General features: G+C 57.9%; 54 protein-coding genes, 4 tRNA genes and 1 pseudogene (2 of these 59 running past the window's edge). 35 read left to right on the forward strand and 24 right to left on the reverse strand.

All coding sequences use genetic code 11. The annotated features are described in order from the left end of the window. A pseudogene (locus ACT3UA_RS02085) lies at window positions 1-68 on the forward strand (ATP-binding protein) (it extends 636 nt beyond the left edge of the window). 2,303 nt (window positions 69-2,371) lie between these two features. On the opposite strand, the gene ACT3UA_RS02090 reads toward ACT3UA_RS02085, so the two are convergent. From ACT3UA_RS02090 to rpmH, 8 genes are all read right to left on the reverse strand, one after another. Beyond that, a complete protein-coding gene (locus tag ACT3UA_RS02090) occupies window positions 2,372-3,532 on the reverse strand; it encodes a ParB/RepB/Spo0J family partition protein (RefSeq protein ID WP_096282900.1) in 1,161 nt (386 codons plus the stop codon). A gap of 184 nt (window positions 3,533-3,716) precedes the next feature. Continuing rightward, a complete protein-coding gene (locus ACT3UA_RS02095) occupies window positions 3,717-4,688 on the reverse strand; it encodes a ParA family protein (RefSeq protein WP_255248295.1) in 972 nt (323 codons plus the stop codon). Window positions 4,689-4,822: 134 nt separating this feature from the next. Then, complete coding sequence (gene rsmG / locus ACT3UA_RS02100; protein WP_096282904.1) at window positions 4,823-5,464, reverse strand: 16S rRNA (guanine(527)-N(7))-methyltransferase RsmG; 642 nt, start codon at window positions 5,462-5,464, stop codon at window positions 4,823-4,825. Window positions 5,465-5,508: 44 nt separating this feature from the next. Then, complete coding sequence (locus ACT3UA_RS02105; protein ID WP_096282905.1) at window positions 5,509-6,036, reverse strand: Jag family protein; 528 nt, start codon at window positions 6,034-6,036, stop codon at window positions 5,509-5,511. 2 nt (window positions 6,037-6,038) lie between these two features. Beyond that, entirely contained in the window at window positions 6,039-6,998 is a 960-nt protein-coding gene (gene yidC, locus ACT3UA_RS02110; protein WP_096282906.1) for a membrane protein insertase YidC, read from the reverse strand. After that, complete coding sequence (gene yidD / locus ACT3UA_RS02115; RefSeq protein WP_096282907.1) at window positions 6,998-7,375, reverse strand: membrane protein insertion efficiency factor YidD; 378 nt, start codon at window positions 7,373-7,375, stop codon at window positions 6,998-7,000. The genes yidC and yidD overlap by 1 nt, the downstream gene beginning before the upstream one ends. After that, window positions 7,375-7,725, reverse strand: a complete 351-nt coding sequence (gene rnpA, locus ACT3UA_RS02120; protein ID WP_096282908.1) for a ribonuclease P protein component — start codon at window positions 7,723-7,725, stop codon at window positions 7,375-7,377. Before rnpA ends, yidD begins: the two co-directional genes overlap by 1 nt. Window positions 7,726-7,789: 64 nt before the next feature. Then, entirely contained in the window at window positions 7,790-7,927 is a 138-nt protein-coding gene (gene rpmH, locus ACT3UA_RS02125) for a 50S ribosomal protein L34 (RefSeq protein ID WP_096257183.1), read from the reverse strand. Between the two features lie 513 nt (window positions 7,928-8,440). Between rpmH and dnaA the strand changes: the two genes are divergently transcribed. The 11 genes from dnaA (at window position 8,441) to ACT3UA_RS02180 (ending at window position 19,451) form a co-directional block, all read left to right on the forward strand. Further along, window positions 8,441-9,877 (forward strand): chromosomal replication initiator protein DnaA, encoded by a 1,437-nt coding sequence (gene dnaA / locus ACT3UA_RS02130; RefSeq protein ID WP_096282910.1) that lies wholly within the window; start codon window positions 8,441-8,443, stop codon window positions 9,875-9,877. 467 nt (window positions 9,878-10,344) lie between these two features. Beyond that, window positions 10,345-11,472 carry a DNA polymerase III subunit beta gene (dnaN, locus tag ACT3UA_RS02135; RefSeq protein ID WP_096282911.1) on the forward strand — a complete coding sequence of 376 codons (1,128 nt, stop codon included), beginning with the start codon at window positions 10,345-10,347 and terminating at the stop codon, window positions 11,470-11,472. A 59-nt stretch (window positions 11,473-11,531) separates the two neighbouring features. Further along, entirely contained in the window at window positions 11,532-12,695 is a 1,164-nt protein-coding gene (gene recF, locus ACT3UA_RS02140) for a DNA replication/repair protein RecF (protein WP_096282999.1), read from the forward strand. Next, window positions 12,688-13,215 carry a DUF721 domain-containing protein gene (locus ACT3UA_RS02145; RefSeq protein WP_444615397.1) on the forward strand — a complete coding sequence of 176 codons (528 nt, stop codon included), beginning with the start codon at window positions 12,688-12,690 and terminating at the stop codon, window positions 13,213-13,215. The genes recF and ACT3UA_RS02145 overlap by 8 nt, the downstream gene beginning before the upstream one ends. 342 nt (window positions 13,216-13,557) lie before the next feature. Continuing rightward, window positions 13,558-15,555, forward strand: a complete 1,998-nt coding sequence (gene gyrB, locus ACT3UA_RS02150; RefSeq protein ID WP_217990321.1) for a DNA topoisomerase (ATP-hydrolyzing) subunit B — start codon at window positions 13,558-13,560, stop codon at window positions 15,553-15,555. A 60-nt stretch (window positions 15,556-15,615) separates the two neighbouring features. Then, window positions 15,616-18,243 carry a DNA gyrase subunit A gene (gene gyrA / locus ACT3UA_RS02155; RefSeq protein ID WP_096282913.1) on the forward strand — a complete coding sequence of 876 codons (2,628 nt, stop codon included), beginning with the start codon at window positions 15,616-15,618 and terminating at the stop codon, window positions 18,241-18,243. Continuing rightward, complete coding sequence (locus ACT3UA_RS02160; protein WP_096282914.1) at window positions 18,240-18,854, forward strand: DUF3566 domain-containing protein; 615 nt, start codon at window positions 18,240-18,242, stop codon at window positions 18,852-18,854. The genes gyrA and ACT3UA_RS02160 overlap by 4 nt, the downstream gene beginning before the upstream one ends. A 118-nt stretch (window positions 18,855-18,972) precedes the next feature. Further along, window positions 18,973-19,046: transfer RNA gene (locus ACT3UA_RS02165), tRNA-Ile, on the forward strand. A gap of 31 nt (window positions 19,047-19,077) precedes the next feature. Beyond that, window positions 19,078-19,197 carry a DLW-39 family protein gene (locus ACT3UA_RS02170; RefSeq protein ID WP_217990318.1) on the forward strand — a complete coding sequence of 40 codons (120 nt, stop codon included), beginning with the start codon at window positions 19,078-19,080 and terminating at the stop codon, window positions 19,195-19,197. Window positions 19,198-19,205: 8 nt separating this feature from the next. After that, window positions 19,206-19,278 (forward strand) — tRNA-Ala (locus tag ACT3UA_RS02175). A 100-nt stretch (window positions 19,279-19,378) separates the two neighbouring features. Continuing rightward, window positions 19,379-19,451: transfer RNA gene (locus ACT3UA_RS02180), tRNA-Ala, on the forward strand. A 76-nt stretch (window positions 19,452-19,527) separates the two neighbouring features. Here the strand turns inward: ACT3UA_RS02180 and ACT3UA_RS02185 are convergent. Further along, window positions 19,528-20,670, reverse strand: coding sequence for a glycosyltransferase family 4 protein (locus ACT3UA_RS02185; RefSeq protein WP_444615398.1), 1,143 nt, complete (start codon window positions 20,668-20,670; stop codon window positions 19,528-19,530). An 882-nt stretch (window positions 20,671-21,552) separates the two neighbouring features. Between ACT3UA_RS02185 and ACT3UA_RS02190 the strand changes: the two genes are divergently transcribed. Further along, window positions 21,553-22,422, forward strand: coding sequence for a DMT family transporter (locus tag ACT3UA_RS02190; RefSeq protein WP_105554057.1), 870 nt, complete (start codon window positions 21,553-21,555; stop codon window positions 22,420-22,422). Here ACT3UA_RS02190 and ACT3UA_RS02195 read toward each other — a convergent pair. After that, window positions 22,419-22,622: a hypothetical protein gene (locus ACT3UA_RS02195; RefSeq protein ID WP_105554058.1), complete on the reverse strand. Its 204-nt coding sequence runs from the start codon at window positions 22,620-22,622 to the stop codon at window positions 22,419-22,421. The genes ACT3UA_RS02190 and ACT3UA_RS02195 overlap by 4 nt on opposite strands. A 168-nt stretch (window positions 22,623-22,790) precedes the next feature. On the opposite strand from ACT3UA_RS02195, the gene ACT3UA_RS02200 reads away from it, so the two are divergent. Further along, window positions 22,791-23,336, forward strand: a complete 546-nt coding sequence (locus ACT3UA_RS02200) for a peptidylprolyl isomerase (RefSeq protein WP_444615399.1) — start codon at window positions 22,791-22,793, stop codon at window positions 23,334-23,336. 248 nt (window positions 23,337-23,584) lie between these two features. Further along, the gene (locus ACT3UA_RS02205) at window positions 23,585-24,292 is read left to right on the forward strand and encodes a rhomboid family intramembrane serine protease (RefSeq protein WP_444615400.1); all 708 of its coding nucleotides are present in this window, start codon (window positions 23,585-23,587) and stop codon (window positions 24,290-24,292) included. A gap of 494 nt (window positions 24,293-24,786) precedes the next feature. On the opposite strand, the gene ACT3UA_RS02210 is transcribed toward ACT3UA_RS02205, so the two are convergent. Then, complete coding sequence (locus ACT3UA_RS02210; protein ID WP_444615401.1) at window positions 24,787-25,401, reverse strand: LysE/ArgO family amino acid transporter; 615 nt, start codon at window positions 25,399-25,401, stop codon at window positions 24,787-24,789. Between the two features lie 71 nt (window positions 25,402-25,472). Here ACT3UA_RS02210 and ACT3UA_RS02215 point away from each other — a divergent pair, with 71 nt between their 5' ends. Together ACT3UA_RS02215 and ACT3UA_RS02220 are read left to right on the forward strand one after the other, a co-directional pair. Then, window positions 25,473-26,357, forward strand: a complete 885-nt coding sequence (locus ACT3UA_RS02215; RefSeq protein WP_444615402.1) for an ArgP/LysG family DNA-binding transcriptional regulator — start codon at window positions 25,473-25,475, stop codon at window positions 26,355-26,357. An 82-nt stretch (window positions 26,358-26,439) separates the two neighbouring features. After that, window positions 26,440-26,757 (forward strand): DMT family transporter, encoded by a 318-nt coding sequence (locus tag ACT3UA_RS02220; RefSeq protein WP_096282922.1) that lies wholly within the window; start codon window positions 26,440-26,442, stop codon window positions 26,755-26,757. 3 nt (window positions 26,758-26,760) lie between these two features. Here the strand turns inward: ACT3UA_RS02220 and ACT3UA_RS02225 are convergent, their stop codons facing one another. Next, on the reverse strand, window positions 26,761-27,018 hold the full coding sequence (locus ACT3UA_RS02225; protein WP_096282923.1) for a cell division protein CrgA: 258 nt from the start codon (window positions 27,016-27,018) through the stop codon (window positions 26,761-26,763). Window positions 27,019-27,231: 213 nt separating this feature from the next. Between ACT3UA_RS02225 and ACT3UA_RS02230 the strand changes: the two genes are divergently transcribed. From ACT3UA_RS02230 to ACT3UA_RS02240, 3 genes are read left to right on the forward strand one after another with little or no spacing between them, the layout of a single operon-like run. Beyond that, window positions 27,232-28,008: a class E sortase gene (locus ACT3UA_RS02230; RefSeq protein WP_096282924.1), complete on the forward strand. Its 777-nt coding sequence runs from the start codon at window positions 27,232-27,234 to the stop codon at window positions 28,006-28,008. Window positions 28,009-28,017: 9 nt separating this feature from the next. Then, window positions 28,018-28,185 (forward strand): hypothetical protein, encoded by a 168-nt coding sequence (locus ACT3UA_RS02235; RefSeq protein WP_176484044.1) that lies wholly within the window; start codon window positions 28,018-28,020, stop codon window positions 28,183-28,185. Beyond that, window positions 28,182-28,826 (forward strand): anthranilate synthase component II, encoded by a 645-nt coding sequence (locus ACT3UA_RS02240; protein WP_444615403.1) that lies wholly within the window; start codon window positions 28,182-28,184, stop codon window positions 28,824-28,826. The genes ACT3UA_RS02235 and ACT3UA_RS02240 overlap by 4 nt, the downstream gene beginning before the upstream one ends. Here ACT3UA_RS02240 and pknB read toward each other — a convergent pair whose 3' ends face one another. Genes pknB through ACT3UA_RS02275 form a run of 7 tightly spaced genes read right to left on the reverse strand, consistent with a single transcriptional unit; the run spans window position 28,827 to window position 38,073 of the window. Continuing rightward, window positions 28,827-30,743, reverse strand: coding sequence for a Stk1 family PASTA domain-containing Ser/Thr kinase (pknB, locus tag ACT3UA_RS02245; RefSeq protein WP_444615404.1), 1,917 nt, complete (start codon window positions 30,741-30,743; stop codon window positions 28,827-28,829). Further along, window positions 30,740-32,536 carry a protein kinase domain-containing protein gene (locus tag ACT3UA_RS02250; RefSeq protein WP_444615405.1) on the reverse strand — a complete coding sequence of 599 codons (1,797 nt, stop codon included), beginning with the start codon at window positions 32,534-32,536 and terminating at the stop codon, window positions 30,740-30,742. Before ACT3UA_RS02250 ends, pknB begins: the two co-directional genes overlap by 4 nt. Continuing rightward, on the reverse strand, window positions 32,533-33,993 hold the full coding sequence (locus ACT3UA_RS02255) for a penicillin-binding transpeptidase domain-containing protein (RefSeq protein WP_444615406.1): 1,461 nt from the start codon (window positions 33,991-33,993) through the stop codon (window positions 32,533-32,535). The genes ACT3UA_RS02250 and ACT3UA_RS02255 overlap by 4 nt, the downstream gene beginning before the upstream one ends. Further along, entirely contained in the window at window positions 33,990-35,378 is a 1,389-nt protein-coding gene (locus tag ACT3UA_RS02260) for an FtsW/RodA/SpoVE family cell cycle protein (RefSeq protein WP_444615407.1), read from the reverse strand. The genes ACT3UA_RS02255 and ACT3UA_RS02260 overlap by 4 nt, the downstream gene beginning before the upstream one ends. Beyond that, window positions 35,375-36,772: a PP2C family protein-serine/threonine phosphatase gene (locus ACT3UA_RS02265; protein WP_444615408.1), complete on the reverse strand. Its 1,398-nt coding sequence runs from the start codon at window positions 36,770-36,772 to the stop codon at window positions 35,375-35,377. Before ACT3UA_RS02265 ends, ACT3UA_RS02260 begins: the two co-directional genes overlap by 4 nt. 3 nt (window positions 36,773-36,775) lie before the next feature. Next, window positions 36,776-37,255, reverse strand: coding sequence for an FHA domain-containing protein FhaB/FipA (locus tag ACT3UA_RS02270; RefSeq protein ID WP_444615409.1), 480 nt, complete (start codon window positions 37,253-37,255; stop codon window positions 36,776-36,778). Beyond that, on the reverse strand, window positions 37,252-38,073 hold the full coding sequence (locus ACT3UA_RS02275) for an FhaA domain-containing protein (RefSeq protein WP_444615410.1): 822 nt from the start codon (window positions 38,071-38,073) through the stop codon (window positions 37,252-37,254). The genes ACT3UA_RS02270 and ACT3UA_RS02275 overlap by 4 nt, the downstream gene beginning before the upstream one ends. A gap of 270 nt (window positions 38,074-38,343) precedes the next feature. Here ACT3UA_RS02275 and ACT3UA_RS02280 point away from each other — a divergent pair. Together ACT3UA_RS02280 and ACT3UA_RS02285 are read left to right on the forward strand one after the other, a co-directional pair. Then, window positions 38,344-38,427, forward strand: a tRNA-Leu gene (locus tag ACT3UA_RS02280). Window positions 38,428-38,750: 323 nt separating this feature from the next. After that, window positions 38,751-39,266, forward strand: a complete 516-nt coding sequence (locus tag ACT3UA_RS02285) for a YdeI/OmpD-associated family protein (protein WP_444615411.1) — start codon at window positions 38,751-38,753, stop codon at window positions 39,264-39,266. Here the strand turns inward: ACT3UA_RS02285 and ACT3UA_RS02290 are convergent, their stop codons facing one another. Beyond that, entirely contained in the window at window positions 39,267-40,310 is a 1,044-nt protein-coding gene (locus tag ACT3UA_RS02290) for a LacI family DNA-binding transcriptional regulator (RefSeq protein WP_444615412.1), read from the reverse strand. Window positions 40,311-40,448: 138 nt separating this feature from the next. Here ACT3UA_RS02290 and uriH point away from each other — a divergent pair, with 138 nt between their 5' ends. The 9 genes from uriH (at window position 40,449) to ACT3UA_RS02335 (ending at window position 47,436) form a co-directional block, all read left to right on the forward strand. Then, on the forward strand, window positions 40,449-41,408 hold the full coding sequence (uriH, locus tag ACT3UA_RS02295) for a uridine-preferring nucleoside hydrolase UriH (RefSeq protein WP_444615413.1): 960 nt from the start codon (window positions 40,449-40,451) through the stop codon (window positions 41,406-41,408). 91 nt (window positions 41,409-41,499) lie between these two features. Beyond that, window positions 41,500-42,198 (forward strand): dienelactone hydrolase family protein, encoded by a 699-nt coding sequence (locus ACT3UA_RS02300; RefSeq protein ID WP_444615414.1) that lies wholly within the window; start codon window positions 41,500-41,502, stop codon window positions 42,196-42,198. A 77-nt stretch (window positions 42,199-42,275) separates the two neighbouring features. After that, window positions 42,276-42,707 carry a universal stress protein gene (locus tag ACT3UA_RS02305; RefSeq protein ID WP_096282935.1) on the forward strand — a complete coding sequence of 144 codons (432 nt, stop codon included), beginning with the start codon at window positions 42,276-42,278 and terminating at the stop codon, window positions 42,705-42,707. Window positions 42,708-42,802: 95 nt separating this feature from the next. Beyond that, on the forward strand, window positions 42,803-43,522 hold the full coding sequence (locus ACT3UA_RS02310; protein ID WP_444615415.1) for a LysR family transcriptional regulator substrate-binding protein: 720 nt from the start codon (window positions 42,803-42,805) through the stop codon (window positions 43,520-43,522). A gap of 42 nt (window positions 43,523-43,564) precedes the next feature. Beyond that, window positions 43,565-44,353: an enoyl-CoA hydratase/isomerase family protein gene (locus ACT3UA_RS02315; RefSeq protein ID WP_444615416.1), complete on the forward strand. Its 789-nt coding sequence runs from the start codon at window positions 43,565-43,567 to the stop codon at window positions 44,351-44,353. Window positions 44,354-44,355: 2 nt separating this feature from the next. After that, window positions 44,356-45,030, forward strand: a complete 675-nt coding sequence (locus ACT3UA_RS02320) for an alpha/beta hydrolase (RefSeq protein ID WP_444615417.1) — start codon at window positions 44,356-44,358, stop codon at window positions 45,028-45,030. After that, complete coding sequence (locus ACT3UA_RS02325; RefSeq protein ID WP_444615418.1) at window positions 45,027-45,932, forward strand: carbohydrate kinase family protein; 906 nt, start codon at window positions 45,027-45,029, stop codon at window positions 45,930-45,932. Before ACT3UA_RS02320 ends, ACT3UA_RS02325 begins: the two co-directional genes overlap by 4 nt. Continuing rightward, window positions 45,929-46,723: an HAD family hydrolase gene (locus ACT3UA_RS02330; protein ID WP_444615419.1), complete on the forward strand. Its 795-nt coding sequence runs from the start codon at window positions 45,929-45,931 to the stop codon at window positions 46,721-46,723. Before ACT3UA_RS02325 ends, ACT3UA_RS02330 begins: the two co-directional genes overlap by 4 nt. Then, the gene (locus ACT3UA_RS02335; protein WP_444615420.1) at window positions 46,720-47,436 is read left to right on the forward strand and encodes a glycerophosphodiester phosphodiesterase family protein; all 717 of its coding nucleotides are present in this window, start codon (window positions 46,720-46,722) and stop codon (window positions 47,434-47,436) included. The genes ACT3UA_RS02330 and ACT3UA_RS02335 overlap by 4 nt, the downstream gene beginning before the upstream one ends. Here ACT3UA_RS02335 and ACT3UA_RS02340 read toward each other — a convergent pair. Next, window positions 47,433-48,572: a mandelate racemase/muconate lactonizing enzyme family protein gene (locus tag ACT3UA_RS02340; RefSeq protein WP_444615421.1), complete on the reverse strand. Its 1,140-nt coding sequence runs from the start codon at window positions 48,570-48,572 to the stop codon at window positions 47,433-47,435. The genes ACT3UA_RS02335 and ACT3UA_RS02340 overlap by 4 nt on opposite strands. A 342-nt stretch (window positions 48,573-48,914) precedes the next feature. On the opposite strand from ACT3UA_RS02340, the gene ACT3UA_RS02345 reads away from it, so the two are divergent. From ACT3UA_RS02345 to ACT3UA_RS02360, 4 genes are all read left to right on the forward strand, one after another. Continuing rightward, the gene (locus tag ACT3UA_RS02345; protein ID WP_105554076.1) at window positions 48,915-49,841 is read left to right on the forward strand and encodes a carbohydrate ABC transporter permease; all 927 of its coding nucleotides are present in this window, start codon (window positions 48,915-48,917) and stop codon (window positions 49,839-49,841) included. After that, on the forward strand, window positions 49,834-50,808 hold the full coding sequence (locus ACT3UA_RS02350) for a carbohydrate ABC transporter permease (RefSeq protein ID WP_444615422.1): 975 nt from the start codon (window positions 49,834-49,836) through the stop codon (window positions 50,806-50,808). The genes ACT3UA_RS02345 and ACT3UA_RS02350 overlap by 8 nt, the downstream gene beginning before the upstream one ends. A 72-nt stretch (window positions 50,809-50,880) precedes the next feature. Next, complete coding sequence (locus ACT3UA_RS02355; protein ID WP_444615423.1) at window positions 50,881-52,236, forward strand: Gfo/Idh/MocA family protein; 1,356 nt, start codon at window positions 50,881-50,883, stop codon at window positions 52,234-52,236. An 8-nt stretch (window positions 52,237-52,244) separates the two neighbouring features. Further along, complete coding sequence (locus ACT3UA_RS02360; RefSeq protein ID WP_444615424.1) at window positions 52,245-53,153, forward strand: NAD-dependent epimerase/dehydratase family protein; 909 nt, start codon at window positions 52,245-52,247, stop codon at window positions 53,151-53,153. Between the two features lie 36 nt (window positions 53,154-53,189). On the opposite strand, the gene ACT3UA_RS02365 is transcribed toward ACT3UA_RS02360, so the two are convergent. The 3 genes in view from ACT3UA_RS02365 to ACT3UA_RS02375 are tightly spaced (at most 47 nt apart) and all read right to left on the reverse strand, a layout consistent with a single transcriptional unit that may run on beyond the window. Beyond that, complete coding sequence (locus ACT3UA_RS02365; protein WP_444615425.1) at window positions 53,190-54,284, reverse strand: M24 family metallopeptidase; 1,095 nt, start codon at window positions 54,282-54,284, stop codon at window positions 53,190-53,192. Between the two features lie 28 nt (window positions 54,285-54,312). After that, the gene (locus tag ACT3UA_RS02370; RefSeq protein WP_444615426.1) at window positions 54,313-56,418 is read right to left on the reverse strand and encodes a DUF6807 family protein; all 2,106 of its coding nucleotides are present in this window, start codon (window positions 56,416-56,418) and stop codon (window positions 54,313-54,315) included. A 47-nt stretch (window positions 56,419-56,465) separates the two neighbouring features. Then, on the reverse strand, window positions 56,466-56,783 hold the final stretch of the coding sequence (locus ACT3UA_RS02375) for a sugar phosphate isomerase/epimerase family protein (protein WP_444615427.1). The gene runs 591 nt beyond the window's last position; only the last 318 of its 909 coding nucleotides appear in the window; its start codon lies off the right edge, out of view — the gene reads right to left on this strand; its stop codon occupies window positions 56,466-56,468.

A 56,783-nucleotide genomic window follows, 5' to 3' on the forward strand; every position in this document is an offset into this window, starting at 1 on the left:
GCAACTCTGCTAGTTCAGCTCTCGTGAGCTGGGGAATTTCGGTAATCAACTCTGGGGAATTTCCATGAGCCCCATCAACGCAAAACTACTTCCGATGCCAGCCGATCCATGGCGCCATGTTTCACGTGAAACAGCGCATGCCTCGCCTCCAAGATATTCTGATTTTTTGAATACAAATCAGAGATTTGACGGAACCAGCATCAGTCGCGCCTACCAATTTTGAACCAACTACGCTCGAGCATTCGGAACCCGGATTAAACCTACGGTCAAATATCAGCGTCCTCGACGCCACTGAAAAGCCGATGATTCTATTCCTGGATACATGAGTTTTCGGAGCCTTGCGAGCCACCGAACATTGCCTTTCTATACGGACTTCTAGAGTCGCATGAACGCTCCCGAGCTAGCGAGGAAGCAACACAATCCGTTCAACGCGCCTCGATTACTTCGACGCCAAGAAGGAAGAACCCTTCGGTTATCTACCATCCTTGAGAAAGAGGGAATGCCGGTTCCTTCTTTCGAACGCTGGCAACTGGGTTCTTTCAAGCCGCTGAGTCTTTGCTGGTGCCGAACAGCTATAAACCTACTTGTTCTCGGACTCCAAAATTACGATGGACAGCTATACGCGATGCGACGAAAATGAAAATCGCTGTCCACGGACAATGCTGATGCAATCATTGCTCGGCCTGTTCACAAGAAAATCATGCCCGTAGTCCGTTGACGGTACAGAATTGATGAAGCACTGAGTTACCACAGGATGCGCAACTCCGAAGGCTGGTGGGCCTCACAGCATGGATGATGCTTATGTGCCACCCCTAGGCTGCACTTAGGGTCCCGAGCAACTGGCTATTCAACGGTTCTAGGTAATGAAACTAAGTAGATCAGCGGATCCCAGTGGGATCAATAATCACTGGTCATCCAAGTCGCCCTAACCGATCCCCTGGATCACGTAGCCTACGGCACCACCCCCGTTAGGAAGGTATCGGCGCAGTATTCGAGTCTAGTGAATGACTGACCTCTGACAGAAACTCATTCTTCCGGTATTCAATCGCGCCGTTGGTTCCTACCTGAGTTTACTGGAACCGCCTTTAACGAATAATTCCGAGCCCTGGCGAAGTCACAATATGGGACACCCCCGAAGGCAAGAACCGCAATATTTCCCCGCTCGAATCAAGATATGTTCGCTGCATAGTCTTAATCGCTTTTCGACAAGGACTACTGGTCCACAGCGGCAATAACGCTGGCTCCTAAAGGCAATACTGCATGATCCCCAAGTCTACTAATATTCACCAGTCATGAGTTCTCAAAACATGATCGTCGTTTTCCCGGAAATTAGTTGGCACCCCTTCAAGCGACAGGAACCTGTTGGCGGCCATGAAGGACCGCCCAAAGGCAGACAGCGGAAATGTACATCAACGGTCACCTATAGCGACAACCTTCTAAGCCATCGCATTCGCCGTTCGAATGATCAAAGTCCGCCTTCTTATCCACGACACACTTCAAGATAGATACTGCTGTTAACCGTCGCATTATATGAACACGACTGGGCCACCCAGATGGTCAACGGCTCCCCTATCGTGCATCTATCAGTCATGGCCAAATTCGAGTAGTAAACGACTTGATCACTTATTGCGTCTCCCAGCTCTACGCATCCATGCTGAGCCAACCATCAGATTATCCCAAGTGCACCTTGAACGGCATAGAGTCTAGCTTGTTGCGGCTTGACCTACCCTCATGTGAGCTTGTTCAAGAGCATTCGATATGACATTCATGCTAGGCGTCGAAAATTGCTTCAATCAGAGGTGCAGCTACCGCCCTCGTGTATCCACGACTACGCGACCAACGAGCAGACTACTGACAGCTCCGAAGGTGAACACTTGAGGGTTTGCCTGCGCGAATCAAAACAACGGTTTCAACAGTACTGATTGAGAAGAGACTTCAGCCACAAGGAATCCTAGATCAAACAAGTTATATCGGACCGTTTTTTGGTTTAGCAAAGCCAATCACGGTTCAATGAGGTCAAGATTGGGTGGAGTCCGAATACTAAGTAGAGAACTGTCAGGCGCCGGAGTGTTCCGCTTTTCGGTATATGTGTTTTCACGGGTCACCACTGATCTGTTTCCTCGGCTGACAGGGGTGCATCATCCTCGGCTAATGATGCTGGCCTTCTAGGGGCCCGTGCGGCTCTGTGCAGCCCCTCAGAAGCCATGTACAGCCTAGTTTGGGCAACTCCTCCAGTCGCGGCAAGTTTGACCCGTTAGTGAGCGCGCAAGGGGCGACCAGAATGTCCGGCTCGCTGCACGTAGGTGGATAAGAAATAGCGGCGTCGGGTATGTTTCACGTGAAACATACCCGACGCCGCTAGAGCAAGAAGCTACTTCTTCAAATCCGGATCTAAGACTTCCATGATTCTATTCAGGTCCTCAACCGAGGCAAATTCGATGCTGACTTTACCTTTTTTGCTACCTAATTGGATCTTGACGCTTGTGTCCAAACGATCAGCCAGCGACGTGGCCAAAAAATCAAGTCGCTCGTTACGTTGGTTCTCTCGTGGTTTAACGGTCTTCTTAGCTGGCTTATCACCGCTAAGTGCTACCGCCTCCTCCGTAGCACGGACTGACAAACCTTCATTGACGATACGTTGTGCAAGCTGCTCAATAGCTTCACCATTGGATAAACCGAGTAGTGCACGTGCGTGCCCGGCTGATAATACGCCGGCGGCCACTCGTCGCTGCACTAGGGCTGGCAGCTTCATCAGCCGGATTGTGTTCGAAATCTGCGAGCGTGATCGCCCAATGCGATCCGAAAGTACTTCTTGAGTGCAATTGAATTCTTCAAGAAGCTGCTGGTAAGCCGCGGCCTCTTCAAGTGGGTTGAGCTGCGAACGGTGAAGATTCTCAAGAAGTGCATCACGAAGTAGGTCGGTATCCAGCGTATCTCGGACGATAGCCGGAATCGTAGACAGTCCTGCGGCCTGGGTCGCCCTCCAGCGACGCTCACCCATGACCAGTTCGTACGGTGCATCGTTGTCTTCGCGCGAGGGGCGAACAACAATTGGCTGGAGCAGGCCAATTTCCCGAATCGAATGGATGAGTTCATCCATATGTTCCTGGTCAAAATTTGTTCGGGGTTGCTTACGGTTCGGATGAATCTGGTCAACGCTGAGTTCAGCAAAACGAGCTCCCGGTACGTCTACCAAGCCATTTGCTGGCTCCTCCAGCACCGTTCCCCGATCGTTACTCTGCGGGACAGGTTCGGTCTTGCGCGGCGCGACAGTCGTGTTGAGTCCAGGCATTGCCGCCCGAGGCTTCTTCGCACTCTTTGCAGGTGCCGCCTTCGGCGCAGAGGAAGCCGACTTGCGTCCCGGCTCAAAGAACATGTCTACAGGACGAGCTGTCTTTGTCTTGCTCTGGTCGGAGGCAGGTGTCGATGTTTCACGTGAAACATCGTCTTTAATCTCTGTCACAGCCCCGGATGGCGAACTGGAAATCAGCGCACCAAGCCCTCTGCCTAAGCCACGCTTCTTGTCAGCCATATAGCGGCACTCCTTTTCATCCAAATTCTCAACCCACGACTAGTCTACTGTTTACGTGACTAACTAGGGGGATGTTGACAATTTTCCTTTTAGGGAGTCACGGGTCTATTGAAGACGTAGCTTCTATCCTAAAAACAACGAAAAACAAGTGAATTTCAGACCTTGTTATCTAGAATGATCTATCTTAGGATTTTACCGCTCGTTCGGCGATCTCTATGGCTGCCTCCATATAAGACAACGCGCCGGTAGAGCTCGGGTCGTAAGTAATTACGGTCTGCTGGTAACTCGGGGCTTCCGAGATGCGTACAGATCGAGGTATGACAGCACCGAGAACTTGCTCTGGGAAATGTTCCCGCACTTCGTTGGCTACCTGAGCCGCCAAATTGGTCCGGCCGTCATACATGGTGAGCAGTATCGTGGAAACAGTTAATTTTGAATTTAAGTGCTTTTGAATCATCTCTATATTCTTCAGAAGCTGGCTCAGACCCTCCAACGCGTAGTACTCACACTGAATTGGGATGAGCACTTCCCTGGCAGCCACAAATGCGTTGACAGTCAATAGACCCAAACTCGGTGGGCAGTCGATGAAGACGTAATCCAGACGAGGAAGTCCCTTGCGTTGACGAGTGCGAGCATAGTCATCCAATGCTCGCTGCAGTCGCTGCTCTCGGGCCACCAGAGAAACTAGTTCAATTTCAGCACCCGCGAGGTGAATAGTTGCCGGAGCCACTTCCAATGTGGGTAGGTCAGGGCAAGTCGCAATGACATCTGCCAAAGGAAGGTCATTGATAAGCACGTCGTAAATGCTATCGACTTCCGAGTGATGCTCAATGCCTAGTGCCGTCGATGCATTGCCCTGCGGGTCGATATCGATCACTAGAACGTTCAGTCCGCTCTTGGCCAAACCCGCCGCAAGGTTAACTGCCGTGGTCGTCTTGCCGACTCCACCCTTTTGGTTGGAGATAGTGAGGTATCGAGTCTTCGGCGGCGTCGGGACTTCGCGCTCCGAAATCGCTTCGCGGCGCCTGTGTTCATTGGCCAGCTGACTAGCTAACGGCGAAGAAGAATCATTAAAGTCAAAAACGTTGCTCGACGAACCTTTAGCCTTGGACAAAGGTGAAACTCCTCCTCGTGAAATGATGCGTCCAAAATCCATGAACCCACCGACGATGTTTCACGTGAAACACGCTAAAACAAACGTCTTAGTATGCGTTCAATCTGAATTTCGAAAGATACTCAGGTCTTGGGTTATTCCGCATCTAAAGCTACTTAAAGACTAACGCCTAAGTATTAACCAACCTTGATTTGAACCACCGTGGTGACTTCTTCCAGCATGTCTTCACCGACAGTTACTACCTTGGTTTCGGTACCACCAAGCTTGCGAATAACCTTCTGCGCCTTATCAATTTCTTCTGCGGCAGAACGTCCCTTGATGGCGATAAGGTCACCCTGACCGTGCAGCAATGGGATGGTCAGGCCTGCAAGGTTACTCAACGCCGAGACCGCTCGTGCAGTCACATAACGGGCATTGATGGTCTCAGTCATCTGCTCGGCGCGTCCACGCATCACGGTCACATTGTCCAGACCGAGGTCGTCGATCACTTCTGTAAGCCAGATGCAACGGCGCTCTAAGGGTTCAATCAGCGTCAGCTTGAGATCCGGACGTGCGATGGCCAAGCACAGGCCAGGCAGGCCCGCACCGCTGCCTACATCGGCTACTTCAGCATCGCGCTCCATCAACGACTCGATCACGGCACAGTTGAGCACGTGGCGGGACCACAGACGAGGGACTTCACGCGGGCCAAGCAGCCCTCGTTCAATGCCTGACGTAGCTAGGTGCGCTACGTAGCGCTTAGCAAGATCCAGTCGGTCGCCGAAAATCTTCTCGGCAGCTACGGTCTCCGCTGCTGTAAGGCTGAGGTCCTCAGTCATTGCATAGTTCCTTTGAACGATTGAAAACGCGCGGTGCGAATTACTTAGTTATCCAACGTCGATACAACGATGTGCCGACGGGTGGATTCACCTTCGGATTCCGAATGTAGTCCTGCATCCGCAATGACATCGTGAACAAGCTTGCGTTCGTACGCGCTCATCGGATCGAGGTGTACTGGCTGTCCCGAATTTCGTGCTTCGGCGATGGCCTGCGTGGCAAGCTGCTGCAGTTCTTCGGCACGGTTTGAGCGGTAGCCGGCGATGTCCAAGACTAGGCGTGAACGCTCGCCAGTGGCATTGAGAGCAGCCAGGCGGGTTAGTTCCTGCAGTGCATCGAGTACCTCACCGTCCTTGCCTACGAGGCTGTTCAGATCGGTGGTAGCTTCGTCAGCAACGATGGAAATGTACGTTCGTCCGCCACGGATTTCGATGTCGATGTCGCCATCGAGATCGGCGATATCCAACAGTTCCTCTAGGTAGTCCGCGGCAACATCGCCTTCGTCGACTACCTCTTCATTTTGCTCGACCTGATCGGTCAGCTCAGTTACTTCGGTGTTCTCAGTTGCAGTCATGACTACTTCTTCCGGCGATTCTTACGCTTTGGCTGCTCGCGCTGGCCCTTAGGTTCTTCGATCGCTGGGGTCTCGGACTCATCCAGCTTCTTCTGTCCCACAGGAGGCAAACCCTTGGCAGCGCGACGAGCGTTAAGTTCGCGTTCTGCTTCAGAGCCTGGAGTTGGGTTGTTGCGAATGACCCAGAACTGCTGTCCCAAGGTCCAAAGGTTCGATGCGGTCCAGTAGATCAGCACGCCAATTGGGAAGTTAATACCACCGATGCCGAAGACCAGAGGCAAGATGTACAGCATCATCTTCTGCTGCTGCATGAACGGGCCCTGCAGGGCTTCCTGGCTCATGTTCTTGGTCATCAGCTGGCGCTGGGTGAAGAACTGCGAGGCGGTCATCGCGAGGATCATGATGACAGCAACGATGATTACTGCCCAGTTGATGGCACCGGAGTTGATGGTGCCCAAGAAGGTCTCGGAAAGCGGCGCCCCGAGGATCGAGGACTGGTCGAAGCTGCGGATGTGATCTGCGGACAAGGCACCGATTGAACGGCCGTCATCGCTGGCACGGGAAGCTTCGTTAAGCACGCGGAAGAGTGCGAAGAAGAATGGCATCTGCACGAGCAGAGGCAGGCAGGAAGACAGTGGGTTGGTCTTGTGCTTCTTGAACAGCGCCTGCTGTTCTTGCACCATGGCCTGACGCGACATCTGGTCGGTCTTGCCCTTGTATTTCGCCTGGAGCTTGCGCAGGTCGGGCTGCAGCGCCTGCATCGCACGCTGGCTCTTGATCTGCTTGACGAAGACCGGAATCAGCAATGTACGGATGAGCAGAACCAGGAAGATGATGGACAAGGTCCAGGTCACTCCCGAGCCCCCGTCCATACCCATGATGGTGAACAGTTCGTGGAAGGCCCACAGGACCCACGACACGGAATACGTGAACGGAGTCAATATGGTGTCTAGAAAGTTCATTAGCGGTCAAGCTCCTTGTGGCCGCTATCCGCGGCGTCTTCATCGTCGGGAATCACAGGATGATTCAGAACTATGATCCTCGGCAGTTTACCTTCAGGCCAAATCCGTGGACCCTCCGGAACGTGGTCTACGCCTCCGTGGGAAAATGGATTGCACCTGAGAACCCGCCAGGCAGTCAAAACGATGCCTTTGACGGCACCATGCTGAGTCACCGCTTCGAGCCCATAGGCAGAACAGCTAGGAAAGTATCGGCATACATCGCCATAAATTGGCGAGATGATCTTTCGGTAGAACTTAAGAAACCCGATAAGAAGATTGCGTGGAATATCAATGATGAACCACACCGGTCCGGTTCGGAAAGCTAAGTCCTTACGCATCAGCGGACCTCTGTTTTACGAAGCACGGATGCGAAAGCAGTGTTAACCTGCGTTCGCAGCTCGTCCCAGGAGAGCTCGGCGGCTCCAGGAAGGGCACGAACGACGATATCCAGGTTTCCATCCACGCGCCTAAGCTCGTGGGCAACTTCGCGCATGCGACGTTTCGCCAGGTTCCGCTTAACCGCAATTCCCACTGCCTTGGAGACAATAAATCCAAACCGGTCCCCCACGACCCCTTCGGGGCGAGGGCGTGCATATAGCACGACGTTCCGGCGTCCGCTTCGGGCGCCGGAACGTACAGTGACTGTAAGGTCTTGCGCTAAGCGCAATCGCTGATTCTTTGGCAACATTTTTGGCCTAGACGGATCTAGTTAAGTCCATCAGAACTATGCAGCCAAAAGCTGATCCACAAATTTATGCGGAAAGCTCGGTGCGGCTCTTGCCGCGACGAGCCGAAAGGATTGCGCGACCCGCACGGGTACGCATACGAAGACGGAAACCGTGCTTCTTAGCACGACGACGGTTGTTTGGCTGAAAAGTCCGCTTGCTCACGGTGACACTCCAAGAAATTTAAGTGATGCGCCGTACCCGCTACTAGCTAGCTGGATAACAACAGGCTGACGCTCGTTCTTTATAAAATGCGTGATTTCGCGGGCTCTTCTAAAAACTGAGCAGGTCACAAAACGCACACATAGGACTGAATAACGATAGGAAAATTCGAGCCGTAGGTCAAATTGGCGCGCGGTAACAGCGTCCCTGTGAATATCAGAGCGTTACCTGTGAATAATCTACCCCAAACTTGTGGATTACGACAGCTTTCAACAAAAGGCAACTCACATTTTGGCAGGAAAAACCACGTCAAGGCGTCCCTGAAAAGCCTAGATTTCAAGGGAAAAGACGTTTTCCACAGCCAAACTGCTAACTTTTTCCACCGGACTGTGCATAACCATGTGGATAGTGGATAGAATCAATGGTGATGGCATCGCCAAAATGGCGAAAATAAAGCCCGAAATCGGGTTTTGTGTGATCAACATTGCATTAAATGATGGAAGTGGGACGCCCTTAGTGAGTAGCGACGAGACCAATAGTATTGGGAGCTCCTGGCGCCAAGTCATTCGCAAGATTGAAGACGACGATCGGGTCAAGGCCCGCCACCGTCCGTTTGTGTCCTTAGCCAAGCCCCAGGGTCTCATCGGAAGCACCCTTCTTGTTGCAGTGCCAAACGACCTCACCCGCGACATTCTGCAGACTCAACTGCGCGAGCCGCTGGATCAAGCACTGCGCGAAGTCTTCCAGGACGATATTCGTTGCGCGGTAAGCGTCGACCTGTCTTTGGCCGAAGACGTCGAACAACCGGTCGAAGAAAAACCAGCACCTGTTTCCACACCCGCCCCGGTTCCGGAGACTCCCGGCCCACGTCCACAGCCGGCGCCCCAGCCAACGCCCCCTTCGAATTCCCAAGAGTTCGGTCGCCTGAATCCGAAGTACATATTCGATACCTTCGTGATCGGCTCATCGAACCGCTTTGCGCATGCGGCCGCCGTTGCCGTTGCCGAAGCTCCTGCAAAGGCCTACAACCCGCTATTCATCTATGGCGATTCTGGCTTGGGCAAGACGCACCTACTTCATGCGATTGGGCACTACGCGCGTCACCTCTACAAGGGCATTCGTGTTCGCTACGTGAATTCCGAAGAATTCACCAACGATTTCATCAACTCCATCCGTGATGACGAGGGCGCCAGTTTCAAACAGACCTACCGCAATGTCGACATTCTGCTGATTGACGATATTCAGTTCTTGGCAAATAAGGACGCGACGCAAGAAGAGTTCTTCCACACCTTCAATGCCCTGCACAATCACAATAAACAGGTAGTGATCACCTCCGACTTGCCACCTAAGCAGCTCCAGGGCTTTGAAGATCGAATGCGTTCACGCTTCGAATGGGGTTTGCTTACCGATATCCAGCCGCCTGAACTGGAAACTCGAATTGCGATCTTGCGCAAGAAGGCGGATGCCGAGAACCTATCTGCCCCGGGCGACGTAATGGAATACATCGCTTCACGCATCTCTACTAATATTCGTGAGCTCGAGGGTGCCCTCATTCGAGTGACGGCCTTCGCCTCATTGAATAACCAGCAAGTAGACCTTGCCCTGGCCGAAACCGTTCTGAAGGATTTGATCAGCGCCGATGGTGCCCAGGAGATCACGCCCTCAACCATCATCAAGCAGACCGCCGAATACTTCGGCTTGAGCATTGATGAGCTGAACAGCAAATCACGTACTCGAACGCTGGTCACTGCACGTCAGATCGCTATGTACCTGCTGCGGGAGTTGACCGACATGTCTCTGCCAAAGATCGGTGCCGAACTCGGCGGACGTGACCATACCACCGTGATCCACGCGGATCGCAAGATACGTGAACTGATGGCCGAACGTCGTGCGATCTTCAACCAGGTGACGGAGCTGACAAACCGCATCAAACAAAGCCAGCGCGAGCACTAATTCACGAAAATCACAGCTGTGGATAAGGCTGTGGAGTACTTGGAGACAACCTGCGCATAACAAGCCCCTCGAGTGTGGACTGCGAAAAGAGTGGCACTGAGTTTCAACAGGGTGCTGGAACTGAGTGTCACTCCCAGTCACAGATTGTTCACATGCACAATTGGTTCAATCTATGGGATCGAGACGGTTATCCACAGTATCCACAGGGGTTATTAACACTACTTCCTTTAAACACTTATTCATCCAAATAACGAGTCCTCTCCCCGTACACCCGTTTTGAACGATTTTTTGTTCATAAGTTCGCTGCACTGCACACCCCGGAACCTTCTATGAAGCTTCACGGGGAAAGTCGTGGCAAGATTAAGTGGAGATATCGTGTAGCTACCTGCTCTATGCTTAAGAACTTGGCGGGAAACAAGCTTCTTGGCCTGACTTAAGACTTATGGGTTCCGAAAGGCGGATTTTTCGTGAAGTTCAGCGTTGAAAAGGATGTATTGGCAGACGCCGTTTCTTGGACCGCAAGGTCTCTAGCGCAGCGTCCACCATCTCCAGTGCTTGCTGGCATTTTGATCACTACCCATGAGGGCATCGTCCGCCTTGAGGGTTTTGATTACGAGATCTCCTCCCATATTGAAATACCTGCCGACATAGCCGAACAGGGTGAAGTGCTGGTTTCTGGCAAGCTTCTTGCGGAAATTACCCGCTCTTTGCCGAATTCAACTGTGACCCTGGAAACCGATGGCACGAAGATTACGGTCTCCTGTGGACGTTCTCGTTTCCATTTGGCAACCATGCCCGTGGATGAATACCCGACGCTTCCTGCACTTCCAGAAGTTGCGGGAACCATTAATGGACAAGCCTTCTCCGAAGCCGTATCGCAGGTCATCGTTGCTGCGTCCAAAGACGATACTCTTCCGGTTCTCACCGGCATCAAGGTAGAAATCGTAAACGATCTCATTACCTTCCTGGCTACCGACCGTTACCGCTTGGCGATGCGCGAACTGAACTGGTCCCCTAACCAGCCAGAAGTTTCTACCTCATTCTTGATCAAGGCGAAAACCTTGAGTGAAGTCGCGAAAACGCTTTCGAGCGCCGGTGATTTGAAGCTGGCTATCAGCCCCAACGGCGAAATGATTGGTTTCGAAAGCGCCAATCGCCGAACCACATCGCTGCTGATCAATGGTGACTACCCAAAGATTCGTTCGCTGTTTCCGGACAACACCCCCATCCATGCGACCGTTCGTACCAGCGATCTCATCGAAGCAGTACGCCGAGTCTCGGTGGTTGCCGAACGCAATACCCCGGTTCGCATGGCTTTCACCGACGGTCAGCTGACCCTGGATGCGGGAACCGGCGAAGATGCCCAGGCCGAAGAGGCAATCGTTGCTTCGCTTCGGGGTGAAGACATCACCGTGGCGTTCAACCCCACGTTCCTGAGCGAGGGCCTAGGCTCCTTCAACACCGACTACGTGCGCTTCTCCTTCACCAGCGCACCTAAACCTGCGATGATCACCGGTCAGAAGCAGATCGACGAAGACGATCAGGACCAGTACCGGTACCTGGTCATGCCCGTTCGATTGCCAAACTCGAACTAGCAACAACCTCGCGGTGGATGGCCTGGCCATCCACCGCTCCGCAGATTCCAGGACTCTCGGTGTATATCTCGCAGCTTTCCCTCACGAGCTTTCGCTCGTACGTGCAGGCCGACGTGCAACTTGCCCCGGGCATTAATGTGCTGGTCGGCCCCAACGGTGTGGGCAAAACTAACATTGTTGAGGCCATCGGCTATCTAGCGAATCTTTCCTCGCACCGGGTCAGCAACGATGCCCCGTTAATTCAATTCGGTTCCGAACGCGCACTGATCCGCGGAACCTTGCATCGCGGTTCCCAGACCTCCTCGCTCGAGGTGGAAATTACCAGCGGCAAGATCAACCGTGCCCGGATCAATCGGGCTAATCCGGTGCGAGCACGTGAAATTCTCGGACTCGTTCGAACGGTCCTCTTTGCTCCTGAGGACCTTGCCCTGATCAAGGGCGATCCCTCAAACCGTCGCCGCTTTCTGGACGAGATGCTCATCTCCCTGCGGCCCATCGAAGCCGGCACCAAAAACGACTACGAGCGAATCGTGAAGCAACGCAATGCGTTGCTGAAGTCGATCCGCGGGAAATCCAAGTTGAATTCCTCGCAGGAAAGTACCCTGCAGGCTTGGGACATGCAGCTTGCGAACTGCGGGGCACGCCTCATCCGTGGACGGCTGAATGTCTTGGCGCTTTTGCGTCCATACATGGAAGCCGCCTATGCGGATCTCGCCGATGGCAAGAAGCACGCCGGTGCAATCTATCGCTCCTCGCTCGAGGGAGAGACCGATGAGAATTCTCTTCCCGTCAACGATCTTGAGGGAATGGGCCAGGACGAGATTCGGGAATTATTGCTAAATTCCATCGAAGCAAACCGATCACGCGAATTGGATCGCGGAATTTCTCTCTTCGGCCCACATCGGGACGATCTGACGTTGACCTTGGGTGCGACCCCGGCGAAGGGCTATGCCTCACATGGAGAAACCTGGTCGTTTGCGCTCGCTTTGCGTTTGGCTGCCTACCGGGTCTTTGGCGATGACGATCCTCGAACCGGCTCGGGTCCGATCCTGATCCTCGATGATGTCTTTGCGGAGTTGGATGCGACTCGACGGGACAGGCTGGCTCATATTGTGTCCGGGGCCGAACAAGTTCTTGTCACGGCCGCGGTTGCAGCCGATGTCCCTGAAGCCTTGAAAGGGCATTTTTTCCAAGTCAGCCCCGGCCGGGTCAGCGATGTCTGAGGAAGAGCTCGACTCGGCTAAAGCGCTGCTCAATCGAATGCGCAAGCTTGCCGTGGAACGCGGAGAAGCGAGAATCGATGCGGCCCGAATGGAACGGGTGAAGAAACGGCAGACGGCTCGTCGCGGATTTGCCGCTCCCAAGGGCGCCGCAAGCGTGGGATCTGCCCGGGACCCGCATGCCATCGGCGAAATCGTCAACAGAATGTCCAAATCCCGTGGCTGGAATACGCAAGTTGCCGTCGGTTCGGTTCTTGGCCGGTGGGCAGAACTTGTCGGAGAAAACGTTGCGGCGCACTGCAAACCTGAATCCTTTGAAGATACGGTGGTCGTCGTGCGCTGCGACTCAACCTCTTGGGCCACTCAGTTACGCCTACTCAGCCACCAAATTTTGAAGAAAATCGATGCCGAACTCGGCCCAGGGATCGTGACCGTCATCAAGGTTCTGGGCCCCAATGCCCCGTCGTGGCGGCACGGAATGCGTTCGGTCGCCGGGCGTGGACCACGGGACACCTACGGATAAAAATGCTGGCACGGCATATGGCGCTCTAACGGACCCGGTGGCTGGCTCCCCCCTCACCGGATCGCCCTCAACGGCTCAGAGAGATGATTCTGTGGCTGCCACAGCCGATTTGAGCTTCAGGATCCCTATATATTTTGCCAAACGCGGTAGAATTAGCGGTAGTGAATGCGCGTTGTGCAGGTACGCCCTGCGCTCGTAGCACCCGACCATGATTTCTTGATACGCACCTCACTCAGGAGCGGCAGGGAATCGCGCGCCAAATTCGAGGAGTTCGTAGCACAAGTGTCTACCGAAAACGCTTCACCGCAGGAACCGGCCGAAAGCCAAGTACCCGCGGAATCGATGACTTCCAAAGTCGAACACACATATGGCGCCCAGGACATTACCGTCCTCGAAGGACTCGAAGCGGTACGCAAACGTCCGGGCATGTACATCGGTTCCACCGGTCCACGAGGCCTGCACCACCTGGTGTACGAGGTTGTCGATAACTCCGTCGATGAGGCATTGGCAGGCTACTGCGACACCATCGACATCACCTTGCAGGACGATGGTGGTGTCCGTGTCGAGGACAATGGACGTGGCATTCCCACCGACATGCACCCAACCGAAGGGAAACCTGCCGTAGAGGTCGTCATGACGATCCTGCACGCCGGCGGTAAATTCGGCGGAGGCAGCTACGCGGTTTCCGGCGGTTTGCACGGTGTGGGCATTTCCGTGGTCAACGCCCTCTCCCGCCGCGTCGATACAGTGGTGCGCCAGAAGGGCCATGCCTGGCGGATTTCCTTTGCCAACGGCGGGGTCACCACCCTGCCGCTGACCAAGGGCGAAGAAACCGACGTCACCGGCACCACCCAGACGTTCTACCCGGACCCGGAAATCTTCGAAACCGTGGAGTTCGACTTCGAAACCCTGCGTGCCCGCTTCCAGCAGATGGCGTTCCTGAATAAGGGACTGCGTATCCGCCTGACCGATGAACGCGTCGTCGAAGAGGTCGAAGCCGAGGTCGAGGAAGAGCGGGAGAACCAGGTCGTCAAGCCCCGCGTGGTCGACTACCTGTACAAGGACGGCCTGCTGGACTACGTCAAGCACCTGAATTCCGCCAAGAAGGTCGAGCTGGTGCACGAGGAGGTCATCGCCTTCGAGGCCGAAGACACTGCCCGCGGCATCAGCGTTGAAATCGCCATGCAGTGGACCAGCGCCTACTCGGAATCGGTGCATACCTACGCGAACACCATCAACACCCATGAGGGCGGTACCCACGAGGAGGGCTTCCGCGCGGCGCTGACTGGGCTGCTCAACCGCTACGCGCGTGAGAACAAGATCCTGCGCGAGAAGGACGACAACCTCTCCGGGGATGATGCCCGCGAAGGGTTGACGGCGGTGCTTTCGGTGAAGCTTTCCGAACCGCAGTTCGAAGGCCAGACGAAAACCAAGCTGGGCAACTCGATGGCCCGCGGCTTCGTCCATGGTGTGGTCAACGACGAACTGGGCGACTGGTTCGAGCGCAACCCGAATGTGGCCCGCGACATCATCCGCAAGGCCCAGCTCGCCTCCCAGGCGCGCATGGCAGCCCGCAAGGCACGCGATAATGCGCGCCGCAAGTCGCCGATGGAATCCTTCGGCATGCCCGGCAAGCTCTCGGACTGCTCCTCGAAGAACCCCGCCGAGTGCGAGGTGTTCATCGTCGAGGGTGACTCCGCAGGCGGCTCGGCCAAACGCGGACGCGACCCGCACACCCAGGCCATCCTGCCGCTGCGCGGCAAGATCCTGAACGTCGAGCGTGCCCGACTGGACCGTGCGCTGGGCAACGCCGAGGTGCAGGCGATGATCACCGCCTTCGGCACCGGCATCGGCGAAGAATTCGACATGGCCAAGCTGCGCTATCACAAGATCGTGCTGATGGCCGACGCCGACGTCGACGGCCAGCACATCACCACGCTGCTGCTGACGCTGATCTTCCGCTTCATGCGTCCGCTGATTGAACACGGCTACGTGTACCTGGCCAGCCCGCCGCTGTACCGCATCAAGTGGACCAACGCGGCCCACGAGTACGTCTTCACGGACCGCGAACGCGATGATGCCCTGGTCAAGGGCGCCGCCGCGAATAAGCGCATCCCGAAGGAAAACGGCATCCAGCGCTACAAGGGCCTGGGCGAGATGGACTACTCGGAGCTGTGGGACACCACCATGGACCCGGCCCATCGTGTTCTGCGCCAGGTGGCCATGGATGACGCGGCCGCCGCGGATGAGGTCTTCTCCGTGCTGATGGGCGAGGACGTAGAGTCCCGCCGCAACTTCATTCAGCAGAACGCCAAGGACGTGCGCTTCCTGGATATCTAACTCGCGCTCCGCGCAGCGAAACGATAACCAGTAACGAATTTTGACTTGTAAAGGGATGAAATGAGCGACGAGCAAACCCCGGGGAACGAACCGTTGGACGGGGAAATCGTGCCCGCACTTGAGGGCCACGACAAGATCGACCAGATCGATCTGCAGACCGAAATGCAGCGGTCCTACCTCGACTACGCGATGGCCGTGATCGTGGGCCGCGCGCTGCCCGACGTGCGCGATGGGCTGAAGCCGGTGCACCGCCGCGTGCTGTACGCAATGTACGACGGCGGCTACCGCCCGGACCGTTCATACAATAAGTGCGCCCGCGTGGTCGGCGAGGTCATGGGCCAGTACCACCCGCACGGCGACACCGCGATCTACGATGCGCTGGTCCGGCTGATCCAGGACTGGGTGATGCGCTATCCGCTGGCTCTGGGCCAGGGCAACTTCGGCTCTCCGGGCAACGATGGCGCCGCCGCCCAGCGTTACACGGAAACCAAGATGGCCCCGCTGGCCATGGAAATGGTCCGCGACATCAACGAAGACACCGTTGATTTCCAGGACAACTATGACGGCAAGAACCAGGAACCATCGGTGCTGCCGGCACGGTTCCCGAACCTCTTGGTCAACGGTTCCTCGGGCATTGCGGTCGGCATGGCCACCAACATTCCGCCGCATAACCTGCGCGAGGTCGCCGAGGGCGTGCAGTGGTACCTGCAGAATCCCGACGTTTCCCGCGAAGAGCTGCTTGCCGCGCTGATGCAGCGGGTCAAGGGCCCGGACTTCCCTTCCGGCGCGATGATCTTGGGCACCAAGGGCATCTCGGATGCCTACCGCACCGGCCGTGGCTCGATCACCATGCGTGCAGTGGTCAACGTCGAGGAAATCCAGGGACGCGCCTGTCTGGTGGTCACCGAACTGCCGTATATGGCGAACCCGGATAACCTCGCGGTGAAGATCGCCGAGCTGGTCCGCGACGGAAAGATCGCCGGCATCGCCGATATGCGCGACGAGACCTCGGGCCGTACCGGCCAGCGCCTGGTGATCGTGCTCAAGCGCGACGCCGTGGCCAAGGTGGTGCTGAACAACCTCTACAAGCACACCGAGCTGCAGTCGAACTTCTCCGCGAATATGCTCGCGATCGTCGACGGGGTGCCGCGCACCCTGCCGCTGGATGGCTTCATCCGCCACTGGGTGACCCACCAGATCGAAGTGATCGTGCGCCGCACCAAGTACCGGCTGAAGAAGGCCGAAGAAGAGGCCCACATCCTGCGCGGCCTGCTCAAGGCCTTGGACGCCTTGGACGAGGTGATCGCGTTGATCCGCCGCTCTTCCACCACCGAAGCGGCCCGCGACGGACTGATGGAACTGCTGGACATCGACGAGGCGCAGTCCCGTGCCATCCTCGACATGCAGCTGCGCCGGCTGGCCGCCCTGGAACGCCAGAAGATCCAGGATCGCCACGCCGAGCTGGAAACGATGATCACCGAATTCAAGGAAATCATCGGCGATCCGCAGCGCCAGCGCACCATCGTCTCAGAAGAACTTGCCGAGATCGTGGACAAGCACGGCGACGACCGCCGCACCAAGGTGCTCATGGGCTTCGACGGCGATATGAACGTCGAGGACCTGATTCCCGAAGAGGAAATGGTGGTCACCATCACCCGCGGCGGCTATGTGAAGCGCACCCGTATCGACAACTACCGTTCGCAGCAGCGCGGCGGCAAGGGCATCAAGGGCGCCAACTTGCGCGGGGATGATGTGGTGGAGCACTTCTTCGTCACCTCCACGCACAACTACCTGCTGTTCTTCACCAACCATGGCCGGGTGTACCGCACCAAGTGCTATGAATTGGCCGAAGCAGGACGTGACGCGAAGGGCCAGCACGTAGCCAACGTGATGGCCTTCCAGCCCGATGAGCACATCGCCCAGGTGCTGGATCTGCGTACCTACCAGGATGCCGAGTACCTGATGCTCGCCACCCGCAACGGCCTGGTGAAGAAGACCCGGCTGGAGGATTACGACACCAACCGCACCGCCGGGGTGATCGCCATCAACCTGCGCGAAGATGACGAATTGGTCTCCGCTCAGCTCGTTAGCGAATCAGATGACGTGATGCTCGTCTCACGCAAGGGCCAGTCGGTGCGCTTCACCGCGAACGATACGGCGCTGCGTCCGATGGGCCGCGCCACCTCCGGGGTGACCGGAATGAAGTTCCGCGAGCACGACGAACTGCTCGCCGCCGAGGTGGTCCGCGCGGACTCCTTCGTCTTCACCGTCACCAACGAGGGCTATGCGAAGCGCACCACGGTCGAAGAATATCGTGTGCAATCACGCGGTGGTTTGGGCATTAAGGTCGCCAAACTCAACGAGGAACGCGGCGAATTGGTCGGTGCGTTGATCGTTGACAACAGCGATGAGGTGCTCGTGGTGATGGCCTCGGGCAAGGTCGTCCGTTCGGCAGTTTCGCAGGTCCCTTCCAAGGGCCGCGACACCATGGGCGTGATCTTTGCGAAGCCCGATAAGAAGGACCATATTATTGCGGTTGCCAAGAACTCTGAGACGGAGCTCGAAGAGAACTTGGAGGAAGATGCCGTAACGTTGAATTCAGAAAACATGACAGATGAGTCATCTGCTGTGCCTGAAATCGCTTCGGACGCACAGAGCGATGACACCGATAACGGAGGTAACGCATGAGCACGCCCTCGACGCCTCGCCCAAGTGGCAGCGCCCCGAAGAGCGCAGCGCCGCGACCTACCCAGGTAAAGCGCCCAGCGCCAACCTCGAATGGCAACCGGCCGACCGGCGCCCGACCGGCGCCGACCGGACAGCAGCGCCCAGCTTCCGGAGCACCGCGTCCAGCCGCCGGGGCACCGCGTCCGGGAACCGGCCAGCAGCGCCCAACCCAGTCGCAGGAGCGCCTCGTCCGCCCGGCACCGAAGGCGAAGGTGCGCAAGGCGCGACTGCTAGCTTCGAAGGTTGAACCGTTCTCGGTACTCAAACTTGCCTTCCTGCTTTCGGTAGCTTTCGGTGTGATCACCGTGGTGGCATCCGTTGCTATCTGGGCACTGCTGGATTTGACCGGAACCTTCGATTCCTTCAACCAGCTGATGCGTGACGCAATCGGCGCCGAGGGAACCTTCGACCTGCGAGATGTCGTCTCGCTGGGCCAGGTGGCCTCGTACGCAACGATCATCGCGGTGATCAATGTTGTGGTGATCTCCGTGCTCTCGATGCTCGGAGCGGTGTTGTACAACATTGCTTCCTCGCTCGTTGGCGGCGTCGGAGTCACCCTCACCGACGACTAAGAACGTGCTAGTCGAGCCCGGGATTGATGCTGTGATGCATGACACCCGGGCTCGATTTGTATCTTCATGCAAACCCCGGTAAAGTTTTATTTCGTTCCGAAGGGAATGAAAAAGGTAAGGGCGTATAGCTCAGGCGGTTAGAGCGCTTCGCTGATAACGAAGAGGTCCCTGGTTCAAGTCCAGGTACGCCCACCGAATCCTTACCGACGAGAAAGAGGGTAGAATGAAAAAGCTCCTGATTCTCGGGACGATTGCGGCTGCTGCGGTAGTCCTAATCAAGAAGGTCAAGGATTCTTCGGAAATCAAGGAAACCTGGCAACAGGTTACCGACAAGGTTTCCTAACGCTTTTCGGGGCCTTAGCTCAGTTGGTAGAGCGCCTGCTTTGCAAGCAGGATGTCAGGAGTTCGAATCTCCTAGGCTCCACAGGTTAGATTGGCGGAAAGCGATCAGCTTTCCGCCAATTCTTTTCCATAGACGAGGTGTGGATTCCTCGGAAAGTGAAAATCTTTCGATAACAGAATACGGGGCCTTAGCTCAGTTGGTAGAGCGCCTGCTTTGCAAGCAGGATGTCAGGAGTTCGAATCTCCTAGGCTCCACAGCATGAAAAGGGCGGAAAGCGATCAGCTTTCCGCCCTTTTTCTTTACCCAAGAGCCACGAAACAATCAATTCGACTACTGGCTGACGCGGGCACGCATCACATTCTTGTAATGGCCCAGCAACTGTTCACCGATACTGAACCACGTGCGCTCTTGCACGCTCAGATAGGCGGTTCGAGCAAATGCCAGCCGCTTGGCATCATCGTAAATCAGGTCGCTCACCCGGGCGCGAAGCTCATTGAGATCTCCCGGGGCGTAAAGCCACCCTGTGCGCGAGGAATCCACTAAATCCAGTGGCCCTCCCCTGCCCACCGCTACGACCGGCACAGCGCAAGCCATGGCTTCTTGGATGGTTTGGCAGAAAGTTTCCGAGGCGCCCGGATGAACGAACACATCAAAGGATGCAATGACTTCCGCTAAACGGGTACCCGAGAGGAAGCCGGTGAAGTGGGCATCGGGCAACGCGTTGCGTAGTTCGTCTTCCAAAGGCCCGGAACCAACCACCACGATTCGGGTGTTCGGCAGCGAATTGAGCACTCGAAGATCTGCCACCTGCTTCTCTGCGGCCAGGCGACCCACATAGCCAATGATGCGTTCACCATTGGGTGCGATAGCCGTACGGAACTTAATATCGCGACGCTCTGGTGTGAACTGAACGGTGTCTACTCCCCTGCGCCCCCACGCGAGCCGTGTGACGCCCAGAGATTCGAGCTGACGCCGAGAAAAGGAACTTGGCACCAGCGTGAGGTCCGCGGCCGTGTGAATGGCTCTGACGTGTTCCCAGAGCCTCTCGGTGAGCCATGGCATCTTATAACGAGCCGCGTAGGTCGGCACTTCAGTTTGATACATCGCCAGCGTCGGGATATCCAATTCCTGCGCGGCGCGCAAGGCACGCCAGCCCAGGAGGAAAGGACTTGCCAGGTGAACTACGTTGGGAGCTTCCTTGGCCAGAATTTTTTTGAGCCGGCCTGAGCCTCCGGCGGCTAAGCGCACTTCTGGATATCTGACCATGGCTACTGAAGGGACGGTGATTACCGGAAATCCCTTGTACGTCCGTGGCACGCTATGGCCCTTGAGCTCACCGGACAGTGAGCCCGCCGGGGTGATAACCACCGCGCTATGGCCGGTGAGGGCCAAATGATCGAGGGTCCTTAGGACCGAGTTGGTGACCCCATTGACGTGGGGCAGGAACGATTCAGCAACGATAGCAACCTTCACATCTCCATACTGCGGTTTCGGGGTAACGCCGAGCTTAACGTGCCCTACAGCGTTCATTAACTTCTAGCATCGGCCAATCGCCAGGTAGTCATATCCCACGAAAATTATCGAAGGCGACTCTACCTAGGCGGCCGCCGAACATGGTTCATGGCGGTGAACAGAAAGTAGATCGGGACCTTCGACTCGGAGTCTTGCGTTTCCCGGTACTCATTCGGCCGGGCGGCGCGAGCGGACATATTTCCCCCGGACCTTCCTGGCTTCGCAAGGGTTGTGGAATCTCCGCCTCCGGAGATGCCATTGCGCGGTTGGACGGGTCCCGAGGACCGGAACCGGATTCGCGTTGGCAGCGAGACCGGTTCTAGTGGGCTATGGGCCCGGAGCAATTACCTCGAGCGGTGTTTTCCATCATGCCGGCGGGAACTGTCGTTAGGATCGTGCCGATCCCGGTGACCTTCCGCTTGCCGTCGATTTCAGTTTCCGCCATTGCCTTTGCCGCCACGATTATGGCCGCCCGAAGTGCTGCCCTATCAGTGAGGCTGGGGCATTGGTCCTGTTCGCGGTGTATATGCCCAGCCGCTTGGGGCTGGCCGGTGGCAACGAGATCGCTAAATTTCCAATGGGTCCCGAAGCAGTCCCTCGCGCGATCGGCGTGGAAAGTGGCATGCAGAATTTTCGGATTGGCAGCTGTTTGACCAGTCAGAGTTTCTCCGCCGAAGCCGGCCATTCCTGTGCCGTGTTTGTGCCGCAAGAGGGATGGGCGAATCGATTTATTAGAGCTTGAGTTGGGTGTATGCATAAATGCGTATATATAAATACGAATCTTGGCGGGCTGACTCCGGGCTCGGCTCAAGGCAGTGATCCTGAACTTGTAAGCTTAGCCGGGTGACGTTCTTATTGGCCGCGGTGGGAATACTCGGCATTTCAGCATCTGGCCCCATCATCGCGGCATTTCCCAGCGTCCCGGTGATGTCCATGGCCTTCTGGCGCAATGCGGCAGCGGCCCTCATTCTTGCCGCACCTTCCATCAGGAAGAATCCTCGGGCGTACCTGCAATTCACTCGCCGCGAATGGTTTTATCTTCTCGTGGCCGGCGGCGCGCTTGCCCTGCACTTTGTGTGTTTCATGTTTGCCGTCCGAATGACCAGCGTCGCAGCGGCAACCGCCCTAGTTTGCATTCAGGGCGTTTGGATAGCTTTGTTTCAATCCCTGCGCGGAGTTCGCTACCGCTCCCCGGTAATTATCGGTATGAGCGTCGCGATTCTAGGAGTAGTGACGATCACCGGATTCGACTTGGGGCAGGGGCGCACCGCATTCTTCGGAGACCTCTTAGCACTGGCCGGTGGCATCCTTGCAGCTATTTATACCTTCGCCGGCGCAGCGGCACGGCGCACCATGACGACGTCCAGGTACACCTCGATCTGCTATGCGGTCACCGCGATCTTGCTGCTACTGATGTGCTTGTTTACAGGCCAACCGCTCTGGGGATTTGATGCCTGGGGTTGGCTGGGGATCATCTTGCTGACGGTGTGCGCACAGTTATTTGGGCATACAGCGATGAACCATTTGTTGAGTGTTCTCGGTCCGTTGACGGTTTCGACCTTGATCTTGTTGGAGATTCCAGGCGCTGCCCTGCTCGCGGCTTTGCTCCTAGGTCAGGTGGTTCCTGTCGGGACCTATCTGGGTTTAGGGATTATTCTGGTGGGACTTGTTCTAGTAGTGCGTGGGCAGGCGAAGCCCAAACTTGAGGTTTAGTCCTCGGAGATAAGATTTTGGACTTCGGCGACATTCGCTTCGCGAGATTCAACAGGTTGCTGCGGCTCTGCGATTTTTGGTTCGTTTTCCCAAGGGTCCTCAACCGGCCTTGAAGCCTTCCACATGGCGACCCCTAAGGCCACGAGTCCGACGAACACGCCGAATGCCAAAAGTTTTCCTGCTGCACTTTTCTTGCTCATGGTTACTCCCTAATGAATCAATTTTCGTTACCAGCTACGTCCAGACTAGGCAGTTAGCTGATGCGAGGCCAGTGTTCAACAGACGCGCTCGGATAATCGCGCAAATGTTTCACTCAACGCGTACCCCAGCTTTGGCGGCCTCGCCCCTACTCATGGGAGAATAAAGCCATGACCGCAAACGCAACGCATAAAGCCACGATTCACACTACTTTGGGCGACATCGTCGTCGATCTTTTCGGCAACCACGCCCCGAAGACCGTAAAGAACTTCGTTGGCTTGTCGACCGGTGAGCAGGAATGGGTACATCCAGAATCCGGTGACAAGAAGACCAACACCCCGCTATACAGCGGGACCATCTTCCACCGCATCATCTCGGACTTCATGATTCAGGGTGGCGACCCACTGGGTCAGGGCTTCGGCGGCCCAGGCTACCAGTTCGATGACGAGATCCACCCAGAACTGAACTTCAACGAGCCATACAAGCTAGCGATGGCAAATGCCGGTATCCGCATGGGCCGTGGAACCAACGGTTCCCAGTTCTTCATCACCACCGTCCCAACCGCTTGGTTGCAGGGCAAGCACACGATTTTCGGTGAAGTGACCGAAGCCGAATCACGCAAGATCGTCGACGCGCTGAACGCAGTCGCCACTGACGGCCGTGACAAGCCAACGGAAGATGTTGTTATCAACTCGGTAGATATCGAGACCCTGTAACACCCTCTTTACCGACGTCGGCTCCGGTGATTCCCTAGTGGAGTCGCCGGAGCCGACGTATTTAACAGACAAACGCACAAATGAGATCAAGGTTGAAATAGATGTCTTACGGTCAAGTGACTCCCGCGGGCCAAACCGCTCCCACCTGTTTTAAGCACCCCGAAACGATCTCATATGTGTCATGCACCCGCTGTGGCCGCCCGGTGTGCCCACGCTGTCAGGTACCTGCACCTGTCGGAGTCCAGTGCGTGGAATGCGTCAACGAAGCTAACCGGAACATTCCTACACAGCGCACCGAATTCGGCGCACGAGCGCGCCAGGGTGCCCCGATCATCACTTATTCTCTGATCGCACTCAACGTCTTGGCCTACATTGCCCAGTGGGTCATCCCGGGAACCACCGAGAATATGTGGCTGGTGCCCGCCTTGGCTGGATGGGAGCCCTGGCGCCTGATCACTAGCGCATTCGCTCACTCAACTGGATCCATTTTCCACCTAGCAATGAACATGTACGGGGTTTACCTCTGTGGTGTATTCCTGGAGCCTCGCTTAGGGCGGGCCCGCTTCGGCTGGTTGTATCTGCTCAGCGCTCTAGGCGGCTCACTGGGGATCCTGTTGCTTAGCCCCGCGTCGAGCGCCACCTTGGGCGCTTCGGGGGCACTGGCGGGACTATTCCTATCCCTCTTCGTGGTCTTCCGCACCAACAAGCAAGTCCTGCGGCAAATGGGTATCGTGCTGGCGCTAAATGTAGTGCTCGGCTTCGTCGTAGCGGGGATCTCCTGGCAAGGACATCTAGGTGGCGCCGTGATTGGCGCGCTAGCTGCCGCCTGCATCGTCCTGGTGCCCCGTAATCCACAGCGTTCGAAGATTCAGTTCACGTTGCTGGGGATTATGACGATACTTGTTGCCGTGGCGATATATCTTTCCGCAGCAGCGGTCAAATGGCCGATGGGCTAATTCGAACTCTCTGGACCCGAGTTATCCACACAATTTATCCACACTGTTAATAACTTACATCCGTGTAACTCACAATTGAATGCCAATCCCCCACCGCTGAGACCCCCGAAGTTCCGCGGATATGCCATCCGAGGTATTGAATACGCACAGCCTTACCCACATTTGTGGATAACTTTTAAACAGGGCCTGTAGATAGCGATACTACGAAGGAGTATGAGGGGTGTGATTGCTTGTTCGAATCTTTAAGCGAATCGGCATATTTTGGGGATATCCCTGATATAGGCGTGATGTCCACACGAGTAATCCACAGTGTTAATAACTTACAACCATGTGATTCCACAGCCTTTATTCGACTCTGACTAGGTCTTTTCTATAATATATACAAGTAGTCTCAGTGTTATCCCCATCTGTGGATAAAGTTGTGAACAAGTAAGCGCGACTGTTCTCCACAGGGCATGTGGATAAGCCGTTAATACTGTGGATATCTGACGCGCCTAGTCAAAGAGCGGCAGTACTAGCAAGGCAGCAAAAGCGGCCATGAAGACGCAGATAATTCCGTCAAGAACGCGCCAAGACTTGGCGCTGGAGAACACCCGGGCTAAAAACCTTGAGGCATAGCCAAGGGCGACAAACCAAGCGATGCTGGCGGCTATCGCACCACCGGCGAAGTGCCACTTCCCCTCACCTTGCGTGACAGCCACCGAACCTAGCAGCAGCACGGTATCCACATAGACATGCGGATTAAGCCAAGTCAGCGCAAGCGAGGCCAGAATGACGGATAGCCTGGCGGTCGGCGCCGATGACTTCGATGTACTCAGAACACCCGGAGAAATTGCCCGACGTAGCGCGAAAATTGCATAGCAAGCAAGGAAGATGAACCCACCTACCCTCGCATAAGTGAGAATCCATGGTGCGCGCTCAACGATGGCGCCGATTCCGGACACGCCTGCGAGGATCAGCAAAATGTCTGACAGAGCGAAGATGCATACCGTTAGTAGTACGTGCTCTCGTCTGATTCCCTGGCGCAAAAGAAAGGCATTCTGAGCTCCGATGGCAATGATTAGCGAAAGCCCTGTGGAGAAGCCGAGGAGTGCTGACGTGTGGATCATGAGGTAACCGTAGAAGAAACTCTTTTTCGCTGTCGAACTTAAAAAACTGATGTTGCATTAGTGTTTCTAATGTGAATCTTGATCTTGAGCACCTAGACACACTTCTTGCGGTGGTGGATGCAGGCAGCTTCGACGATGCTTCTATCGACCTTGGCGTGACCCCGTCCGCAATCAGCCAACGTATAAAAGCCTTGGAAAGCCGCCTCGGTTCAATATTGCTGGTGCGCAGTCGGCCCGTGAAACCAACGGAGAAGGGTGCCAGAGTTCTGCGATACGCTAGACAGATTTCCTTGTTGGGCACAGAATTCAGCCACGAACTCATGCGAGACGAGGTGCTTCAGGGCAAAATCACGCTCTCGATCGGCGTAAATTCCGATTCTCTCGCGACCTGGTTTTCTCCCGTATTCACCGAACTGACTCGGTGGCCGCAGCTTAGCTGCGAGATTCTACGCACCGACGAAAATCTCACCATGGAACTACTTCGCACCGGACGGGTCAGCGGCGTGGTGACTAATAGCCCAGAAGTAGCGCAAGGATGCTCCGTGCAGCGACTAGGGGCTATGCGATACCGAGCGGTAGCGGCGCCAAACTTCTTGAGCGCGTGGGCTGCTCAGGATCTGTCGCAAATGCCGATAGTACTTTTTGATCGAGCAGACCCGCTCCAGCACCAAATGCTTGAGCTTATAGACAGCTCGAAGAATCGACCTACCGGAACTATTTATTACGTCCCGGACTCTTCGCAGTTTGTCCAGGCAATACGCGCCGGCATGGGTTGGGGTATGGTGCCGGAGCAACAATTGTGCTCAGCGCCGGAGCTGAAAGCACTCGACGATAGTTGGTTCATCGACGTCCCCTTGTACTGGCAGCGCTGGTCGGTGGATTCACCTGCGCTTGACCGGCTCGGGTCCATATTGCTCAATGCCGCAGAGCAAAACGGGCTAGATTTGCTAATCTGAGAGGGAGTCGGCAGCAAGCCCACTCCCGGACGAGGGAGCCGTACCCGGAACGACAGCTAAGACGGCCAGTAAGGTAACTGGCATGTATTGGCTAATTCTTGTGATCTCGGGGCTATTTGAAGCGGTTTGGGCTACAGCATTGGGGATGAGCTCAGGGCTCACAAAACTCGTCCCAACAATTATCTTTTTCACTGCGCTAGTGATTTCAATGGGCGGGCTAGCCTACTCAATGAAAGAAATCCCCACCGGGACCGCCTATGCGGTCTGGGTGGGGATTGGGGCTTCTCTGACGGTCATCTATTCAATTGTGACCGGTCAAGAAGCATTCTCAGCACTGAAAGTATTCTTTATCGTGGGGCTGATCGGCTGCGTAATCGGGCTTAAAGCCGTCAGTCACTAAACGCTATTTCCAGCCAGTCGTCATGAAGAAGCCGACCATGGCAATGCCAAAGCCGATGACAATGTTCCAACCGCCAATACTAGGGATTGGGAATAGTGTCTGCGAAATGTAATAAACAATAATCCAGACCAATCCCAGGAGCATCAAGCCGAACATCACTGGCTTGTACCAGCTGGGCATGGGCTTATCCACCGCATGTGCGCCTTGTGCTGTCTGCTGGGACTGTGTTTTGTTCTTGCGTCGTGGCTTAGACTCTGGCACTAGAACGCTCCCTCGGCTTCATCCGCATAGTGTAGTAAATGTGGGAGACTCTCAGGTCTTCCCGGTAGGCTTGGGGCAGGTAATGAACGAAAGCTCGCATCGATTTCCTGCGTAGATTCCATACTAGCCGTAATGTGCATAGTCCATTGATTTACGGTTCACGGAAGTTCAACCGTTTTCTAATGCCCGATCGCCCAAAGGAGCATCACCGTAGTGAATCGTGTAGCGTCCGCGCCCGGGCGAAGAATGGCTCGTGAAAAGCAAACGGTCGGAAGCAGGATCACTGGATTCCTCGGTGAACTGCTCATTACCTTGGGCATCGTCCTGATGCTTTATGTCGTCTGGGAACTGTGGTGGACGAATATCGATTCTGCGAATGCCCAGAAAGAAGTCACGCAGAACCTAGTTCAAGACCTAGGCGATGTGGTGATTCCCGAAGAAGGCGTCGAAGAAGAAGAGGAAATCGACTACGGCCCTGCGCCGGTGGCCGAAGCTGATCCGGGGGACACCTTCGGGATCATGTACTTCCCAACCTTCGGTAAAGACGGGACTCACCATCCGGTGAGCTACGGTGTGCAGAGTTCCGTGATCGATAATCTCGGAATCGGTTACTACCCGAATACCCAGTTGCCGGGAGAAAAAGGCAATTTTGCGGTCGCTGCTCATCGCCAGACCCACGGACAGGTCTTTTGGGATATCGATAAATTGGATAATGGGGACCACGTCTACTTGCAAACCAAGGAAGGCTATTACACCTACACCTGGTTTGACACTGAAATCGTAGCTCCGTCCAATGGCGACGTTCTGCTTCCAACGCCCCATCAGTGGGGCGTTGAGCCCACGGAATCAATTCTCACGATGACCAGTTGCCACCCGCCATTTAGCACCCGTGAACGCATCATTGCCTATTCCGAGCTGACCGATTGGCGCCCACTAGATGCCGGTCCGCCCAAGGAAATTCGGGAACTCGTTGCAGACGCCACAAGCTAGGGAGAAATAATGTACGCATGGATTTTTCGAAATCTGCCAGGACCGGTGTGGTTACGCATTATTGAGGCATTGATCCTGATCGCTGCGGTCGTGTTGTTGCTGATGGTGTATGTTTTCCCATGGCTGTCGCAATACAGCCCATTTACCGATTCTACGATTGGCCAGATAACCCCGTGAGTACCACCAAGATCCTCGTAATCGACAATTACGATAGCTTCGTCTACACCCTCGTCGGTTATCTTCAAGAGCTCGGCGCGGAAACAACCGTGTACCGCAATGACATGATCAGCCTCGAGCAGGCGATCGAACTTGCTTCCGAGTACGACGGGGTGCTGGTTTCTCCTGGACCAGGGGATCCTGCCGGAGCTGGAGTGAGCATCGACCTGATTAAGTGGTGCGGTGCGCACTCCAAGCCGATGCTCGGCGTCTGTCTGGGCCACCAGGCCCTAGCCGAAGCCTATGGAGGCACGGTCACGCATGCCGAGGAGCTGATGCATGGGAAGACCTCATTGGTCAGCCATGATAATCATCCGGTTTTCAAGGACGTGGCCAATCCATTTACCGCCACGCGCTACCACTCGCTCGCTGCCATACGCGAGAGCATCCCGGAGTCCTTGGAAATTATCGCGCAAACCGCCGGGGGAGTCGTCATGGGATTGGCACATCGCAGCGCGCCGCTGTGGGGGCTGCAATACCATCCCGAATCCGTGCTCACCGAACAGGGCTATCAGATGCTCGGCAACTGGTTGGAGTTCGTAGGTCTGCAGGGCGCGGCCGGCAAAGCCGCAACCCTTAGTCCACTATTCAGCGGAGAGTAGCTACCCCTCTTGGTTTCCTCTGCCTCGACCATTGCCATTCCCAGGTCCGCTTGTGGACTGAGGGGGCTTTGACGATTCTGGCGTCGAAGAAGTAGCTTCTTCTGGCTCGTCAGTTGCCTCGGACTCTTCCGAATCATCGGCAGGTTCCGAGGGCGTAGGGGTTTCGCTGGGAGTGGGTTCGGCCCGTTTAATCGCTTCAGATACCTTCACCAGCGATCCCTGGGGGGCTTCCGTGCCGGCGACGGGATCCTGCAAGAAGAGCGTGCCTGGCTCCTCATCGCTCTCGACCTCAAGGAACTGTGCACGCAGTCCCACATCATCTGATGTGAGTGCCTTTTCCGCTTCATCGCGGCTCATCCCAGTAATGTCTGGAACCTTGACCATACCCGTTGAAAGAATCAGGTCAACGGTCGAACCAGCCTTGACCTTCGAGCCTAGCTCAGGGCTGGTACCAATCGCCCAATCGGTAGGGATGCTCGGGTGGTTTTCGCGGCTAACTTCGCCAACGACCAGTCCTGCTTCGCGGATTGCATCGCGGGCTGCCACTTCGGATTGGTTCTCCAAGGACTCAGGGATAACCCGATCCTCGGATCCATCGGAGATGAAAAGCTTCACCGTGGAATCCTTGGGAAGATTCGTCCCGTCGTTCGGATCGGTGCGCGTGGCCTTATTCTCATCAATGTCTTCGCTGAATTCATGTTCGACGTTCACCTTGAAGGTCGCATCATTCAGCAATCGCGTCGCGTCCTCCTCGGAAAGGTTCTTAACCTCGGGAACTGCCACTGGCGCGCGCTGTTCTGCCTCCGCCTGCAGGGAGCGAATGACCAGGAAACTAGCGATGCCCACGGCGAGCAAGGCGATAATGGTCAACAACCAAATCAAGCCACGATTCGACCGATGGTCCCGGGGCTCGGTCTGCCGAGCATCTGAACGGGAGGAAAAGACCGGGTGCTCGCTGGTGACCGGGTGCCGCGGTGGGGAACCCTCTTCTGCACGCTCATAAAATGGCACGCTAGCGGCGAGAATCGTGGCCGACTCGTCTCGGTATTCAATGCCGTTTTGCGCATCCTCTAGGGCCGCGGCAAAGGCTCCGGCGGACTGGAAGCGTTGGTCCCGTTCCTTGGCCAGGGATTTGAGCACCACCGGGTCATAGATTTCCGGGAGATCGCTGTTGACCTCACTCGGCGGAACTGGGTTCTCGCCGACATGCTGGTAGGCGACCGAAACCGGGGAGTCCCCGGTAAAAGGAGGCTGATGGGTGATCAACTCGTAGAAGAGGCAACCGGCGGAGTAGATATCCGAACGGTAGTCCACCAACTCACCGCGCGCTTGTTCGGGAGAGAAGTACTGCGCGGTGCCAACTACCGCGGCAGTCTGCGTCATCGTCGCTGAGGTGTCCATGGCCCGGGCGATTCCGAAGTCCATGAGTTTCACGTGGCCCTCATCGGTCAACATGATGTTGGCCGGCTTGATATCGCGGTGCACCACATTTTTCATATGCGAATGATCCAGCGCATCGCATACGCCGCGAATTAGTTCGACCGCATACTGTTCGTCGACTTGCTCTTCGCTCAGTACCTGCTTCAAGGTTCGTCCGGAAACATATTCCATGACGATATATGGAGAGGTGGCATTGCTGTGTTCGGTAGCCGGAAGTTCACCGGTGTCATACACGGCAACGATATTCGGGTGGCTCAGCCCGGCTACCGATTTCGCTTCGCGTCGGAATCTGTTGACCACCATCGGATTATCCGCTGTGTCCTGCCGCAGGACCTTCACCGCTACCTTGCGCGCAAGCGTGTGATCGGTGGCCAAGTACACGTCGGCCATGCCACCGCGGCCGATCAACGAGTGAATTTCGTAGCGGTCGGCGATCAGCCGGGGCAAGCCTGGCGGCAATGCATCAAATTCACTCATGGTGCTTCGCTTATGCCTGTTTCTTCTGGTGCTGGCGAATCGGTGGGGCTTGACGTTGGTGTGGTGCTAGGCGTCGACGAAGGGGTCTCCTCGGGCTCTGGACCCGAGGAAATCACCAAGGTGACACGAGAGCCAGGGGAGACCTGGGTGCCTTCGACAGGCGTCTGGCTCAGCACCGTGCCGGCAACGGAAGAGTCGTACTCTTCCCCTCCCTTAGCCACGGCAAGTCCGGAATCCTGCAGCAGCTTCTGTGCTGCCTCATAGCTCATTCCGGTGACCGCGGGAACCTCGGTCATTTCGGGAGCCTTGGCATAGCTGACGTTGATGGTGGAACCCGGTTCAACGCTGCCGGTCGGGGACACCGACAAGACCTCGCCCGGTTCGGAACTGGAAGTTTCTTCTGCTGCGGCAGCTACGTCCAAGCCAAGCGCCTCCAGCACGCTGGTCACCGCGTCGATGTCCTGCCCGACCAAGTTAGCGGGCACGGTGACGAACTGGGCCGACTCCGTTGGTTCGGAGCTCTCCTCGCTAGGCTCGGTGGTTTCCTCGCTAGGTTCGGTGGTTTCCTCGCTTGGTTCGGAGCTTTCCACAGAGGCGGTGGTGCTGGCCGGCGGAACGGTCGGCTCCTCATTCGAAGAGTTGATCTTGGGAATCAGCCAAGTGCCGAGGGCGATGAGCGCGGCCAGGACGATGACAACCACCAATGGAATGATCCACGGGTTGCGCTTTTCCTCGGCATAGTCGTCTTGACGGTCAACCTGATGCTCGTCGAAGCCTTCGTCATCATAGCCTGCGGCGGCGAGCCCGGCTTCGGCCGGTGCCACTACGGTCGGCATGGCGTTGGTCAACGGCGGAGCGGTTTCGACAGGGGTCACCGCGCGGGTGGCGTCATCGTCGATGTTCAATGCCTGGGTGGCATCATCTTGCACGCCGGTGATCAGCATACCGGGTACGGCGATGGTCGCGGTGTTCGTATCCCCCTTGCGCAGTGCCTCGGCGGCGTCGGCCAGCGCGTTGGCGTTAGCTGGACGGTCTGCCGGGTTCTTGGCGAGCATCGACATGACCAATTGGCGCACTGGTGCCGGAAGCGAATCCGGCAGGGCCGGAGGCGCGTCGTTGACCTGGGCCAAGGCGATGGCGATCTGTGATTCACCGGTGAAAGGGCGACGTCCTGCAAGGCACTCGTATCCGATGACACCCAGTGCATAGATGTCCGAGCTGCCGGTGGCGATCTGTCCGGTAGCCTGCTCGGGGGCCAGATACTGGGCGGTGCCCATCACCTGTCCGGTGGCGGTCAGCGGGACCTGGTCGGCCAGACGTGCGATGCCGAAGTCGGTAATCTTCACCACGCCGGTAGGCATGACCAAGATATTTCCCGGCTTCACGTCGCGGTGAACCAAGCCGTGCTCGTGGGCTGCGGCCAAGGCGCGCGCGGTTTGAGCGATCAGCGACAAGGTGCGGTCCACCTCGAGCTTGCGCTCGCGTTCGATGATCGTCGAAAGCGGTGGGCCCGGAACGAGTTCCATGACCAGGTACGCGGAGCCTTGCTCCTCACCGTAATCGAAGACTCCGGCGATGCCCGAGTGGTTCAGCAGCGCCGTGTGGCGCGCTTCGACGCGGAAACGAGTCAAAAAACTCTCGTTGTCCGTGTATTCCTCTTTGAGGATCTTGATCGCTACTAGACGCCCGAGAACCTGGTCTCGTGCCTTCCAGACCTCGCCCATGCCACCGATCGCGATGCGGTCGGTCAGCTTGTATCGACCGCCCAAGGTGGTGCCCGTTACTGGCCTCACTTGTTGAACACCGCCTCTGTCATCTTCTTCATCAGTGACCCGGCCGTGTTGTGGCCGGTGTTGTAAGGTACATCGTGAATTGCGATAGTGATCGCCACCTGTGGATCGTCTCCCGGGGCAAAGCCCGTCATCCAAGAATTGAATAAGGCAGTTCCGTTGGCGTCTTCACGCCCGGTCTGCGCGGTACCGGTCTTGGCGCGCAGATCGACCCCCGGAACGCGTGCGTTCATTGCCGTGCCCGAAGCAACCGGCCCGGCCATCATGTCCGCAACTTCATTAGCGATTTCGGGCGTCGTCGCCGTCGAGAACGCCTTCGGTTTGGGTTCTTCAATTACACGCAAATCAGGAGCAACCACTTTCTCGACCAAATTGGGCTGCATGATGACGCCGTCATTTGCGATTGCCATGGCAACCATGTTCATTTCCAAGGGCGTCGCCTTGGTATCATCTTGGCCAATGACAGCACGTGCAAACTGATCCTTTGTGCGGTTTTCCGGGAAAGTGCTCGGACGAACGGAGAGCGGAATTTCAAGCTGCTGGCCGAAGCCAAAACGCTCGGCCACGTCGGAAAACGGCTTCTCGCCGAGATCTAGGAGCATCGCACCAAACGGGGTATTGCAGCTTTGCGTGAAGATGAAGTCCAGTGTGGCAGTTGGCCTTCGATCGCAAATGCCCGCAGAGAAGTTTGTTAGCGGTGGTCCACTGCCCACATCGAGGCTACTCGGATTTTGTAGTTCTGTGGTTCGATCGTATTCCCCAGACTCCAGGGCCGCCACCACGTTGAGGATCTTGAAGGTCGAACCGGGCCAGATAGGCGTATCGATCGCCGGATTGACGTAAGGGCTGAGGCCCGAAACGCTGGTCAGCTCCTTCATGTTCTCCGCCGCCGCAGAGGTCGAATGCACCGCCAGATCGTTTGGATCGTAGCTCGGCTTCGAAGCCATGGCCAGAATGTCTCCGGTTTTCGGATCCGTCACCACAATAGTGGCCTCTAAGTCGTTCGGAATCATCTCGTAGGCCTGCTTTTGCAGTTCCCCGTCGATGGTCAACTCGACCGATGCGCCTTCCGCGGTCTGTCCGGTGAACATCGCGGTGAGCCGGTCAAAGACGAGGTCGGAACTGCTGCCGGTCAACCAGTCGTTGAGCTCTGATTCCAGGTGTGTGCTGCCATTGGCCAAGGAGTAGTAACCGGTTAGGTGAGCGTACTGCTGGGGGTCGTTGTACTGGCGCTGATAGGTGAATTGACCGTCGTCGGTGGGTACCGATTCGGCAATGGGTTTGCCATCCACCAAAATGGCACCACGCGGCAGGTCGAACTCGCGGAAGAGCTGACGCTTATTCAACGAGTTCTCGGCAAGTTTCTCGGAGCTGAAGAACTGGATGTAGCTCAATCCGGCCAGGCAAATAATAAACATCATGGTCAGCGCGATCCAGACGCGCTTAATGGCTTGATTCAAGCGTTCTTCACCGCCTTAGGGGTCGTAGCTCCCGGAGTCGCAATCTCGTCGGTTGGTCCCACACCGCCGGTCATCGGCCGGCGCGAGTTATGCGAAATCATCAGCAGCAAGGCGATGATGATCCAGTTGGCGAGCAAGGAGGAGCCGCCTGCGGCCATAAATGGAGTGGCCAGACCGGTCAGTGGAATCAAGCGCGTTACGCCGCCGATGATGACGATGCACTGCAGCCCCAGGGTGAAGGACAACCCCGCCGCAAGCAGCTTGCCGAAGGTATCTCGCGAACCCAATGCGGCACGTAAACCGCGGCTGATCAGCAGCATGTACAGCAGGATAATAGCCGTCAGGCCGATCAGGCCGAGCTCTTCACCGAAGGAAGCGATGATCATATCCGAGTTCGCTAGCGGCACCCGGTAGGGGGATCCCTCACCTAAGCCGGTGCCGAAGAGACCGCCATCGGCCATGCCGAATAGTCCTTCGACGATCTGCATGCTGCCGCCCCTGGCCTGGTAGATCTCCGGGTCGAAGGCATTGAGCCAAACATCGATGCGCCGGGTCACGTGGCTCATCGTGGTGGCTGCGAAGACACCGCCGGCTGCGACCATGAGCAAGCCGATCAGCACCCAGGAGATGCGCGCGGTTGCCACGTAGATCATCACGATGAACAGGCCGAAGAAGAGAATCGAGGAACCCAGATCGCGCTGGACCACCAGCACTCCGATGGACAAGATCCAGGCCACCACCATCGGGGCCATATCGCGCCGGCGGGGCAATTGCAGCGGTCCGATTTTGCGCCCGGCCAGCAAGATCAGATCTCGGTTGGAGGAAAGATACCCGGCAAAGAAGATCGACAAGGTGATCTTTGCCAGCTCACCTGGCTGCATTGAGAATGCGCCGAGTCGAACCCAAATACGGGCACCGTTAATGGTCACGCCGAACCCTGGAATCATCGGCAACAGCAGCAGGATAATGGATGCCAACAAGGCGATATAGGTGAATCGGCGAAGCATGCGATGATCGCGAATCGCCCACAGAACGATGGCGGCGATGATGACCGCGATAGCGGTCCAAAGCAGCTGCCGCATCGACTGGCTTGTCGTTTTGGCCAAGTCAATACGATGAATCATGGCTAGGCCAAGAGCGTTCAGGGCCACCGTAATCGGAAGTATTACCGGGTCGGCATATTTGGCGAAGATGCGCAGCATGATGTGCATCAACAGCGCGAGTCCAGCCAAAACTCCGGTCTGCACAAAGAAGTCTTTGCCGTCGTCGCTGTCCGAGGAACTTCCGACGAGGAAGAAGGCTGCGGCGCCCACGCTCAAGGCCAGCAGCAGCAGGACCAGCTCAAGGTTGCGCCGTGGAACCGGTGCGGTGTGCAGTTCGCTCATCGCATGATCTCCTGACAGTAGGCTGGCGGAAGGGGAAGGTCATCGCTGGCACCGTCTGCACCTGGTGCCAGGACCGGACAATTCTGTTTCGCTGTAACCAGCAACTCTTGAATCATCATGCTTGCGTGCTCAAGGCTGTCTGCCGGAATGGAGGATTCCACCCGTTGGCGCGAGTACTCTGGCAAGGCTTCGAGCGGGATATTGCTGACCGTATCAACCTCGGATAGCGAGATGGGGCCAAGCTCCTGCGGCACTCCCTTGTAGATGGCGACCTTGTCTCCGACAGCGCCAACATAGAACTGGGTTTGCGTCCACAGATAACCCCAGACCCCGAGCCCGATCACCAGAAGCGTGATCATGGTCAGCAGCAAGGGCATGATCCAACGGCGGTGCGGCGCACGCGACTCGAGCGGATCGAGGATTTCTCCGGCCGCAGGGGAGCGGTGCGTGAGCAGCGCGGCGGCGCGACGCTCGCCGGTGTGCTGGGTGACCACCGGTATCTGCCCGGTCTGCGTGGCAAGCTGCGCGGCTCCGACAAGGAGGTGGGGGCGCTGAGAAATTTCATGGCGCAGGACCGACGCGCTCGCCTCAACATCGCCTTCGGCGGCGATGGTCAGCTGGCCGGTATCCGGGGCCGGCTCGAGAACCGAAGGTTCGGCATCTTCGGATTCGTCGACCTCGACCAGCTCAAAGAGCACCACCGTGACATTATCCGGGGCTCCATTGCGCAAGGTCGTGGCCACGAGTTCATTGACGGCCGCATCCATATCTGCGGTGCCGCGCACGATTTGTTCGATTATGGGCACGGCTACCGCATCGGTTAGCCCATCGGAGCACAGCAGCCAGCGTTCGCCAGCGGTTGCCTCGAGCTGTTGTACATCAAGTTCGGGGGAGGCATCCGAATCGCCAAGCACGCGCAACAGCACGTTCTTATGCGGGTGGGTCTCTGCCTCGTGGGGTTGAATGCGCCCCTCTTCGACAAGCCGCTGCACGAACGTGTGGTCACGGCTGATCTGTTCAAACTCGTTGTTTTTCAGCCGGTATGCGCGGGAGTCGCCAATGTGCGCCATGTGCAGGGTCTGCCCAGAGAGCAACAGCGAGGTGACGGTGGTACCCATTCCCGAAAGCTTCGGGTTCGCGCCCACTAGTTCGTTGAGAACCAGATTAGCCGCCTGGATTTCATCGGGAAGCGCATTTTGCGGGTCTGCAGTGTATCGATGGTCAAGATGTACCAGATCCAGCACGGTGGATGCCGAGGCCACATCGCCACCGACGTGTCCGCCCATGCCATCGGCAAGTACCGCAAGATATTCTCCCGCGTAAGCGGAGTCATCGTTCTTTTTGCGCACGCGTCCGACATCGGACATCGCCGCGAATTTGAGCTTTAAAGCCATTGGCTAGGCCTTCAATTCCAGGACAGTCTTCCCGATGCGGATTCGCTGTCCCGGTTCGACCGGCTGCGCGCGGGTGAGCTGGCTTTCGCCTATGAAGGTGCCGTTGGTGGAGCCAAGGTCTTCGATGAACCAACGGGAACCCTGTGGGAAAAGTCGGGCATGGCGGCCCGAGGCGTAGTCGTCTTCAAGCACCACGGTGGCATCCTGAGCGCGGCCGAACAGGATCGGCTGGCCCTGCAACGGGATACTGCGCCCTGCCAGGGGGCCTTCAACGATCTGCAGGGTATGTACTGCCTTGCGCGTGCTGATCTCTGGTTCGGCAAGTTCTGGATTCTTTTTCAGTGCCCGGGCGCTAGGTGCTCCGGTTCGAGCTCGGGTGCCGATCACCAAGTCACGGCGCATCGCACCGACGATGCTCAGCACGAGCAGCCAAATCAAGACAAGAAAGCCAAGTCGGAACAGGTTGAGAACCAGATCATTCATGCACGGCCTCCGTTGCTAGGCGTAATTAGGCGAAAGACTATCTTGGTCTGTCCGATAGTGATGATCGAACCGTCCAATATACGCGTCTCACCCGAAATCTTCTTACCGTCCACATAGGTGCCGTTGGTTGAACCTAGATCGGTGACGGCATAAGCGCCCTTGCCCTTCGCTTCGAAACGGACATGCTGCCGCGAAACGCCGGTGTCATCCACGGGGATGTCGGTGCTCGCCGAACGCCCAAGCACGATCGAATGGTGATGAAGCGCGAAGCGTTGTCCGTTGACCTCGACAATCGCCTGTTTGGGAAGCGGCGGGGCTGCCGCCGCCGGCGGGGGAGTAGGGCGTGGCTGAGCGGAGGTTTTGGGGTCCGCAGCTGCGGCGCCCTGTTCCTGCTGCGGCTTGGAGGCCTTCGCCTTGACCGGGGCCGAAGCTGCCGGGTTGGCGCTGGAGTCCTTGACGGAACCGGAAACTTCCATTTCGCCGGGCTTGAGCTCCTGGGAATTCACGAAATGAATCATGATGTTTCCTTGGACCGAATAGCCCTGGGTTACTGCATGTTCCGCGGTTACCTTGGCCATCTCGTTGACGACCGGTGAGCCCCACGACTTGGCCGTTGCAAAATCCTTGTCGCTCAACGAGACGATGAAATCGTTCGGAGCAAGACTGCGACCCTCGCTGATCGCCAGAATTCCACGATCCATTTCGTTGCGCAGGGCGCTGGTGAGTTCAACCGGCTTGATGTCTGCGGTGCTGGTGCCACGAAAGAAGCTGGTGACGACCTTCTCTAAGCCTCGTTCGACGTTGTCGAGAAAGCTCATTGCGTGTGCTCCTTTCCTGTAGTCCACGGCGTTTGAAGGCCTTGCGATCTTAGTCTGATGCCTTCGAGACACAGAACTTCATTATCGATCTTACTGTTTACAGCTGTGCAATTCCCGGAAATATCCTTGAAGGAACGACCAGCATCATATTCAACGCCCCAGCAGCCCAAAAGGTTTCATGTGGCGCTAAGCACATGTGGGCCCTCTGATTAGGTGAACGGCAAAAAGTGCGTGTAAGCTATTTCTTGTTGCCGCGAGAGCGGGAATCATGCGCGAGTGGCGGAATTGGTAGACGCGCTGGCTTCAGGTGCCAGTGCCCTTCGGGGCGTGGGGGTTCAAGTCCCCCCTCGCGCACATGTGGAAAGAACCTCTCACTGGTCTGAAAAGACCAAGTGAGGGGTTCTTTTCGTTAACTCGCAAATGATCTTGATTTCGGTTCATGGCTCATAATATGGAGCCAAGGGCTCAGGGCGTGCCAATAGCCAGCGCCCAGCGAGCGGCGAAAACCATCGCAGTAATCCTGGCCTCACGATCTGCACGATTCTCCTGATTCGAGAAAAATTATTCGCCGGGCGTGGGAGCAGCCACTTCTTCCCGGCCTTAAACCCGGCCATATTGCCTGCGCGGCCCATCACATAGAATCGGATTCGTTGGATTACCGAAACGATGAGGGCGTCATGGCAGGCACTAGCAAAAGCATCGAACTGGCCGGAACCGTGCACCAAATCGAGGATCGATTGGTGTTGCGCTTCGAGCAAGAATCCAGTCAAAAACTTCCCAGTCGTGGGCAGGTGGCTGTGCGGCTGGTGGATTCAAACCAAAGTCTCATAGTGGAACCGGATGGGCGCCGTGGGCATTGGCTGCCTGCCGAACAGCTTGATCTGGAACTCGGGCAGCGACCCGTATTGCAAGTGGCGATCGCCGAGCAGTGGCCCGAGGTAACCCTCCCAGAAGATCTAGCCGGCGCCCTTGACGACGCGAGCGATCTGCAGGACACCTGGGAAGGGCTGACTCCCATGGCCAGATGGGAATGGGCGCGGTGGGTCAAGTCGACGAAGAACGCCGCGACCCGACAGCGGCGGGTGGAAGTCAGCATTTCCAAGCTGCGCGACGGCAAGCGGCGCCCCTGCTGCTTTGACCTGTCTTCCTGCACCGACCCGGAAGTTGCCAAGAGCGGAAAGCTGATCGAGTAGTTATTGGGCCCCACCGCTAGAGGCGCGAATCATGAGTTCGCTGGACAGCAGTAATTGGGATCGCTCGAGGCCCTTGCCCTCGATCAGGGTGCGCAGCGCCAGGGCGGCCTCAATGCCTACGGCCTGGGCATCGAGGCGAACGCTGGTCAGCGAAGGGTTCGAGGTAGCGGAGAAGGGCAGGTCATCGAAGCCGGTGACCGCCAACTCTTCGGGGATCCGCACCCCAGCGACGCTTGCGCCATGCAATACGCCGTAGGCGTGCGTGTCCGTGGCGCAGGCCAACGCGGTGATGCCCGCGTGTTTCCATTGCTTCCAGTTCGCGGAGAAGGTCGCTGCGGCGTCTCCCATTTCAATGGTCGAGGATCTGATGGCGGTCGCCGGAACTTCCATGCCGTGTTCGGCCGCCGCGTCCAGAAAGGCTTCGCGCCGCATGCGCAGGGTGGCGGTTCCGGTGTTTGCGTCGAGATAGCCAACTTTGCGGTGGCCCTGTGCGGCGAGGTGTGCCGCCACATCTCGTGCGCCTTGGAGCACATCAAAATTCACCGATGGAACTTCTTCTGGCGCATCCGGCGCATCGAGGGCGATCATTGGCAAGGGGCTGGATAATTCGGCGAGGAATTCGGGCGTGGGCGCATGGACGAGCAATCCTGCTGGGCGCAGGCCCAGCAGGCGCCGGGTTTCGGCGGCGCTGGGCGACAGGCCGGCGTCGGTGACCGACAGCAGCAGCTGGTAATCCTCCCCGAGGACCCCGCGAACCCCGGCGATGAGCTTAGCGAAGAAGGGGTTTGAAATATCCGGGGCCACCAGAATGACCAGCGAGCTGACCCCGCGAGCCAGCGAACTGCCGATGCTATCCACGTAGTAGCCGAGTTCGCGAATAGACTCGCGAACTCGTGCTTCATTCCTTTTGGAGACTCGTCCGCTGGATTTGCCATTGGCCACCAGCGAGACGGTTGCCGTGGAAACTCCAGCATGGGCCGCGACCATGGCAGCGGTGACCTTGCGCGCTGGCTGGGGTTGGTTCGGCGAATCACCATTATTCATGGCTCCATCCTAGTGTGCCGTCGAGCGTGCGCAATGTCGGGGTTAAGCGCTTGACGCTTGGCGTTATCCGAGGAAGAATCGAGGGTAACTACACATCGAACTCCCGATAGCCGGCTATCGGGCGGATCAAGGGCGCACATGAGCACACCACGTAAGATCATCCTTGACTGCGATCCGGGGCACGACGACGCGGTCGCCATCCTGTTGGCCCATGGAAATCCGCAGATCGAGCTGCTTGCGGTAACGACCGTCGTCGGCAATCAGACGCTGGAGAAAGTCACCGACAATGCACTGGCGGTGGGCACCATCGCCGGGATTACCGGGGTGCCGTTCGCCGCCGGTTGCCCGCGCCCGCTGGTGCGCAATATCGAAACCGCACCCCAGGTGCATGGTGACTCCGGGATGGACGGCCCGGCCCAGCCTAGCCCGCGCATCGAATTGGACGAGCGCCATGCGGTGGACCTGATCATCGAAACGATCATGTCGCACGAGCCGGGGGAGATCACGCTGGTGCCTACCGGAGCGTTGACGAATATCGCGTTGGCGGTGCGCCGCGAGCCACGCATCGTCGAGCGCGTGCGTGAGGTCGTGCTGATGGGCGGCGGCTACCACACCGGGAACTGGAGCGCCGTGGCCGAATTCAACATCAAGATCGACCCCGAAGCGGCGCATATCGTCTTCAACGAGAACTGGCCGGTGGTCATGGTGGGCTTGGACCTCACGCACCAAGCGCTGGCCACCAAGGAGGTGGTGCGGCGCATCGAGCAAATCGGCACCGGCCCGGCAAAATTCGTGCGCGAGCTCATGGACTTCTTCGCCCAGGCCTACCATGACCACCAGGGCTTCGACGCCCCGCCGGTGCATGATCCCTGCGCCGTGGCCTATGTGATCGATCCAACCGTGGTGCGCACCCTGCGCGCGCCGGTCAGCGTTGAATTGCGCGGCGAACTGACCTTGGGCATGACGGTAGCGGACTTCCGCGCCCCGGCTTCGGCCGATTGCCACACCTCGGTGGCCGTGGATCTGGACCACGAACGCTTCTGGGATCTGGTTGTCGACGCCCTGGAACGCATCGGTGAGGTCGAGCTAACAGCGTAGTTTCTCCAAAATCCAGCTAATTGTGATGACAGTCAATGCCAAAGCGCACCGTCATGCATAGACTGGAGATAAATACAGCTCAGGAGGCGAAGTGGCAGTCAAAACCCCGCACCAGAACGTAACCTTCGAATCGTCCGGAACGCAGGCGCACGGCTATCTTGCGCTTCCCGAGTCCGGTAAAGGCCCCGGCGTCATCGTGATTCAAGAATGGTGGGGGCTCACCGACCACATTCGCGATATCGCAGACCGCCTCGCCGCCCAAGGCTTTGTCGCCCTGGCTCCGGATCTCTACGGCGGCTCGATCACCCATGATGGCGACGAAGCCGGCAAGATGATGTCCGAACTGCCCGCAGAAAAGGGCGCGGAGCTCTTATCGGGTGCGGTCGACTACCTGCTCGCCAGCGACTATGTCACCGGCGGCAAGCTGGGGGCCATTGGATTCTGCATGGGCGGCGGTTTTGTCCTGCAGCTGGCCGCTCAGCAGGGCGAAAAGATCAACGCCGCGGTGCCGTTCTACGGAGTCGGCCAGGGTGTGCCCAACGAATTCAGCGGCGTGCGCGCGGCAATCCAGGGCCACTACGCGAACTTCGACGACTCCTACCCGGCCACCGAGGCCAAGGTCCAGGAGGAGCAGATTCGCCGTGAATCCGGCGCCGAGGTCCGGTACTTCTACTACGACGCCAAGCACGCATTCCACAACGACGAGAACCCTGCGGGCAACTACGACGCCCAGCTCGCAGATCTCGCCTGGCAGCGTGCCGTGGACTTTTTGCGGCAAAAAGCCAACTAAGCGCATAAAGTGGTAGGCATCACAGTCGGTGTATGCCTCGAATACTTCCGAAGCAATCCAAAACTCAAGGAGAAATAATGTCTGAAACCATCCTCGTAGGTGTAGACGGTTCCGAAACTGCGCAGCGTGCAGCCCGCCGTGCCGCCGAACTTGCAGTGAAGCTCGACGCCGATCTGGTGGTGCTCACAGCTCACGCCTCGGACAACACGGAGGTCGTCTCCATCGGCAGCGACACCTGGATCCTCGACGACGCCGAGCAGGCTCGCAAGCTGGCCCAGCGTGTGGCAAATGACGTGCGCAACGCGGTGCCAGGCGTGAAGATCAGCGCCGCCGCCGGCCACGGCAAGCCAGGCGACGTCTTGATCGCCGATGCAACCGATCGCGGCGCCTCGATGATCGTCGTCGGCAACGTGGGCATGAAGGGCCTGGGCCGCGTGCTCGGCTCGGTCGCCTCCTCGGTAGCCCACTCGGCACCATGCGACGTGCTTGTGGTCAAGACCGACAAGTAAGCGAAGCTTGAACTGCGGCGGGTACGGATCTTTTCCGGCCCGCCGCAGGGCTTTAACCGCACCGCACCCCAGCAAAAGACCAGTAGGCTTTAACCGTGCAAAAACTTCGAGTTTCCTACGTAGCAGGCGTCACCCCGGGCAAGTGGATGGATCGCTTCACCGAACGCTACCCGCAGGTCGAATTCCAGGCTTCGCGCTACGATGGCGAAGACATCCTCAACCTGCTGGCAACCGATCAGGCCGATGCCGTCTTCGTGCGCTACGTCGGGGATTCGCCAAAGGACGCCACTCGGCATCTCATTCCGCTCTACGAAGAGCTCGAGGTCGTCTGTGCGGCTAAAGACCACGACGTCGAATACTACGAGGAAACCATCGACGAGCAGGAAGTCGCGAAATTCCCGCAGCTTGACCTGTCCGAATACCCGGAAGAGGCCGGCGGGATCCCGATCGCGATGGAAGTTGTCGCCTCCGGAGCGCAGGTACTGCGCGTTCCGCAGAGCATCGCCCGGCTATACCAGCGCAAGGACGTGGTCTATCGCCTCATCGAAGGCGGAGCGAGAACACAAATCGGGATCGCCTGGCCCACTGCCCTGGAGGATACCGAGCTGGTCGATGAATTCATCGGCATCGTCCGCGGGCGCAGTGCAAATTCTTCCCGCCAGGCCTCGGTGCGCAGCACCCAGAAGGAAGCCAAGGCGGTTAATGACAAGCTGCGAGCGGCAGCCAAGGAAAAAGCGAAGCTGCGTGCAAAGCAGGAAAAGCAGGCTAAGGCCAAGGCGCGTTCGGGCGGGGCCAAATCCCGCAAGCGCCGATAATAACCTAGTCAGCCATGCTAGAGACATGAGAGAGTAGGCAATATGGAGCAATTCGATACCCTCAGTCTGAGCACGCAGGGCAGCGCCCTGGTCATCACCATCAACCGGCCTGCCTCGATGAACGCACTGGCCCTGGAGGTCGTTGCAGACCTCGAGCGGGCTGTCGACTACCTTGAAGCCAGTGGGTTCAAGCACCGCGGAGTGGTCATTACCGGCGCGGGAGAGAAAGCCTTCGTAGCCGGGGCGAATATCGTGCAGATGAATACGATGGACGCCGCCGCGGCCGAGGCCTATGGCCGCCGCATGCACCAGGTCACCGAGCGACTCGAGTCGCTGCAGTTGCCGGTGATCGCCGCGGTAAACGGGTTCGCCCTGGGCGGCGGGTGCGAACTGGCCTTGGCCTGCGATTTCATCTACGCCTCGCAGAAGGCAAGCTTCGGACAGCCCGAGGTCACCCTCGGCCTGGTGCCCGGGTTCGGTGGATCGGTACGTCTGCCGCGCCGCGTGGGCCATGCGATGGCCCGCGAACTGATCTTCACCGGCCGCCGGATCAAGGCCGAGGAGGCCCTGCGCATCGGCCTGGCCAACCGCCTGGTAGCCCCGGAAGAACTGCTCACCGAAGCCGTCGCGACCATCGAGGAAATGGCCAAGGTTTCCCCGACTGCCGTGGCGAACGCCAAGCGCGCCATGATTAAGATGGACTCCCTCGACGTCCACGCCGGCCTCGAGCTGGAAGCGCAGAGCTTCCGCGAGGCCTTTAATACCGCCGATTCCGTGGAAGGCCGGGCGGCATTCGTTGATAAACGTGCGGCGAACTTCCCCGGAAACTAGCCATGCACTACGGGGCGCATCAGGACCAATGGCTGCGCTTCTACGCGCCGCAGGAGGCCACCGCGCGCGGTGCGGTGATGATCATCCACGGCGGATATTGGCGCGAAAAGTACACCGCACGGCTCGGCGAACCGCTGGCCATGGACCTGGCCGCCCGCGGTTTCCCCACCTACAACCTCGAATACCGGCGCGGGCCGGGCAGCGCAGCAAAGATGCTGGCCGATGCCCGGCTGGCGCTGGCCTTGATCAAGGAAGAAGGCCCGATCACCCTGATCGGGCATTCCGCCGGCGGGCACCTCGCGTGTCTGCTCGCCGCCCATGAGGAGCGGGTCAGCCAGGTGATTTCGCAGGCCGGCCTGCTCGATCTGCAGCTAGCCCGGACGCTGCGGCTGAGCAACGACGCGGTCAGCGAAATGCTCGGCGACTGTGATCTGTCCACGCTGAACCCCGTGGAATTATGGCCGATGGGGGCGCGTGTCGTAATCTTTCATGGACGGGCCGACGCGGATGTCCCGGTGAAAATTGCCCGGCGCGCGGCCGATCATGCGGCGGCACTCGGCCAACAGCACTCCTTGCGGATTTTTGATGGCGACCATTTCACTTGGATCGACCCGTCCAGCCACCAGTGGGAGGCGTGCGTCAAGGCGCTGTACCCGCTGCACTACAAAGGAGCATGATGAACCCGACGGTCATAGGCGAGGCGCTGGTCGACGTATTGGCCTCCGGAATTGCCCCGGCGCAAGAATTTGTGGGCGGAAGCCCGCTGAACGTTGCCGTCTCACTGGCCCGCCTAGGCTACCCGGGCACCCTGATCACGCGCTGGGGGCAGGACGAAAAGGGTGCAAAAATCGAACGCTTCCTGGCGGAGAACGAGGTCAAGTACCTCGGCGGCGCGGATGACGAGCCGACGGTTATCGCCCACGGAATCCTGGACCCCGCCGGGGGCGCGACCTTCGCGTTTAACGCCTTCTGGCAGATGCCGACCATCGGCCCCGAACTGGACCAGGACTCCGAGCTGGTGCACACCGGATCCATTGCCACGCTCTTCAGCCCCGACGAGCTGCTGCCCTTGCTGGCCGCAGCCCGGAGCCACGCCACCATCAGCTATGACCCGAACCTGCGCCCCTCGCTGGTGACCAACCACGCCCAAACGGTTGCCGAGGTGGAGCAATTCGTGGGCCAGGCGGATGTCGTGCGGGTTTCGGGGATCGACCTGAAATGGCTCTATCCGATGCGCTCGGTGCACGAGTCGGCCCGCGCCTGGTTGGCTATGGGTCCGGCGATCGTCGTGGCAACCGCCGGGTCGCGCGGCTCCTGGGGAGTGGTGCGCGCGGGCGAATCCGAACACACGGCACAGGCCGTCGAGGTCACGGACACCGTGGGCGCCGGGGACACCTTCACCGCGGCCCTGCTGTGCTGGCTGGCCGAACATGGGCTGATCGGCGCGTCCAATCGTGAAAAGCTGGCCCGGCTTGCGGTGGATCAGCTCGACCAGGCCCTGGATTTTGCCGCCCGCGCGGCGTCGGTCACCGTGGGACGCGCCGGCGCGAACCCGCCGAGCCGCGAGGAGCTTTCATGATCAAGCTGATCGCCTCGGATCTCGACGGAACCATCGTGGCGCGCGATGGCAGCATCAGCGACCGGACGCGCCGCGCCTTCCTGGACGCCCGCGAGGCCGGAATTCATATCGTCTTCGTTACCGGCCGCCCGTTCCGCTGGCTCACCCCCATCATCGAGGCCTTCGGCGGGATGGGGACGGTGATCTGTTCCAATGGGGCCGTGCTCTATGACCTGGAGCAAGACCGCGTCATCTGGTCCCGCACGCTCAGCTCGGCCACCGCCAGGGCGGCGGCCGAAATTATTCTGAAGCATGAACCGAACGCCGCCTTTGCGGCCGAGACCACTCGCGGATTGCACCTGGGCGAAAACTTTGCCGAACGCCACCGGACCCTTGGCAGCCAGTCGGTAATGGATCTAAACTCAGAAGCCATCGACCAGGAGGGGATCGTGAAGTTTTTGGCCCGCTCCAAAACTCTGCCCATCGATGAGTTCTACGCTGCCGTCGCCCCGGAGCTGGAGAAGCTTCTGTCGGTCACCCACTCCGCATTCGATGTTTCGCTGCTGGAAATGGCCCATGTCGACATCCACAAGGCCACCACTCTCGATGTGTACTGCCGCGAGCTGGGCATAACCGCCGATGAAGTCATGGCCTTTGGGGATATGCCCAACGACCTGGAGATGCTCGAATACGCAGGCCACGGTTATGCGATGGCCTCCGGCCACCCGCTGGCCTTGGCCACCGCGCAGCACACCGCGGACACCCTCGAGGCCGACGGAGTCGCGCAGGTCATCGAGGATCTGCTGAAATGACCTACGCGTTCACGCACCGCGGCGTCCGGCGGGACGGCGAAGAGAATACGCTGATCGCCTTCCAACGCGCGTGGGACCTGGGCATTACCCACTTGGAAACGGATGTGCGAGCCTCCAGGGACGGCACCGTTTACGCCTTCCACGACCAGAGCCTGGACCGGGTGACCGATGCCACCGGGCCGCTGGGCGAGCGTACCGACGAAGAACTTGCTTCGGTGCGTGCAGGCGGGCAGCCGTTGTGCACGCTCGCCGAATTATTGCGCAGTTTCCCCGATGCGCTGATGAATGTCGATGTCAAGGACGAGGCGGTGATCGCGCCGCTTGCGCTTTTGATCGAAGAGCTGGGCTGCCACCGGCAGATCGCCTTGGCATCATTTGATAGCTCGCGCAGTGCCGCGGTGCAGCATCTCATTGCTACCGAAATGAAACGTTCCCCCGGTATTCGTGAGACGGCGTTGATCTGGTTGTGCGCCATGGTTTTCGGCCGCGTGCCCAAGCGGCTCATTAGGGATTTCTGGGCCGTGCAGGTGCCCCTTAAATACGGATTTCTGCCGGTGGTTACCTCGCGTTTTATCCGTGCGGTGCACGGCGCGCGGGTGCAGGTTCATGTGTGGGTCATCAATGATGCGCCGAGCATGCGAATGCTGATCGAGAAGAACGTGGATGCAATTATTAGCGATGAGGCCGAACTGCTGGTCAAGGTGCTCGGTTAGTTCAGCAACACGCGTTTGACCAGATACTTCTCCAGAACCTGCACATCTGGTTCGAATCCCAGGCCGGGGGCTTGCGGCAGTGGGATCGCTCCGTACTCAGTCATGGCAGATTGATGCGGAGCGTGCAGCGGGTGCAAGGTTTGCTCCCATCTGACAAACGGAATCTCCAACTCTGGAAGCGGCGTCCCGTTGGTGAGAACCTGGGGTGGATCGAGGGCCAGAATTTGAGCGCTCGCAAGCAACGCAGGCCCGTAATAGAAGTTGTGCGGCACCACCGGAACGCCGAGCCGCTTGCCCGCCTGGCGGATCTCAAGCATTCCCGAGATTCCACCGATTTTGCCGACGCTCGGTTGCGCAAAGCTGAGCGCTTTGGACTCCATGGCTGAGATGAGCCCGGCAACTCCCGAGTGATTCTCCCCGGCGGAGATGTTCGCGAAGCGGGCGTTGAGCTCACGAAGCGCCGTCCTGGAATCGGGGGGAAAGATGGGTTCCTCAACCCAGAGCAGATCGAGTGCTTCAAACTGTGCGATCGCCTGCGTGGCGCTATCCAGATCCCAAGCGCAGTTGACGTCGACCATAAGCGCCGAGCTGCCAATGCTCTGGCGGGCTGCCGCGATGGCCTCGCGGGTGCGTTCATGCAGTTTGAAGGCCGTAAATCCCAGGCTTTGCGCCTGCTTCACGTGGGATGAAACTTCATCCGGATCTTCGGCGTAATGCACCAGAGAGGCGTAGGCGTGGATCTGGTCGCGTGCGCCGGGCTCAATGTATTCACGCAAAGTCGCTCCGGCTTGTTGTGCTTCGAGGTCCCACAATGCGATGTCCATAGCCGAGAGCGCGTAATGCACCGGTCCGGTCCGCCCAAAGGCATGAAATGCATACTCGGCCGCGGGCATGGAATTGGCGATCCCGGTTTCTTGGCCGATAAAAAATGGGCCGACAATCTCTTGCAGCGCCGCCCATGTGGCGGGGTTCGATTTGTGGCCAAAGGCTTCACCCCATCCGGTAAGCCCGTTTTTGGTACCGACCTTGACCATCAGGGATTCCATGTGGGTGAAATTTCGCGACGATGCATTGAACGTATCGATTGATTCCACATCGGAATCTTCGAGTTCTTGGCGCCCGGCCTCGAAAGGCATGGAGATCAGAAGCAGTTCAATAGACTGAATGTAATCCTTTAAGTTCTCGTTGACTTGAGTCAATGCATCAATCTTTCGTTTTCTCTGGGGTATTTTCCGGCTTGGCAGGGTGCGGGGCGTGAGCCTTTGGTGAATTGTGGAACCGTTCAGTGAATTGCTGCACCCAATGTGGTTGACCTCACGTTGGTTTTTAGTTTAGCGTGGGGGAATACGCTTTGGAAAGCGCATTCCTAACTATTAGTTATTCAGCTTCTCTAGGAAGCATCAAACCGAGGAGTCAGCCATGTTGGTCCACACTCGCCAGGGGTCCCAACGCACCCCTTCGAACGAGGGCGTTGGTCAATGAGTGCCATTGCTGAATTATCAAGACTTAGCAAAACCAAAGGCCGCAAGGCTCCCGCCAAAGACAACAAGGCCGGCCACCTCTTCTTGCTGCCGTGGACTATCGGGCTATTCCTGATCACGCTGGGCCCGATGGCAATGTCCCTGTACTTGTCATTCACGGACTACAACCTCTTGCAGGCCCCGGAATTCGTCGGCATGGACAACATCGAACGGATGTTCAGCGACGATCGGCTGCACAATTCGCTGCGCGTGACGTTTACCTATGTACTCGTCGGCGTTCCGCTCCAGCTCGGCGTCGCGCTCGGCGTCGCCATGCTGTTGGATCGCGGAATGCGCGGGTTGTCCTTCTACCGCTCGATCTTCTACCTGCCCTCGATGCTCGGCTCATCCGTAGCCATCGCGGTGCTATGGAAGCAGATCTTTGGAACTACCGGGCTGGTTAACCAGCTCCTGGGACTCGTGGGCATCGAAGGCATGGGCTGGATCTCCGATCCGAGCACTTCACTGAGCAGCCTCATCCTGCTCAACGTGTGGACCTTCGGCTCGCCGATGGTGATCTTCCTGGCGGGTCTGCGCCAGATCCCTGCGATGTACTACGAAGCCGCGTCGATCGACGGGGCCACCAAATGGCGCCAATTTGTCAGCATCACTCTTCCGATGCTGAGCCCGATCATTTTCTTCAACCTCGTACTGCAGGTGATTGGCGCCTTCCAGAACTTCACTCAGGCATTCATCGTCTCCAATGGTTCTGGCGGACCGGCGGATTCAACAATGTTCTTTACCTTGTATCTCTACCAGCAGGGCTTCAAGCAGTTCGATATGGGCTACGCCTCCGCGATGGCTTGGCTATTGGTCCTGATCGTCGGTGGTTTCACAGCACTGAACTTCTTCGTTTCTAAGTATTGGGTGTTCTACGATGACTAATCAGACTTCAACTTCGCGCGAGGAACTAGACGCGAATAAATTGACGGCACTTGACGAAGAAGCGCTGTTTGGGGGTCGACCTCCCCTGGGCGGAACCGATTCCAAGGGGAAAAAAGTCAAGGGCCACCGCCCCAGCGCACGAACCCGTGCACGTGCGATCATCAAGCACACCATTTTGATTCTGGCCGCGCTGATCATGATCTACCCGCTGCTCTGGATGATTGCCAGTTCCTTCAGGCCCAACGATCTGATCTTCCGCGAAGCCGGTCTGGTGATCTCGAGCGTGGAATGGGAGAACTATCCCAACGGTTGGAGCGCACTGTCGGAACCATTCAGCAAATACCTGATGAACTCGGCCATCGTCGTGCTCGGTTGCATCCTAGGAAATCTGGTTTCTTGTTCGATGGCGGCCTATGCCTTCGCCCGCCTGGAGTTCAAGTTCAAGAAGATCATGTTCGTGCTCATGCTGATGACCATCATGCTTCCCATTCACGTCATCATCGTTCCGCAGTACATCATGTTCTCGCAGATCGGTTGGGTCAACACCTTCTGGCCTATCATCGTTCCGAAACTGCTAGCCACGGACGCATTTTTCATCTTCTTGATGATTCAGTTCATCCGCGGCATTCCCAAGGACATGGATGAAGCCGCGCGCATCGATGGCGCGGGCCACCCACGCATCTTCTTGCAGGTCATCTTGCCATTGATGGTGCCGGCGCTGGCCACCACCGCGATCTTCACCTTCATCTGGACCTGGAGCGACTTCTTCACCTCGCTGATCTACCTGACAAATCCAAGTAACTACACGGTTCAGGTGGCGTTGAATGCCTTCATCGACTCGACCGGCGAATCGAACTGGGGAGCGTTGTTCGCAATGTCGATCATTACTCTCGTTCCGGTTTTCTTGGCCTTCCTCTTCGGCCAGAAGTTCCTGATCAAGGGCATCGCCACTACCGGCATCAAATAACCACAAGGGATGGGCTCGGCTGAAACGTTCGAGCCCATCCGCTGGTCAACGATTTCTTAAGGACCCACCCAGATGACTGCACCTACCCGTACCCGGTACGTACTAATCGGCACCGGAAACCGTTGCGAAATGTACCTCACCGCGATCCTGGGCGAGCACACCGACGTCGCCGAGCTCGTGGCACTATCCGATCCAAACCCCGGGCGGATCGAGTACTACCAAGACGTTGTGGAACAGACGTTCGGGCAGCGCCTGGATGCCTTTGATCCGGCGCAACTGGCCGACTATGTTGCCGAGCACGAGATTAACCGGGTGATCATCACCAGTCCGGACTACACCCACGCAGACCTCGTTTGCGCCGCGCTCCGTGCCGGTGCTGATGTGATTGTTGAAAAGCCGCTGACCATCGACGCCGCAAGCACCACGCGTATCGCGGCGGCGGTTGCGGAAACCGGCCGAGAAGTCATCGTCACCTTCAACTACCGCTACTCACCGCGCAATACCGCGTTGAAGAAGGCCATCGATGACGGATTAATCGGCGAGGTAACCTCCATCGACTTCAGTTGGGTGCTCGACACCGTGCATGGTGCGGACTATTTCCGCCGCTGGCACCGGATCAAGGAGAACTCCGGCGGTCTGCTGGTGCATAAATCAAGTCACCATTTCGACCTTGTGAACTGGTGGCTGTCCGATACCCCGCAACGGGTCTTTGCGGCCGGAGGGTTGAAATTCTACGGCCCGGATAATGCCGCGCGGCGCGGGCAGCAGGCCAGTGAACGTGGAACCCACGAACACAGCGAGGCAGATCCCTTCGACCTGGATCTACGCAGCGACCGTCGCCTGGAGAAGCTGTACTTGGATAGCGAACATCATGACGGATACCGCCGCGACCAAGGAGTATTCGCAGGCGAGATCGGGATTGAGGATAATCTGGCGTTGACGGTGGAGTACGAAGGCGGCCCGGTGCTGTCCTACTCTCTGAATGCGCACAGCCCCTGGGAGGGGTACCGGGTGGCAGTCAACGGCACCGCAGGACGCCTGGAATTGGATGTGGTCGAGCGAGCAGCGGTGCTTCCTGCCGCAGGGGGAAATCCCGTGGATCCGTCCTTCTCGGACGACGGACAGAATACCGCGGTGCGCTCCAAGGGGGAGAGGCTGGTCCTCCAGCGCCACTGGGGGCCGGCCGAGGAACTGGAAATCATCAACGGGGAAGGTTCGCACGGCGGCGGGGATGCACTGCTGCTGGAGGAGCTCTTCCGCGGCACCACAGTCGACAGGTATTCACGGCAGGCCGGATTCCTCGATGGAGCGCGAGCTATCGCCGTGGGAATCTGCGGCAACCAATCCCTGGAATCTGGTCAAGCGGTAGCCGTAGAACAGGCCGGACTTGGTGTTAGTTTATCCCTCGTGGAACGGGTTCAGGTGTAATCGGAAAAATGAGCGAGAAAGTTATTATCACTGGCGGATCAGGCCGTCTAGGTCGTGCTGTCGTAGCCGGATTTGCCCATGCGGGGCACCATGTTGTGTCCTTGGACCGAACCCTTCCCGAGGATCCTCTGGACGGTGTCGACTACCGAAGCGTGGACCTCTTGGATGCCGCAGCCACTTGTGCATTGTTCAAGGAAGCCACCCCGCAGGCGGTAGTCTCCCTAGCGGCCATGGCGGTGCCCTTTATGGCGCCGGAGGAAGTGCTGCTGCGCACCAACGCAACGATCGCCCACAACGTCACCTCAGCCGCCGTGGAATCCGGGGCAACCCGCGTGGTCCTGGCCTCCAGCCCATCGATCATGGGCTACGGAGCCCCGGGCGGCTGGAAGCCTGGCAAGCTGCCGCTGGACGAGACCGAAACCCCGCGCCCGTGGCACGCGTACGGCCTTTCCAAATACGTTGCCGAACAGATCGGGGCAATGTTCGCCGCAAAGATGGGCCCAGCAAGCACGGTCAAGTTCGCCTCCTTCCGGCCTTGCTATGTCATTGCCGAAGAGGAATGGGCTGGTGCCATAACGCAGCAGGGACACACCGTGGCCGAACGCTTGGCCGATCCTAAACTTTCGGCTCCGGCGTTGTTCAACTACGTGGACGCCCGGGATGTCACGGATTTTCTGCTCTTGCTGCTGGAACGCTTTGACCGAGTGGAGAATGGTTCGGTCTTCTTTGTGGGGGCCAAGGACGCCATGGCTACCTCCCCATTGTCGGAGCTCATCCCGGAAATCTATCCAGAGCTGGCGGAGCTGGCGGCCAACCTGACCGGGGATTCTCCGGCTTTCAGTATCGAGAAGGCTCGAAGCGTCATCGGCTGGGAGCCAAAGCGCAGCTGGAGAACCGAATTGAAACATCAGGTCTAACCGGTCTAGCGGGGGCTCACTTCCTGCTCTGCGGTTTCAGCGCGCCAACACTGCGGGGCGATCCAAATTGCCTACCCGAATCACCGGCCACCGGGGATCGACGCTGAGTACTTCCACGGTTGGCTTACCGCCATGCTCGATGAGCAGGACGGTATCCTCAACTTTAAAGGTCATTGCGTCCTGTACCGCACTGGGATTCCACGCGTAAGCCTGATTCGCGCGGATGAGGTCGGTAGCATCTGGGGTCAGGCGAGGGTCTCTGCCGTTGTAACCGGCAATCCCACCTTGGTGATGGTTCTGCCATTCTTGGGGATCGAAACCATGCAGAGGATACGCGGCCTGAACGACGGGGAGCATCGATCTTAGTTCGGTGCCCGGTTGCAAGGATCTGAAAATCTCGTGCTCCACCTGAAGGATCGCGTGCTCTGCTTCCAGCTCTCCGGGCAACGGGTCGCCAAAACGGACCCACCGGGTGACATTGGCGATCAATCCACTGCGGCGAACGCAGAGTACCGCCATGGCTTTGCGCCCAAGCAGGGCCTTTGTGGGCAGGGGGTGACGGAATGCCGAGCGAGAATCCCCGCAGACCAATGCCACGAGCACTTCGCCGCCGAGGCTGATTGCTGCAGCACTGAGCCTGGCGGCAATATCCCGTTCGGAGTCTTCGGGGCTCGCCTCGCCGAGCACTTGCGTGAAAATACCGGCGACAGCCACACAGAGACCTCGGTACCTGCTGACCTCGGCGTCGCTTAGAACGCTACGCAAGCCGCGCAGCTGCACCTCAACTCGGGCCTCGGACAAGACCTCCAGTCCACGCACCTCTGGATACCATGCCGCATAGTCGTCGAGGGGCTCGTACCAGTCCAGGGCGTGCAATCGGGCCCCGGGGACTCCGTCCAGTTCTTCGGCAAGCAAGCGGTCCGCTTCGCTCAGCGGGGTGGCGATCTCACAACCTTTCCGGTGCACCAACACACGCAGGACCGGAGGACCCGCCAGCGAAACATGGGTTCGAGCGCCGGCTAGGTACCACGACAGCGAAGCAGCGGTGGATAACAAGATAGCGTCCGCACCCAGCTCGTCGAGCAGATCTACCAGCTGGGCATGTTTGAGGTTATATTCATTGAGGGGCATACTTCTCCTGCCGAGATGGAATAGGAAGTTATTCTTGACTGAACGTTTCGGCCAGCTGGGCACTTTGCTGCTTGGTGAGTGCTCCATCAACGACCAGAATCCGAACCTTGCGGCTGGCCAAGGCTCTCGGCTCCAGAATCACCGGGCTATCCCACGCCAGCGATGCTCCGATGCCGGGATATCCCGAGTACCGAACAAACCATGGGTCATTCGCCGTGGAACAGAAGATGAGCGTTGCGGCCCCATGGCCCAGGTCGCGGGAATTCAATCCCACCGAATCGGCGGAAAAAACTGCGCTAAACGCCAGCCAATCACTGGTGGAGCCATGCACGGCCGATTCACCGGAGGCATTTGCCGTATAGATTTCGCCCCGATGCACGGCCGGCAGGCGCCAGAAGAATCCGCCATAGCCGCCCTGGTCCCGCCCGTTGGAACCAGGAGACCCCAGCGATACCTGCTGGTCGCGCGCCTGCAGGGCAAACTCAAAGTCCAATGACCAGCCTCGGATTTGCAACCGTTCAAAAGCCTCGGCTCGAACGGTACGGTGTTCATCAAGGAGCACTTGTCCATGGTGGTCAACCCATTCAAGATGTGAAGTAACAGCGGAATTGGATTCGTTGAATTCCTCGCAGACGGCGCGAATGTGCCCATGGTCAGCTTTCCAGAGATAACGCCCAGCGGAGCGCGTGTAGGTTCGTCCGCCCCAGAAATTGGTTCCATTGACATCCTGCAGCGCGACTCCCAGACCGAGATGCCAGGTGTGGTCCAGGGGTTGCTGGTCACTGACGGTGACACCGTCGAGCGTGCGCAGCTGATCAAGGAATGGGCGTGGTGAGTTTGTCGGGGCAATGTCCGTTCCGGTGCGTAGCCTCGCAACCTCCACGGGATCGCCACTTATCGGATGGGCGATCTGGAGTGTTCCGCTAGTGGGTGCCGGCTTGGCCCACGGGGCTCCTAGGGAAGAGAACGCAGTTTGCGCGGCCACCGCGCGGTCAATGAACTTCTCGATGTCCGGAACCACCGGATGATATTCTCCATCTTCGCCTACGCCATAAACATCGCTGCGGCAGATCGCTTGCGGATCGGGTGAGGTCCGCACCTGTTCGAGGACTTTCATGAACGCTCCGGCATTTTCCACGGGGCACAGCAGTTTTGGCGCTGCGCCGCTTCGCACATCCACAAGATTTTCGAGCAGGTTAACTCGACCGAAGCTGCGGATATATTCTTCACCGCCGAGATCCGGGTTGGGGCGAACCACCAGCTCGTCTCGTGTGTAGTACAGGGTTGCTTGGCCTTCGGTCCCGTAGACGGTGACCCACGGGTCGCGTTGCTCGGCCGCGCACACGGTTAATGCGGCAGTCACCGGGATCCCCTTCACCGTGCGCAGGCAGAGCACCGAGGTGTCATCGGCTTCGATATCATGGGCGCGGTAAAGCTCGGTGGAAAGTTCGGCGACATCCTCGGCTCGGCGTGCCCCGGCAATGTGCAGGGCACTCATCACCGCGTGGGCCAACGGATTGGTGATGACCCCGTCGGCAATGTGGATGCCATCCAGGACTCGGTGGCCGGCCCAAGGCGCCCGATCATAGTACCCCTGAGTGCGCAGCCAGGTACCGGAGGCACCGACAGCGCGCAACTCGCCGATGGGTGAATCACGCGCATCATCAACAAAAAACTCCTCGAGAGCCTCTAAAGCCAAGGAGCCAACTGCCTGAAAACCGACCTGCACCCGGGCTCCGGCCTCCCGGGCAGCAGAAAGCAGTTCCTGGTATTGCGCGAAGGTAGCCGTAGGAGGCTTCTCCAGGTACAGATCGGCGCCGGTCACAAGTGCCTTGAGTGCCAGTTCATGGTGGGTGTTGATTGGCGTCGAAACAATGATGATATCCGGGCTGATACCGGCGTCGATCAGCGCATCAAGGGAAGCGAATATGGGGGTATCTTCACCGCGGATGTCCGGCCCCGGATCGTCGGGGCCGGCACCGGCCACAAAATTGGCTTTGCCCAGTGCAACGAGGCGGTGGATGTTCAGCAGGTGCTGGCGTCCGAACCCGTTCAGCCCTACTAGCGCGATCCCCGGTACTCTGAGATCCGGCGCATTCGTTGTCGTGGCACCTTGCTGCGAAGAGTCGGTCATACCCGTCCTTGGTTAATGTCGTTGACTAAGTGAAATAGGGATACGAGCTAGTTGGCCGCACTCGCCGGAAGCACCCCGGAAGCTTCATTGAGGTGCGGGAGCACTAGCTGCTCGTAACGCTCTTTCATGGTGCGAATGGTCAGCGCCGCGGCTTGATTATTAACTTGTTCGTTGAAGATCTCCACCTCAACGGGACCGCGGTATCCGGCTTGGGCGACCCAGCGGGAGATGGAAGCGAACTCAATGTATCCATCGCCCATCATGCCCCGTGACTGCAGGGCATCGCGGGCGATCGGGAGGTTGAAGTCGCAGATCTGGTAGCTTGCTAGTCGTCCCTCGTGGCCGGCCCGCTGAATTTGAGCTTG

This window comes from Glutamicibacter sp. 363 (assembly GCF_052379505.1).
Classification (GTDB): Bacteria; Actinomycetota; Actinomycetes; order Actinomycetales; family Micrococcaceae; genus Glutamicibacter.

Excerpts from the sequence above, each read along its gene's own strand:
- ACT3UA_RS02090 (WP_096282900.1), bottom strand. The coding sequence starts at position 3,532 with ATGGCTGACAAGAAGCGTGGCTTAGGCAGAGGGCTTGGTGCGCTGATT.
- ACT3UA_RS02095 (WP_255248295.1), bottom strand. The coding sequence starts at position 4,688 with ATGGATTTTGGACGCATCATTTCACGAGGAGGAGTTTCACCTTTGTCC.
- rsmG (WP_096282904.1), bottom strand. The coding sequence starts at position 5,464 with ATGACTGAGGACCTCAGCCTTACAGCAGCGGAGACCGTAGCTGCCGAG.
- ACT3UA_RS02105 (WP_096282905.1), bottom strand. The coding sequence starts at position 6,036 with ATGACTGCAACTGAGAACACCGAAGTAACTGAGCTGACCGATCAGGTC.
- yidC (WP_096282906.1), bottom strand. The coding sequence starts at position 6,998 with ATGAACTTTCTAGACACCATATTGACTCCGTTCACGTATTCCGTGTCG.
- yidD (WP_096282907.1), bottom strand. The coding sequence starts at position 7,375 with ATGCGTAAGGACTTAGCTTTCCGAACCGGACCGGTGTGGTTCATCATT.
- rnpA (WP_096282908.1), bottom strand. The coding sequence starts at position 7,725 with ATGTTGCCAAAGAATCAGCGATTGCGCTTAGCGCAAGACCTTACAGTC.
- ACT3UA_RS02145 (WP_444615397.1), top strand. The coding sequence starts at position 12,688 with ATGTCTGAGGAAGAGCTCGACTCGGCTAAAGCGCTGCTCAATCGAATG.
- gyrB (WP_217990321.1), top strand. The coding sequence starts at position 13,558 with ATGACTTCCAAAGTCGAACACACATATGGCGCCCAGGACATTACCGTC.
- gyrA (WP_096282913.1), top strand. The coding sequence starts at position 15,616 with ATGAGCGACGAGCAAACCCCGGGGAACGAACCGTTGGACGGGGAAATC.
- ACT3UA_RS02160 (WP_096282914.1), top strand. The coding sequence starts at position 18,240 with ATGAGCACGCCCTCGACGCCTCGCCCAAGTGGCAGCGCCCCGAAGAGC.
- ACT3UA_RS02170 (WP_217990318.1), top strand. The coding sequence starts at position 19,078 with ATGAAAAAGCTCCTGATTCTCGGGACGATTGCGGCTGCTGCGGTAGTC.
- ACT3UA_RS02195 (WP_105554058.1), bottom strand. The coding sequence starts at position 22,622 with ATGAGCAAGAAAAGTGCAGCAGGAAAACTTTTGGCATTCGGCGTGTTC.
- ACT3UA_RS02200 (WP_444615399.1), top strand. The coding sequence starts at position 22,791 with ATGACCGCAAACGCAACGCATAAAGCCACGATTCACACTACTTTGGGC.
- ACT3UA_RS02210 (WP_444615401.1), bottom strand. The coding sequence starts at position 25,401 with ATGATCCACACGTCAGCACTCCTCGGCTTCTCCACAGGGCTTTCGCTA.
- ACT3UA_RS02220 (WP_096282922.1), top strand. The coding sequence starts at position 26,440 with ATGTATTGGCTAATTCTTGTGATCTCGGGGCTATTTGAAGCGGTTTGG.
- ACT3UA_RS02235 (WP_176484044.1), top strand. The coding sequence starts at position 28,018 with ATGTACGCATGGATTTTTCGAAATCTGCCAGGACCGGTGTGGTTACGC.
- pknB (WP_444615404.1), bottom strand. The coding sequence starts at position 30,743 with ATGAGTGAATTTGATGCATTGCCGCCAGGCTTGCCCCGGCTGATCGCC.
- ACT3UA_RS02260 (WP_444615407.1), bottom strand. The coding sequence starts at position 35,378 with ATGAGCGAACTGCACACCGCACCGGTTCCACGGCGCAACCTTGAGCTG.
- ACT3UA_RS02265 (WP_444615408.1), bottom strand. The coding sequence starts at position 36,772 with ATGGCTTTAAAGCTCAAATTCGCGGCGATGTCCGATGTCGGACGCGTG.
- ACT3UA_RS02270 (WP_444615409.1), bottom strand. The coding sequence starts at position 37,255 with ATGAATGATCTGGTTCTCAACCTGTTCCGACTTGGCTTTCTTGTCTTG.
- ACT3UA_RS02275 (WP_444615410.1), bottom strand. The coding sequence starts at position 38,073 with ATGAGCTTTCTCGACAACGTCGAACGAGGCTTAGAGAAGGTCGTCACC.
- ACT3UA_RS02285 (WP_444615411.1), top strand. The coding sequence starts at position 38,751 with ATGGCAGGCACTAGCAAAAGCATCGAACTGGCCGGAACCGTGCACCAA.
- ACT3UA_RS02290 (WP_444615412.1), bottom strand. The coding sequence starts at position 40,310 with ATGAATAATGGTGATTCGCCGAACCAACCCCAGCCAGCGCGCAAGGTC.
- uriH (WP_444615413.1), top strand. The coding sequence starts at position 40,449 with ATGAGCACACCACGTAAGATCATCCTTGACTGCGATCCGGGGCACGAC.
- ACT3UA_RS02305 (WP_096282935.1), top strand. The coding sequence starts at position 42,276 with ATGTCTGAAACCATCCTCGTAGGTGTAGACGGTTCCGAAACTGCGCAG.
- ACT3UA_RS02315 (WP_444615416.1), top strand. The coding sequence starts at position 43,565 with ATGGAGCAATTCGATACCCTCAGTCTGAGCACGCAGGGCAGCGCCCTG.
- ACT3UA_RS02320 (WP_444615417.1), top strand. The coding sequence starts at position 44,356 with ATGCACTACGGGGCGCATCAGGACCAATGGCTGCGCTTCTACGCGCCG.
- ACT3UA_RS02325 (WP_444615418.1), top strand. The coding sequence starts at position 45,027 with ATGATGAACCCGACGGTCATAGGCGAGGCGCTGGTCGACGTATTGGCC.
- ACT3UA_RS02330 (WP_444615419.1), top strand. The coding sequence starts at position 45,929 with ATGATCAAGCTGATCGCCTCGGATCTCGACGGAACCATCGTGGCGCGC.
- ACT3UA_RS02335 (WP_444615420.1), top strand. The coding sequence starts at position 46,720 with ATGACCTACGCGTTCACGCACCGCGGCGTCCGGCGGGACGGCGAAGAG.
- ACT3UA_RS02340 (WP_444615421.1), bottom strand. The coding sequence starts at position 48,572 with ATGCCTTTCGAGGCCGGGCGCCAAGAACTCGAAGATTCCGATGTGGAA.
- ACT3UA_RS02345 (WP_105554076.1), top strand. The coding sequence starts at position 48,915 with ATGAGTGCCATTGCTGAATTATCAAGACTTAGCAAAACCAAAGGCCGC.
- ACT3UA_RS02350 (WP_444615422.1), top strand. The coding sequence starts at position 49,834 with ATGACTAATCAGACTTCAACTTCGCGCGAGGAACTAGACGCGAATAAA.
- ACT3UA_RS02355 (WP_444615423.1), top strand. The coding sequence starts at position 50,881 with ATGACTGCACCTACCCGTACCCGGTACGTACTAATCGGCACCGGAAAC.
- ACT3UA_RS02360 (WP_444615424.1), top strand. The coding sequence starts at position 52,245 with ATGAGCGAGAAAGTTATTATCACTGGCGGATCAGGCCGTCTAGGTCGT.
- ACT3UA_RS02365 (WP_444615425.1), bottom strand. The coding sequence starts at position 54,284 with ATGCCCCTCAATGAATATAACCTCAAACATGCCCAGCTGGTAGATCTG.
- ACT3UA_RS02370 (WP_444615426.1), bottom strand. The coding sequence starts at position 56,418 with ATGACCGACTCTTCGCAGCAAGGTGCCACGACAACGAATGCGCCGGAT.